At 42.7% G+C, this 57,671-nt stretch carries 43 protein-coding genes and 1 tRNA gene (2 of these 44 cut by a window edge); 18 read left to right on the top strand and 26 right to left on the bottom strand.

Annotated features, from left to right (window positions below; genetic code table 11):
- From RIB15_RS11795 to RIB15_RS11765, 7 genes are all read right to left on the bottom strand, one after another.
- On the bottom strand, window positions 1-17 hold the 5' portion of the coding sequence (locus tag RIB15_RS11795; protein WP_350202360.1) for a PorV/PorQ family protein. 961 nt of this gene lie to the left of the window's left edge; 17 of the gene's 978 nt are visible here — the first part of the coding sequence; its start codon is at window positions 15-17; its stop codon lies beyond the left edge, outside the window.
- A gap of 62 nt (window positions 18-79) precedes the next feature.
- Window positions 80-3,745 (bottom strand): hypothetical protein, encoded by a 3,666-nt coding sequence (locus RIB15_RS11790; RefSeq protein WP_350202359.1) that lies wholly within the window; start codon window positions 3,743-3,745, stop codon window positions 80-82.
- A gap of 39 nt (window positions 3,746-3,784) precedes the next feature.
- Window positions 3,785-6,451, bottom strand: coding sequence for a TonB-dependent receptor (locus RIB15_RS11785; protein ID WP_350202358.1), 2,667 nt, complete (start codon window positions 6,449-6,451; stop codon window positions 3,785-3,787).
- A 286-nt stretch (window positions 6,452-6,737) separates the two neighbouring features.
- Entirely contained in the window at window positions 6,738-7,970 is a 1,233-nt protein-coding gene (gene ispG / locus RIB15_RS11780) for a flavodoxin-dependent (E)-4-hydroxy-3-methylbut-2-enyl-diphosphate synthase (protein WP_350202357.1), read from the bottom strand.
- 6 nt (window positions 7,971-7,976) lie between these two features.
- Complete coding sequence (locus RIB15_RS11775; RefSeq protein ID WP_350202356.1) at window positions 7,977-8,879, bottom strand: rhomboid family intramembrane serine protease; 903 nt, start codon at window positions 8,877-8,879, stop codon at window positions 7,977-7,979.
- Window positions 8,872-9,504, bottom strand: a complete 633-nt coding sequence (locus RIB15_RS11770) for a rhomboid family intramembrane serine protease (RefSeq protein WP_350202355.1) — start codon at window positions 9,502-9,504, stop codon at window positions 8,872-8,874. The genes RIB15_RS11775 and RIB15_RS11770 overlap by 8 nt, the downstream gene beginning before the upstream one ends.
- 11 nt (window positions 9,505-9,515) lie before the next feature.
- A complete protein-coding gene (locus tag RIB15_RS11765) occupies window positions 9,516-11,018 on the bottom strand; it encodes a phytoene desaturase family protein (RefSeq protein ID WP_350202354.1) in 1,503 nt (500 codons plus the stop codon).
- 109 nt (window positions 11,019-11,127) lie between these two features.
- Between RIB15_RS11765 and RIB15_RS11760 the strand changes: the two genes are divergently transcribed.
- Window positions 11,128-11,505 carry a VOC family protein gene (locus RIB15_RS11760; protein ID WP_350202353.1) on the top strand — a complete coding sequence of 126 codons (378 nt, stop codon included), beginning with the start codon at window positions 11,128-11,130 and terminating at the stop codon, window positions 11,503-11,505.
- 49 nt (window positions 11,506-11,554) lie between these two features.
- Window positions 11,555-12,127: a pentapeptide repeat-containing protein gene (locus tag RIB15_RS11755; RefSeq protein WP_350202352.1), complete on the top strand. Its 573-nt coding sequence runs from the start codon at window positions 11,555-11,557 to the stop codon at window positions 12,125-12,127.
- Window positions 12,128-12,266: 139 nt separating this feature from the next.
- Here RIB15_RS11755 and RIB15_RS11750 read toward each other — a convergent pair whose 3' ends face one another.
- Window positions 12,267-12,590, bottom strand: coding sequence for an ArsR/SmtB family transcription factor (locus RIB15_RS11750; protein WP_350202351.1), 324 nt, complete (start codon window positions 12,588-12,590; stop codon window positions 12,267-12,269).
- A gap of 361 nt (window positions 12,591-12,951) precedes the next feature.
- A complete protein-coding gene (polA, locus tag RIB15_RS11745) occupies window positions 12,952-15,705 on the bottom strand; it encodes a DNA polymerase I (protein WP_350202350.1) in 2,754 nt (917 codons plus the stop codon).
- Between the two features lie 96 nt (window positions 15,706-15,801).
- On the opposite strand from polA, the gene add reads away from it, so the two are divergent.
- Window positions 15,802-16,797 (top strand): adenosine deaminase, encoded by a 996-nt coding sequence (gene add / locus RIB15_RS11740; protein ID WP_350202349.1) that lies wholly within the window; start codon window positions 15,802-15,804, stop codon window positions 16,795-16,797.
- A 44-nt stretch (window positions 16,798-16,841) separates the two neighbouring features.
- On the opposite strand, the gene RIB15_RS11735 is transcribed toward add, so the two are convergent.
- From RIB15_RS11735 to nusB, 4 genes are all read right to left on the bottom strand, one after another.
- Window positions 16,842-18,374: an N-acyl-D-amino-acid deacylase family protein gene (locus tag RIB15_RS11735; RefSeq protein ID WP_350202348.1), complete on the bottom strand. Its 1,533-nt coding sequence runs from the start codon at window positions 18,372-18,374 to the stop codon at window positions 16,842-16,844.
- A 237-nt stretch (window positions 18,375-18,611) separates the two neighbouring features.
- Window positions 18,612-19,706 (bottom strand): redox-regulated ATPase YchF, encoded by a 1,095-nt coding sequence (gene ychF / locus RIB15_RS11730; RefSeq protein WP_350202347.1) that lies wholly within the window; start codon window positions 19,704-19,706, stop codon window positions 18,612-18,614.
- 18 nt (window positions 19,707-19,724) lie between these two features.
- Window positions 19,725-20,402 (bottom strand): metallophosphoesterase family protein, encoded by a 678-nt coding sequence (locus RIB15_RS11725; protein ID WP_350202346.1) that lies wholly within the window; start codon window positions 20,400-20,402, stop codon window positions 19,725-19,727.
- Window positions 20,403-20,408: 6 nt separating this feature from the next.
- On the bottom strand, window positions 20,409-20,879 hold the full coding sequence (nusB, locus tag RIB15_RS11720) for a transcription antitermination factor NusB (protein ID WP_350202345.1): 471 nt from the start codon (window positions 20,877-20,879) through the stop codon (window positions 20,409-20,411).
- Between the two features lie 454 nt (window positions 20,880-21,333).
- Between nusB and RIB15_RS11715 the strand changes: the two genes are divergently transcribed.
- Window positions 21,334-21,407 (top strand) — tRNA-Val (locus RIB15_RS11715).
- 9 nt (window positions 21,408-21,416) lie between these two features.
- Here RIB15_RS11715 and RIB15_RS11710 read toward each other — a convergent pair.
- Window positions 21,417-22,283, bottom strand: a complete 867-nt coding sequence (locus tag RIB15_RS11710) for a hypothetical protein (protein ID WP_350202344.1) — start codon at window positions 22,281-22,283, stop codon at window positions 21,417-21,419.
- A gap of 144 nt (window positions 22,284-22,427) precedes the next feature.
- On the opposite strand from RIB15_RS11710, the gene RIB15_RS11705 reads away from it, so the two are divergent.
- The 3 genes from RIB15_RS11705 to RIB15_RS11695 all read left to right on the top strand — a co-directional run bounded on the left by RIB15_RS11705 (window position 22,428) and on the right by RIB15_RS11695 (window position 27,851).
- Window positions 22,428-23,813, top strand: coding sequence for an alkaline phosphatase PhoX (locus tag RIB15_RS11705; protein WP_350202343.1), 1,386 nt, complete (start codon window positions 22,428-22,430; stop codon window positions 23,811-23,813).
- A gap of 177 nt (window positions 23,814-23,990) precedes the next feature.
- Window positions 23,991-26,759 carry a TonB-dependent receptor gene (locus tag RIB15_RS11700; RefSeq protein WP_350202342.1) on the top strand — a complete coding sequence of 923 codons (2,769 nt, stop codon included), beginning with the start codon at window positions 23,991-23,993 and terminating at the stop codon, window positions 26,757-26,759.
- 21 nt (window positions 26,760-26,780) lie between these two features.
- Window positions 26,781-27,851 (top strand): phytase, encoded by a 1,071-nt coding sequence (locus RIB15_RS11695; protein ID WP_350202341.1) that lies wholly within the window; start codon window positions 26,781-26,783, stop codon window positions 27,849-27,851.
- A 79-nt stretch (window positions 27,852-27,930) separates the two neighbouring features.
- Here the strand turns inward: RIB15_RS11695 and RIB15_RS11690 are convergent, their stop codons facing one another.
- Window positions 27,931-30,048 (bottom strand): PAS domain S-box protein, encoded by a 2,118-nt coding sequence (locus RIB15_RS11690; protein ID WP_350202340.1) that lies wholly within the window; start codon window positions 30,046-30,048, stop codon window positions 27,931-27,933.
- 160 nt (window positions 30,049-30,208) lie between these two features.
- Here RIB15_RS11690 and thrS point away from each other — a divergent pair, with 160 nt between their 5' ends.
- The 11 genes from thrS (at window position 30,209) to RIB15_RS11635 (ending at window position 39,964) form a co-directional block, all read left to right on the top strand.
- The gene (thrS, locus tag RIB15_RS11685; RefSeq protein ID WP_350202339.1) at window positions 30,209-32,152 is read left to right on the top strand and encodes a threonine--tRNA ligase; all 1,944 of its coding nucleotides are present in this window, start codon (window positions 30,209-30,211) and stop codon (window positions 32,150-32,152) included.
- 18 nt (window positions 32,153-32,170) lie between these two features.
- Window positions 32,171-32,713 carry a translation initiation factor IF-3 gene (infC, locus tag RIB15_RS11680; protein WP_350203075.1) on the top strand — a complete coding sequence of 181 codons (543 nt, stop codon included), beginning with the start codon at window positions 32,171-32,173 and terminating at the stop codon, window positions 32,711-32,713.
- A gap of 75 nt (window positions 32,714-32,788) precedes the next feature.
- Window positions 32,789-32,989, top strand: a complete 201-nt coding sequence (rpmI, locus tag RIB15_RS11675; protein ID WP_255135856.1) for a 50S ribosomal protein L35 — start codon at window positions 32,789-32,791, stop codon at window positions 32,987-32,989.
- Between the two features lie 19 nt (window positions 32,990-33,008).
- Window positions 33,009-33,356 (top strand): 50S ribosomal protein L20, encoded by a 348-nt coding sequence (rplT, locus tag RIB15_RS11670; RefSeq protein WP_350202338.1) that lies wholly within the window; start codon window positions 33,009-33,011, stop codon window positions 33,354-33,356.
- A 323-nt stretch (window positions 33,357-33,679) separates the two neighbouring features.
- Window positions 33,680-34,687 carry a phenylalanine--tRNA ligase subunit alpha gene (gene pheS / locus RIB15_RS11665; protein ID WP_350202337.1) on the top strand — a complete coding sequence of 336 codons (1,008 nt, stop codon included), beginning with the start codon at window positions 33,680-33,682 and terminating at the stop codon, window positions 34,685-34,687.
- 17 nt (window positions 34,688-34,704) lie between these two features.
- Complete coding sequence (pheT, locus tag RIB15_RS11660; protein WP_350202336.1) at window positions 34,705-37,113, top strand: phenylalanine--tRNA ligase subunit beta; 2,409 nt, start codon at window positions 34,705-34,707, stop codon at window positions 37,111-37,113.
- Window positions 37,114-37,124: 11 nt separating this feature from the next.
- Window positions 37,125-37,379: a hypothetical protein gene (locus RIB15_RS11655; RefSeq protein WP_350202335.1), complete on the top strand. Its 255-nt coding sequence runs from the start codon at window positions 37,125-37,127 to the stop codon at window positions 37,377-37,379.
- Complete coding sequence (locus RIB15_RS11650) at window positions 37,376-37,669, top strand: cell division protein ZapA (RefSeq protein ID WP_350202334.1); 294 nt, start codon at window positions 37,376-37,378, stop codon at window positions 37,667-37,669. Before RIB15_RS11655 ends, RIB15_RS11650 begins: the two co-directional genes overlap by 4 nt.
- 30 nt (window positions 37,670-37,699) lie before the next feature.
- Window positions 37,700-38,515 carry a TIGR00282 family metallophosphoesterase gene (locus tag RIB15_RS11645; RefSeq protein ID WP_350202333.1) on the top strand — a complete coding sequence of 272 codons (816 nt, stop codon included), beginning with the start codon at window positions 37,700-37,702 and terminating at the stop codon, window positions 38,513-38,515.
- Window positions 38,515-39,207: an ABC transporter ATP-binding protein gene (locus RIB15_RS11640; RefSeq protein ID WP_350202332.1), complete on the top strand. Its 693-nt coding sequence runs from the start codon at window positions 38,515-38,517 to the stop codon at window positions 39,205-39,207. Before RIB15_RS11645 ends, RIB15_RS11640 begins: the two co-directional genes overlap by 1 nt.
- A 70-nt stretch (window positions 39,208-39,277) precedes the next feature.
- On the top strand, window positions 39,278-39,964 hold the full coding sequence (locus tag RIB15_RS11635; protein WP_350202331.1) for a tetratricopeptide repeat protein: 687 nt from the start codon (window positions 39,278-39,280) through the stop codon (window positions 39,962-39,964).
- 109 nt (window positions 39,965-40,073) lie between these two features.
- Here the strand turns inward: RIB15_RS11635 and RIB15_RS11630 are convergent, their stop codons facing one another.
- From RIB15_RS11630 to RIB15_RS11580, 11 genes are all read right to left on the bottom strand, one after another.
- Window positions 40,074-42,773 carry a LuxR C-terminal-related transcriptional regulator gene (locus tag RIB15_RS11630; protein ID WP_350202330.1) on the bottom strand — a complete coding sequence of 900 codons (2,700 nt, stop codon included), beginning with the start codon at window positions 42,771-42,773 and terminating at the stop codon, window positions 40,074-40,076.
- A gap of 225 nt (window positions 42,774-42,998) precedes the next feature.
- Window positions 42,999-45,371 carry a T9SS type A sorting domain-containing protein gene (locus RIB15_RS11625; RefSeq protein ID WP_350202329.1) on the bottom strand — a complete coding sequence of 791 codons (2,373 nt, stop codon included), beginning with the start codon at window positions 45,369-45,371 and terminating at the stop codon, window positions 42,999-43,001.
- Window positions 45,372-45,490: 119 nt separating this feature from the next.
- Window positions 45,491-46,435, bottom strand: coding sequence for a glycoside hydrolase family 17 protein (locus RIB15_RS11620; protein WP_350202328.1), 945 nt, complete (start codon window positions 46,433-46,435; stop codon window positions 45,491-45,493).
- 2 nt (window positions 46,436-46,437) lie between these two features.
- The gene (locus RIB15_RS11615; protein WP_350202327.1) at window positions 46,438-47,346 is read right to left on the bottom strand and encodes a glycoside hydrolase family 17 protein; all 909 of its coding nucleotides are present in this window, start codon (window positions 47,344-47,346) and stop codon (window positions 46,438-46,440) included.
- Between the two features lie 47 nt (window positions 47,347-47,393).
- Entirely contained in the window at window positions 47,394-48,824 is a 1,431-nt protein-coding gene (locus RIB15_RS11610; RefSeq protein WP_350202326.1) for an MFS transporter, read from the bottom strand.
- 35 nt (window positions 48,825-48,859) lie between these two features.
- Entirely contained in the window at window positions 48,860-50,359 is a 1,500-nt protein-coding gene (locus RIB15_RS11605) for a glycoside hydrolase family 30 protein (RefSeq protein WP_350202325.1), read from the bottom strand.
- A gap of 3 nt (window positions 50,360-50,362) precedes the next feature.
- On the bottom strand, window positions 50,363-51,652 hold the full coding sequence (locus tag RIB15_RS11600; protein ID WP_350202324.1) for a glycoside hydrolase family 17 protein: 1,290 nt from the start codon (window positions 51,650-51,652) through the stop codon (window positions 50,363-50,365).
- Window positions 51,653-51,669: 17 nt separating this feature from the next.
- Entirely contained in the window at window positions 51,670-55,083 is a 3,414-nt protein-coding gene (locus RIB15_RS11595) for a 1,3-beta-D-glucan phosphorylase, GH149 family (protein WP_350202323.1), read from the bottom strand.
- Window positions 55,084-55,144: 61 nt separating this feature from the next.
- Complete coding sequence (locus RIB15_RS11590) at window positions 55,145-55,972, bottom strand: glycoside hydrolase family 16 protein (RefSeq protein ID WP_350202322.1); 828 nt, start codon at window positions 55,970-55,972, stop codon at window positions 55,145-55,147.
- Window positions 55,973-56,009: 37 nt separating this feature from the next.
- Complete coding sequence (locus RIB15_RS11585) at window positions 56,010-57,437, bottom strand: Ig-like domain-containing protein (RefSeq protein WP_350202321.1); 1,428 nt, start codon at window positions 57,435-57,437, stop codon at window positions 56,010-56,012.
- A gap of 16 nt (window positions 57,438-57,453) precedes the next feature.
- Window positions 57,454-57,671 carry the 3' end of a glycoside hydrolase family 2 TIM barrel-domain containing protein gene (locus RIB15_RS11580; protein ID WP_350202320.1) on the bottom strand. It continues 2,920 nt past the right edge of the window, so 218 of the gene's 3,138 nt are visible here — the last part of the coding sequence; its start codon lies beyond the right edge, outside the window; its stop codon occupies window positions 57,454-57,456.

Below are 57,671 nucleotides of genomic sequence, written 5' to 3'. Positions count from 1 at the left end.
TTTGTTGTTAAAACCATGCTGGTTGCTAACAACAAACAGTACTTGACTGCCTTAACTATGTTCATTGTTTGACCTTTCATTATTTAATAAGTGCAATTTTTCCTGTTTTAGTACCTACGCCCGGAGCTTTCAGGTGGTAATAGTAAACTCCATACGCTACATCAAGATTTTCTCTTGTTCGTAAATCCCATTCTACTACTCCTCGGTCTATGGAATCGTCATGATTAAGTTCGCGTACCAGTTCTCCACGAACAGTAAAGATCCTGATCGTTGACCCTGCCGGCACATTCTGAAACATAATTTTGCGTTCGCCTCGGCCACTGGTAATAGTCGGTGGTAGTTTTCCTTCCCAGCTGGCTGCGCTCACATATGGATTCGGTACAACCCTTACCTCATCTAGCTGGTCTTTGGCGGTTTCGTTATCCACATTTGATGATTTGGTTGTAAAAGAGTATGTATCGCTGGAACCAAAAGACTTGTACGTTTTTATCTCATAGACATCACCGGCTTCCGGCAATTCACCAGTAGGCACCCGGCCCTGTCCAAGCACTGTCTCATATACAATCCTGAATTCAAAGACCGGACTCAGGGAATCTCCAAAGCTATCGTATATATATATATACTCATAATCACCTAACTCACTATAAGAAGCACCATTTTCAAATTCATTATTAGCTCTAAAGTTTGTTTGATCGAGAGCAAATGGCACTTCTTGTCCAGTTACGCTATTAGTAATTTTAAAATTGACAGGTGTCGATGTTGTGTTAGGAGCGTTTTGACCTGTACCATTAGTGGTGTCAATTGAAGTAGCTACCGCTTGATCGAAAAACTCAATACTATAGTCGTATGGAGCATCAAGTGCTTCAAATTGCCAAAACGGACTGTTACTTAGAATACCTTCACGAACCAGCACGTCAATCTTTAATGAATCTCCATCAGCCCAGCCAGACTCGTCGCTGTTTACACGGGTTTCATCATTCTGGAATGCCAGTCTCATACCATCAAAAATATTCGATTCTGCGTCTGAAAGTGGTATATCTGAAAGAATAATATCTCCGTCATTAATCACAGAATAAGTAGATGCAGGGAACGTATTCCCGGGGAACTGCACTTCATATTGCGCATTTTCTTTGAGGAAAACAGGGTCCAGCACTTCCACAAATACCTCACCGGTAGCATTACCCTCAGGGTGACCAACATCGCCAACAATAGAACCAGCCTGATATCCCAGAACAGGAGTGCTAGGTTCTACCTCCACCACATTTATATCCGTGATGGTTGAGCCGTCATCACGAATAGTTACCGAGAAATTATTCTCAGCCGGATAGAAATCTATGCTTCCACGATCGTATGCAGCAAGGGCATAGTAGTAGGTTTGCCCATTTACCACATTGGTATCAACGAAAGAATGCCTGAGTCCGGTATCATTACCTAAATAAAATGGAACCCCGCGCACCCGATCGGCAAGGTCAGGGTTGAACACATAGGAAGGATCGTTTTGACCGGTTGAAGTATCTTCAGCTGCCTGCCATAACCCCCTTATTCCGTTATCAAGATCAAACTGGGCTATTGGTTCCAAAAGTGCATCGTTTCCAAAGGCATCGGTAATTCTGCCCGGGTCCAGAAAGTTGGGATCTGTACTTTTGAATATTTTATATCCTTCAAAATCCTGCCCTAAAATCGGATCAATGCTTTCTTCAGCGATGCTATTCCAGTACAGGGTCACTTTCTCATCTCCCACTGCTGCTTTAAGGGTTGGCTTCTCAGGAGGGCGTGCAAAGTTGTAGTTCCTGTTATAGATCTCCTGAATAGTTCGAACATTATTGGTGATATTTGCGAGATCTTCACCAAATACTAATGCGAGTGAGAAGCGAATGGTCTCTCCCGGCTCGAGCCTGAAATAACCTGAGCTAAAGATAAAGTCTCCATCTACACCACCGGCCTGACGGTCTTCATTAAGCTGGTTATTTGGGGTAAAGAAACCGGGAGACATAGCATCCCAGACTTGTGGGTCATCATTCAAACGAACAGCGCCCGGAGGAGTAAAATAATAGAAGCTGGAAAGACCAACCTGATCGGTTTCATCCACATCAAGGTTTTCAAAATTGGGCTCACCAATATCAGGAACGCCATTTCCTTCTCCGGCATCCCCTGTTCCGGATACACCATCAGCACCTACGTCGTCGGTAAGTGGATTCCAGTCACCATCGTTATCAATTCCATCGGACCCTGATTCATCAATCATTGGGTTCAGAAGCCCATGATTAATAGAATCTTGTTGAGTTGGCGAGCCATTCCCTACATCTTCGGCAAAGCCGATGTAATTCTTATAATAAAGTGGCGGTAACAGTTCAATTCCACCTGTAATTCTTTCCTGACGTCGCTCAAAGTGTAATTTCTCATCTTCATCAATCAGGCCATCCAAATCTTCGTCAAGCAGGTTTTTCTCTGTTACAGTGATCGTCTCGGTTCGGTTCTGAACTTGCTTTGTCGTTTCCTGGAGGGTCATACCCGGAGAGAGCTGATACTCAATGCCCTGAGAAGTAACCGTGGTTGTACCACTTCCCAGAAAGATAAAAGAGCGTTCGCCGGTTTCTTCGTCAATCAGAATAATCGGGTCACCTTCGCTCAGCGTTCGGGGAAGAAAGTCCTGTGGCTGGAAAACATTGCCTTGTCCTGCCAGGGATGGATCTACATAAGGAAAGCCATCAATATTTAATTGATTCGGATCTCCGTCTCCGTCGTTATCAATGCCGTCGTCAGGGTCACCGGGACTTTCCATGAATGCATACCCTACATACCCTACATCATTTCCATCAGCATTGGTACCATCGGCATCCCATGAGTACACGATTCGGTTAGCCTGATCAAAGAAAGCAAGGTCATCCTGCGTATCACCAGTACCTGATACCGCACTTTCCCCTGCTGCCGTCCCAACTACTAACCCAACAGAAACCCGGGGATAAGTAGTCGTACTGGTATTGGTTAATTCATAGATATAGAACATCGCATCCTGGGCCAGGAACTGGGACCACTGAAGTCCTCTGACACTCATAGCCAACCCCTGACCATCTCTGGAAGGATCTGTACTGTCTGGCTCAAACGGTGATATCTCACCCTGACTAGCCAGATCATTCATAAACTTATCATTGTGATCGTCGGTCCAGAAATAGGTTTCAAAATCCGCATTTTGAATACCCCGCCCAAAGAACCCATTCCACTCAGGACTCCCATCCGGAGCTACCCACGTAGGTTGGTCAGGCCATCTGTTTGGCCAGGTAGATTCATCCACACTAATAGCCGGACGATCATTATCACCATCATTGTTAGCAAAACCACCCATAGGCTCAAAGCCCCAGAATTGGGTCTGTCCGGGACGTATACTTTGCCCTGCTCTATCACCAAAATTAGTCACCGAATGCTGTACAAGAGAATCAGGCTGACCATCACCGTTCGTATCTACCGGTATTTCAAGTGAAATGACCGGAGATACATCCCCAATATAGTTTACATCAGAACCCCGTGGCCATTGCCCCCGAATTTCACCCACACCAGCTAGATATCCTGTATTGTGAAAGGTAATCCACACACGGTTACCATCAGACTCCGCACTTTTTCTATATTCCCTGCTTGACCGATATTGTGGATCTTTGAGGAAATTGGGCACGTTTTGAGCAGTTGCATAATCCTGCACAAAAAACAGAACGGCAAACAAGACGACTAAGCTGGATGTAAGTTTTTTCATGCTTTTTTGAGTATCAAACAGATGCATATTGGTATTCAATTAAAAATTATATCGGACTCCAAAAACCACTCGTCGCGGCTCGTTGTAAAAATCAGGACGGTTGTAATTCTCATTCAGATACCTGATATCTCCTCTGAATGTCTTCAGGTCTTCATTTCTGTATAGTGAGTATTCGGCTGTTCCGGTATCAGAAAAAACACCCTGCTCGTTACCGGTATCGAGCACATTGTCGATCTTGGCATAAACTTGCAGCCTTTGATCATTGCCCATCGAAATATTTTTGGTAAGGTTCAGGTCCAGATTATACTTTGCCGGACGTCGCTGACTGTTCAAAGGGTTTACAGAAGGTGGAGTAGTCCCGGTACGGAGTGTGTAATCGGGAGTATACGGGAAACCGGAACCGGCATTAAAAATAGCGCCAAAACCCCACCCTGTTGTTGAGGTGTAGTTGGCTGTCAGGTTAACAGTATGTAACTGATCCCAATCCAAAGGTACAATTCGTTTTTCAAGCTCTGTTTTAGCAGCGGCTGCATTGTAAGCTTGCGAAGGGTCAGATGCATTCCCTTTTGCAATCTGGAAGGTATAGTCGGCAGTAAAGAACAGGCCATTAGAGAACCCTTGATCAAATGTTAGCACGACCCCTTTTATAAATCCAAAATCAGAATTTTTAACGATGCCATAACGAACGGATGTTCCATCTACTACCGTAGGGTCGGTTGCCGTACCCGCAAGATTCCTTATATCTCTAAAGAATGCCGTCACTTCTACCGCTGAAGTCCTGCTCAGCTCCTGCTTGTAGCCCAACTCACCATTAATTGTTTTTTGAGGTTTGAGGTTGGCATTGCCAAGCAATCCAATTAAACCTGAGCCACTGCCAAGACGGAAAAACGGGTTTTGATATAGCAAGCTAAAATTCGGAATCTGGAAAAAGTGGCCGTAAGAAAAGTGTAATGCTCCTGTTTCAGAAATTGGAAACGCAACTCCTAATCTCGGACTAAACTGCCATGTAGGTTCTGAAGGCTCAAAAACGAGATCTTCATTATCAGGACGTTGTTCCTCAAATACTACATCAGGATCAGTTGGATCAGTAAATACTTTAAAGTTTGAATCGAAATAATCAAAACGAACACCAGCGTTGATAATCAGGCTTCCTATCTCAACCTTATCCTGAATATATCCTGAAATTTCTATCGGATTTACATCATAAGCGGAGTTCACAAAAAGGGTGTCTACTCCTCCATTCGGACTGTTTACAATCGAAGTTTTGTCGCTGAACTTAAGTGAATGATACCGGTACTCAACCCCGGTTTTAATTTGGTTTGCACTATTTACCTGGCTGGTAATATCAAATTTCCCAATGATCGTGCTTGTCTCGCGGGTTGTTCTTCCATTATCAGTCCCTCCGATAATAAAATTGGAAGTAATATTACTTGCCCTGAAGCCTGCATAGTCATTGGGCAAATACCTGGAATCGTAAGGGTCTTCGAAAAGATATGATTCATATTTTTTATAGGTATTAGACACACTTACATCGTAATAGGTATTACTTGAAAGGGTGTGAGTCCCTTTTAAATAAGCACTGTAGTTTCTGGTGAATTCCTCACGGGAAAACTGCGGCATGAACTGGGCTGAATGATTGTAGTTTTGAAATTCTTCACCTCCAAAAATACCATTAGCTGAGATCTTAACCCCGGATAACGGACGCCAGGTCAACTTCACCTGGCCATTTAACTTTTCATATGGATTCATGTTAACCAGAGATGAATCGCCTGATCCTAATGTATCAACCAGCCCAAGCTGACCTAATGAGTTGATACCTACATCATTATAATCAAAGACTTCGCGCCCAGAAAACCAACCGTCGTTACCAAAATACCGTCCACTTGCGAAAAAGAAGAGTTTGTCTTTAATGATTGGGCCATCAAGACTCACCTCAAAATTACGAACTGCGACCGGACTAATCTGGCTTATACCTCTGAACAGGTCGGTTCGGGTTGAAGCATAATCACCTAAAAATGTATTCACAGAACCCGTGAAATTATTGCTTCCGTCCTTGGTTACAATATTGACGATACCACTCATGGCTTGTCCGTACTCAGCATTAAAAGCCCCGGTAACTACCTGAACTTCTTTAACGGAACTGTTCTCAACCCCGGCTGAAAGACTTCCATCAAATACATCCGTAACCGGGACTCCATCAACCCAATACCCAACTTCTCCTGTACGTCCTCCCCTGAAGTGTCCGTCAACTACCCCGGCCTGTAATTCTACAACTTCTGAAAAGTTTTCGACCGGAATCGCCTCAATTTGCTCACTGGTAACCGAAGATAAACTGGCTGTCACATCCTTCCTGATCAATTCACGACCAGCCGTTACGGTCACCTCTTCACCTTCCAGCACTTCGGCACGGAGTTCTACATTAATTTCTGTGGTCAAATCAATAGAAACACGCACATCCTGAACAACCGTTTGACTATACCCAATATATGACACCAGCAAAGTATAACTTCCAGACTCCACACCGGTAATAATATATTCGCCATTTACATCGGTAGCATCTCCCTTGGTAGTTCCCTCAATTATGACACTAGCTCCAATAATTGTTTCACCGGTTTCAGAATCTGTTACAATACCACGAATTTTTCCATATTGAGCAAAGGCGGTCGCGGTAATAAGGCTAAAAAAGAGTATGAAGAGATAGCGCATTAATCCAACATTATTTATTCCGGTTCTTCCAAGTAATTTAATGTAAGCGCTTACAAATTTCCAAGTGTTTTTTCAAAAAACACTCCTTTTGTACAGAAGACATGGCAAGAGAAGAATCCCCATCAATCAATTACAATTAGTAATTAATTAACAGAAACTTAACAGTACCGATAATTCAACCGATATTTATAGAAAAGCTCCGGCTTGAAAGACGATGTAAATTTTCGGTTTTTTTAGCTCTGAAAATTCTGAGAATGAATGTAAGTGCTTTCAGGTTTTTTTCGAATTATGACTTAACCGGTTTCTTTTTTCCATATCTATCCCGGATATAATTGTCTAAAATATAACGGAATTCCTGACCTATATTGTCGCCTCTCAGCGTAGTAGAATGTTCACCATCTATGTAAACCGGAGCCTTGGGCTCTTCGAAAGTTCCGGGTAGTGAAATTCCAATATTAGCATTCCTGGATTCTCCCGGGCCATTCACCACGCATCCCATCACAGCAACATCCATTTCCTCGACTCCCGGATATGCTTTTCTCCAAACCGGCATCGACTCTACAATGTAATCCTGTATTTCTTCTGCCAGCTCCTGAAAGTAGGTACTTTTGGTTCTCCCACAACCCGGACAAGAGGTTACCTGTGGAATGAAATTTCTGATTTTCAGGGATTGTAGTATTTGCTGAGCTACCTGTACCTCCAGCGCCCGATCTGCCCCGGGTTGAGGAGTTAGTGAAACACGAATGGTGTCACCTATGCCCTGTTGCAGAATCACGGAAAGTGCTGAGGCACTGGCAACCATTCCCTTCATTCCCATTCCAGCTTCGGTAAGGCCTACATGCAACGGATAATCCACTTCCTCGGCGATACGTTCATATACTGTAACCACATCCTGTACACCCGACATCTTACAACTAATGATAATCTTGTCAGAAGCAAGCCCGACATCCTCCGCCAGTTTGGAAGAACGTTTGGCGCTTTCTACCATGGTATCAAGCATGACTTCTTTTGCGGACTTCGGCTTTGGCAGCTCGTTATTGGCATCCATCTTATCAGCAAGGAGCTGTTGATCGAGTGATCCCCAGTTTACACCTATTCTCACTGGTTTGTCGTACCGGATAGCCTGCTCCACAATAGTAGCAAAATTTTCATCGCGGGTTTTAGTGCCCGTATTTCCCGGATTAATCCGAAACTTAGCCAAAGACTCAGCCATATCCGGATACTGAGTTAACAGTTTATGACCGTTATAATGAAAATCACCTATGATGGGCACCGTTACTCCCCTCTTCATCAGTTTTTCTTTGATGTGGGGAACCGCTTTCGCAGCAGCATCATTATTTACGGTAATGCGAACAAGCTCTGAACCGGCCCGGTGCAGGTGTTCAATTTGATCTGCCGTTTCATCAATATCTGCTGTATCGGTATTCGTCATTGACTGAACCACAATAGGCGCGCCACCTCCAACGGGAACGTGACCTACCATTACCTGTATTGATTTCCGTCTCTTTATTGCCGACATAATGCCCTAATCTTCCTTACTTAATTCAAATAGTTTTCGTTTTTCTTCTTTGGAAAGTGAATCGTATCCCTGCTTGGAAATTTTCTCCAATATGGCGTCCAATTCTGACTGATCCATTTCTTCCACAATTTCAGCATCCTGAACAATATGCATATTTTTATTGCGGGGTCGTTTTGAACCTGATTTCCCAGCCGGTTTCACTTTACCAAACATATATTCTACGTAACGGATAACCATACTAAGGTCCGTTCCGTTTTTATGAGCTTTCACCAATAAATATCCGCCAAGAGCTCCTCCAAGGTGTACCAACCTGGCCACTCCATCTCCGCTTCCAAGAAATAATATATCAATGGCAATCCAGCCGGCTACAAAAAATCGGGCTTGTATAGGAGGAAATAAAAATAACATAATCGGAGCTGTGGGAAATAGCATGGCGAAAGCAACCAGAATTCCAGTCACTGCGCCGGATGCTCCAATTACCAAAGCAGACCCAAATACAAGAGCAAAGCCGGCATCCAGAATAGCCCCTAAAAGTCCGGCTCCGAAATAAATAACGGTGAAGGTTCTGGGGCCCAGTGTCTCTTCAACGGCTCTGCCCATCCACCATAACCACAGCATATTAAACAGGAAATGCAGAAAGCCTCCATGCAAAAACATGTAGGTAACAAGTCTCCAGGGCTGCGTCAGGAAAGTTGGGAAAGATGGATCAAAACCAAGATTGGGAACAACCCAGCTATTGAGAGCTTGCCCTCCCAGCATTTGAATCACAAACACCACGGCGTTTATAGCTATGATAGTCCGAATTGCCACCGGCATTCTCATGAATCCACGCTTGAAGGCGTTTCCAAATGAGTCATAATTCCCGCTGTTCATATTACCACCGGTAAAAAAAGAAGGTCCTTTAACCATAATACTCCGGTTTTTTGAGTCCCCAGTATTTGATCAGCACAAACCCAACTACAATACCTCCAAGGTGAGCAAAGTGAGCTACACCACTGTTCGGCATCGCCAATCCATTGAACAGTTCAAATAGCCCATAGAAACCTACAAAGTACTTCGCTTTTATGGGTATGGGAGGAATCAGCAGCATTATATATCGGTCAGGAAACATCATACCGAAAGCAAGCAAGATTCCAAAAACAGCACCGGATGCGCCCAGCGTATAGGTAAAATATCCGCCAATAAACATATGGATGATAGCAGCTCCAACTCCCGTCAATAAATAGTAGATAAGAAATCGTTTTGAGCCCCAGAGGTTTTCAATGGCCTGGCCGAATATCCAAAGTGCAAAAAGGTTTAGAAAAATATGGCTCAGATCGGCATGCAAAAACATATAGGTAACCAACTGCCAGGGCATAAAACCATCGCCCAGTGGATTTAAAACCAAATACGGAGCAATGGCTGCGCCAATAGGAGTCCAGCCTGCACCAAATAGCTGCTTGGTGAGCAGATACGCCAATGCATTTATGATCAAAAGATTTTTAATTACCGGCGGGAATACTGAAAATTGGGTATTGGGAGAAAAATTATCCAAAAAATTCTGCTTTATTGATGATTCTTTTTGACACGTGAATATACGTTGATTCCGCTCAAAGTTACGCCCGGAATTCCTTGTCCCGGATAGGTTGTATCTCCAACAAGATACAAACCTTTGAACGGAGTTTCGTGTGGAGTCCAGTTGAGCAAGCTTCGTGCCATACTTTGGGGAATTCCACCCACCCTGCCTTTTTTACGGTACACCCAGTTTTCCCAGGTAACCGGTGTTGCGGTATGTATGACATCAATTTTTGAGTCTGCAAATCCGGGTAAACGTTCGTTAAGTTTCTCAACGATAAAATTCTCAACCTGTTGCTTTGCATCCTCATATTGGCCATTCAGTGAGTACCAATATTCAGGAGAAGCGTGAGTTGAAATATTGAGTGTTCGGCTGCCTTCTTTTGCACGTGCAGTATCTCCTCGTTTTGACATGGAAATGAAAATAGATTCTGAATTTGTAAACGGGATTTTTTCTCCATCCTTTAAATGAATCTGGTGATGCAGAGGCAACTCATCCGGATAAGTGTCATTGGTGGCAATACCAAGGGTAATGGCCCCCCAGGCTTGATCAAAATCGTTAGACTCTTTCTCAAAGTAATCTCTCATTTCACCTGAAGTTATACGGGGCATATTCCAAACCGGGATATTTGAAATCACAACCGGTGCCTGATATACAAACTTTTCCTTTCGTTTGTTTTTAGTATGAACCGTGAATTGTGTTCCGTCCCAATCAATCATCTCTACCCCTTCTTTGGTGTGAAGGGCCCCGCTTTTGCCATGGATAAATTCCCTGATAGTATTCACCATTTCCACTAATCCACCGGGGACATAAAAATTAGAATAATTGGTATAGGTAAGTCCGGCCGCTCCAAAAAGGAACGGAGTTTGAGCCGACTTTGCCTGAGCGGTTATCATTAATTGCTCATCTACAAACCGCCGGAATTCTGGTGTATCCACTCCATACTTTTGCATCACATCTTGTACCGATTGAAAAGCATACTTTAGCACCCAAGCATCCAGCGGATTATTGTTGATGGCTAACTGCCCCCATTCAGAAAGTCTTTGCGGTGGGAAAAAGGGATTCTTAAGTGAAACCTTCCACACCAAATCTGATACAGACAGGGCTTTTTCCCAAAAAGCACGCTGACCGTCAGCGTTCCCAAAAACACGAATACATTCCTGAATCCATTGCTCACGGTCTTTATAGCGGGTGATTGTTTTCCCACTCAGTTTAACAGACATACTTGGGGTGATTTCCTCCCTTGGAATTTGAATCCCGGTTTCTTTTTCCAGCTTCCAAAGCGGCTGGTTTTCATCAAACCCAATGAGCGTTGTGGCGCCGGACTCAAACACATATCCTTTCCGGAAATAGGATGAGGAACAGCCTCCGGGTGCATGTGCTTTTTCCAAAATGAGGACTTTATAGCCATCATTAGCGAGCATGGCACCCGCACTCATGCCTCCCATTCCTGATCCGGCAATAATAACATCATAGTCTGTATTGATATTCATGCCGTCCAAACAACAACTACACCGCGCTTTGTTCCTTGGAAATAAAAAATTCATTTCCTTTATGATTTTCGCTTACTTCCCGTAATCACAACAACAGAGTAAAAGAGTTATGACACATTCCAATCCTCCAAAAATAACCGGTACCCGATACGTTCTAGCCGTTAAAGATCTGAAAGATTCGGCTGCATACTACCAGAATCAGCTTGGATTTACCTCTGTTTGGACTGATGGAAACTGGCATTTTCTAAGCCGGGAATTATTTTTTGTAATGCTGGGAGAATGTAAAGATGATGTTTCTGCTTTTGAGACCAATGATCACTCCTATTATGCCTATATCGAGATGGAAAATGTTAAAACATTGTATGATGAGTATCAGAAAAGGGACGTTGATATCATTGCTGAACTCAAAGACAAAGATTGGGGACAAAGAGAGTTTGCTATCCGTACCATCGATGGTCACCGGATTATGTTTGGAGAAACCCTTTGAATCCATAATAATTCAATACAAAACACACTGTTAGATTTTTAAACTACTAATGAATAAAACCTACTATTCGGACGAAATTTATAAAGGAGAGGATTTTACGGTAAAGAACTTTGACTTAGGAGCTTATGAGTATTGCCGGTTCATCAATTGCTCATTTTTTAAGGTGAGCCTCAGTGAATGTAGTTTTATTGAATGTGAGTTTGAGGGATGTGATTTAACGATGGCCAAGCTATACGGTACAGCCATCCAGGATACTAAATTTACCGAATGCAAGCTTATCGGACTTCAGTTTGATACCTCCAACGACTTTGCCTTCTCTCCGGAATTTGAATCCTGTAACCTGAACCTGTCTTCTTTCTTCCAAGTTAAAATAAACAAAGCCATTTTTAATAATTGCAACCTGAATGAAGTGGAATTTACCGAAGCTGAACTGAAGGAATCAATCTTCGATAATTGTGATTTAGCCAAAGCCAACTTCTCATCTACCCTTCTCCAAAAAGCAGACTTCAGAGATTCTTACAATTATTCCATCGACCCTGAATCCAATAAGATTAAAGGCGCTAAATTCTCGCTTCAGGGATTACCGGGCTTACTGGATAAATATGGGATTGTGATAGAATAATTTCGTTAATCAGCAACAGTAGGAACAACTTCACCAAGATGATCGAATATAACGTTCCAACCCTGCTTGTGACCTTGAAACAATTTTAACTCGTTCCGGTGCTCCGCTCCGGAATGCCCTATCGAGGCTCTGCCTCACATTACCCGGAGCAGGAAGCTGAGCTTCCATCATGCGTTTCTTCTAGCTCATCGAATCGAGACTCCCAGAATTGCTTGTATTCCTGAACCAGTTTCTCCACTTCTGAAAGAGGTTCATAATTCATACGGCACTTATAAGTTCTGCCCTCTTTCCTTTTTATGATAAGATCAGCTTTCTCCAACACTTTCAAATGCTTGGAGACTGCGGCTAAAGACATATCGTATGGTTCGGCGATTTCATTTACAGAATGTTCTTTTCGTGCCAGCCGGCCAAGAATTGAACGGCGGGTAGCGTCCGATAAAGCGTTTAAAGTAGAATCTAGCATAAGATTATATTTAACTGATTGGTTGAATATGATTCATCAACAGAAAACATTCAACTGATTGGTTAAATATTATAATGAGACGGGTCGAAGATCGGTCGGATGTAAGGCTTTAACTCGTTCCGGTGCTCCGCTCCGGAATGCCCTATCGAGGCTCTGCCTCACATTACCCGGAGCAGGAAGCTGAGCTTCCATCATGCGTTTCGCAGCAGAGCGGCGGAACGAGGATAAGATTAATTCTCTATGGTGAGTACTCGGACAGGGAGGTCCTGAAAAGCGTTCCCAACGGGGACGTTGGGAACGAGATAAACGGAATGATGGATGGATCAGGAACAAACACTGATCACTGCAAACTGTAAAACAGCTAATGCGCTTCCAGCCAGTTATCTGCTACACCCGACTCCACATCCAGTGGTACATCCAGCTCAAAAGCGGTTTCCATCAGCTCATTGATCTTGTCCGGTACTTCATCCAGCTCGCTTTCATGAATCTCGAAAATGAGTTCATCATGAACCTGAAGCAGCATCCGGCTTTTCTTGTTGTTGTCTTTGAGCCAGTGATGGATATTGATCATCGCCAGCTTGATGATATCGGCTGCCGTTCCCTGTATCGGCATATTGATGGCCGTTCGCTCGGCAAAGCCCCGTACATTCCAATTGTCTGATTTAATATCTGGAATATACCGCCGGCGGCCCAGCAGTGTTCTCACGTATCCATGCTCCCGGGCAAATTCCTTGGTGTCGTTTATATAATTCAGAATGTTCGGGAAACGCTCGAAATATTGATCGATCATCTCTTTCCCTTCATTATTCTCTATACCCAGCCGTGAAGCCAATCCATAGGCACTCACTCCGTACGGAATACCAAAATTAACTTCCTTGGCTTTTCGGCGGTGATCGGCGGTAACTTCATCCAGGGAATCCAGACCAAAGATTTCTTTGGCCGTTCTGGAGTGAATGTCTTCCTTATTTTTGAACGCCTCCATCATCGCTTCATCTTTGGCGATGTGGGCAATCACCCGGAGTTCTACCTGCGAGTAATCAGCCGACATGATCTTGTATCCTTCTTCGGCAATAAACGCCTTCCTGATTTCCCTTCCTCTCTTTGTGCGGATGGGTATATTCTGAAGGTTAGGATTGGATGAACTCAATCGACCTGTAGCAGCTACGCTTTGGTTGAAGTCGGTGTGAACTCGACCGGTGTCTGGATTTATCAGATCAGGCAGTGCATCCACATAAGTAGATTTGAGCTTGGTGAGCTGACGGTAATCGAGAATCAGGCTTGGCATCTCATACTTTGCTGCCAGGTTCGTCAACACTGATTCTGCCGTAGAATACTGTCCGGTCTTGGTTTTCTTACCTGCAGGCAGTTCCATTTTCTCGAACAGAATGGTTCCCAGCTGCTGGGGAGAATTGATATTAAACTCCTCTCCCGCCTTGTCATAAATCTGTTGCTCCAGTTCTTTCAGGTCTTTGTCCAGTTCTTCGGAAAAGGCAGCCAGCATTTCAGTATCCAGCTTCACCCCTTTGTACTCCATATCCGCCAGGACTTCCATCAGCGGATAATCGACGGTATAAGCGATTTCCTCGAGTTCATCCTCCTTCAGCTTGTCGCTCAGAATTTCATATAGCCGCAGGGTTATATCGGAGTCTTCACACGCGTAGAGATAGACTTCTTCCGGCTTCAATTCGGCCATTGAAATCTGCTTTTTCCCCTTCCCGATGAGTTCTTCTATAGGAACGGGTTTATAATTCAGCAGACTCTTGGATAGTTCATCCATCTTGAGTCGCTGATTGGCATCAATCAGGTAAGCCGCAATCATTGTATCAAAAGCTTTGCCCTTAATTTCGATCCCGGATCGCTTCAGCATCAGGTAATCGAACTTATAATTGTGGGCAATCTTAGTGGAGTTTTCATTCTCAAAAAGTGGACGCACAGCCTCAATCACTTCTTTTTCGCTTAGTCCGCCTTCAACATTCACCGGTATATAATAACCGGTTCCGGGAGTAGCCGTTAAGGAAATACCAACCAATCCGGCTGAAACCGGATCGGGGCTGTCGGTCTCCGTATCAAAACAAAACTCTTTATGATCCTTAAATCGCTCGACCAGCTTTTTAACTTCCTCAATGGAATCAACCAGTTCATAATTAACCTTGTCTTCATCCAGTTCCTGCTTGGGAGCTTCTTCTTTGAAAGAACCAAACAGATCCACCTGATCGCCATCTTTGGATGCAACAGGACCCTGTTCTCCCAAATACCTTTTGGTAAGCGTGCGGAATTCCATTCGCTTAAAGAACAAACCCAGCTCTTTCTTGTCGGGACCCTCCCATTCCAGCTCTTCCCAATCTTCAGTATCGGGAACATCAGTTTTGATAGTCACCATAAACTTGGCATGAAGAGCCTGCTCTCCATATTCTGTTAGTCCTTCACGCGCCCGTTTCCCTTTAATATCGGGAGCGGCTTCAATGGCTTTCTCAAGTGAACCATATTTTTTAATCAGTTTAGGGGCACCTTTTTTCCCAATACCAGGAACACCAGGAATATTATCCGAGGTATCCCCGATCATCGCCAGTACATCAATCACCTGCTCGGGATACACACCAAAGTAATCCTTCACTCCTTCACAATCGATGATATTAAATCCGCCATTATTGTTATCCGGTTTCATCATCCGGATGTGATCGTGAACCAGCTGCATAAAGTCTTTATCCGGCGTAACCAGCATTACATCCACATCATCAGCATTGGCACCGCTCGCAATGGTTCCGATGATATCATCGGCTTCATAACCATGCTGTTCAATGTTCGTGATTCCCCATGCCTTCACCATCTCTTTAATAAGTGGAATTCCTATAGTCAGTTCCTCAGGCTGTGGCGGTCGGTTTGCTTTGTACTCTTCATCTTCCTCGTGCCTGAATGTTGGCTCATGCGTATCCCATGCAACTGCAATGTGCGTGGGCTTTTCTTCATCCAGCATTTTTTCGAGCGTATTCGCAAATCCCAGAACCGGTCCGGTTGGAATGCCTTCCGAATTTTTAAGCCTGCTGTTTATGAAAGCGAAGTGAGCACGGTAGGCCAGCGCCATACCATCCAGTAAAAAGAGGAGTTTTTTAGACATTGAATCTGTTTATTTTGAACTTTAACAATGAGCTTGGAAACTAATTTTTTTTAATTCTAATTACGAATATTGATTGCTGTTAATACCTGAGGTTGAATGAGTTTTACATCGCTGCCAAAAATTGAATTACACCTGCATCTGGATTGCTCACTGAGCTTTGATGTTGTTAAGAAATTACGTCCTGACATTACCCGTGACCAATATAACTCTGATTTCATAGCACCGGCTAACTGTTCCAGCCTGGATGAATACCTGAAGTGTGCGCATGAACCCATTGCCATCATGCAAACCAAAAAACAGCTGGAGATGGTTACCCTCGATCTGTTTCAGCAGCTACAAAAAGATAATGTCATTTATGCTGAAATTCGTTTCGCACCTCTTCAGCATCTGGAAAAAGGATTAAGTCCGGAAGAAGTCGTTCAGGCAGTTGATGAGGCTACGGCCAGGGGAATTGAGGAAACGGGCATCGAGGCCAGAATTATTTTATGTACGCTTCGGCACTTCTCTGAAGAAGAGAGTATGAAGACAGTTAAACTGGTCGAGCAATTCAAAGGCTCAAGGGTAACAGGGTTTGACATCGCAGCCGATGAAACTTTGCCCGTAGACAATCACATAAAGGCTTTTGAATACGCCAACAAAAACAATATTCCTTGCACAGCACATGCAGGAGAAGCTCGGGGAGCCGAAAGTGTACGGGAAGTCCTGCAGAATTTCTATCCCTCCAGAATAGGTCACGGTGTTCGGAGTCTGGAAGATGATTCGCTTATGAATTTCTTAAAAGAAAAAGACATTCATCTTGAGGTCTGCCCTACCAGCAATGTTCAAACCGGGATTTATAAATCGGTCGCTCATCACCGGGTTGATGAAATTTATGAGCGTGGAAACTTCCTGAGTATTAATACAGATGGCCGCACTATTTCCAATGTTTCTCTGATTGAAGAATATACTTCGCTAAACAAGCATTTTGGCTGGCAAACTGAACATTTCCTAAGGGTAAATCACCAAGCCATCGATGCGGCTTTCTGTGATGAGGAAACAAAAGATGTGCTACGCCGGAAATTAACCGAGGGGTTTAAGCAAGTTGAGAGTTGACAGGATGATGTTTACAGAATAAACATCAGTCTCCCTTTCCATTCTCAGCTGCCATTTCTCAAAACTACTCCTGCTCTTTCTCTACTCAATTCGCTTCCTGATTTAGCAATGTGCCCGTTCATTATCACCCACTCAAAACCGGTAGCGGGTTCATGGGGTGATGAAAACGTAGCGTTGTCCTTTACCTGATTTGGATCAAATATCACGATATCTGCTTTATGGCCCTTTTTTAAAACGCCCCGGTCGGTAATTCCTAATGTTTCAGCAGATAACCCCGACATCTTATAAACAGCCTCTTCTATCGACATTGACTGCTGTTCGGTAACATATTTTCGGATCACTTTGGCAAAACTTCCATACCCTCTTGGATGGCGCATTCCCGGACTTCCATCCGAACTGATCATCACGCCTTTTGCTATCGCAATTCGATCCTGAAGCTCTTCATTCATTACAAAATGAGCCGCTGAAGCACCATTAGGCCCCATTTGAAGCAGTAAGTCAACAGGACTTATTCCTTCTGACTGTGCAGCCTCTGCCAATGTTTTCCCTGCATATTCCCCTGAGCCAAATAAAATGGCTTCCGGTCCATTTCTCTGCTGCAATTTTGAAACCAGAAACTCTCTTAGAAGTGCTGGATTCTCATTCATGATGGCCTTCCACTCACTATCTGTTTTTGCCCATGTTGGAAATACGATACCAATCCCCGTATAACTGGCTGCATATGGATAAGTGTCCGCCGTAAACTCAATACCTTCCTTATTGAGTGCGGCAATCTGATTTAAAACTTCTTCAGCCCGATCTGTACCCTTTCCATACACTACCTTAAAATGGGAAGCATGAACCCGGGCATACTTTCCCAACGAAGCCAATTCTTCCAGAGAAGCAGAAATTTTAGAATCATCTTCACTTCGCATATGACTCATTATTATTCCGTCATATTCACCCACAACTTCTGCAAGTGCCGACAGTTCACCGGGTTTTGCATAAATCCCGGGCACGTATTCTAATCCTAAACTCATTCCGTAAGCTCCAGCCTCTAACCCGTCTTTCAGGTTTTGCTTCATTTGCTGGATTTCTCTGTCAAATACTTCTTTATCCTCTCCTAAATCTACTGATCTTCTAAGCGAGCCATGTCCAACTAATGTAGCAACATTTACAGCCGGCACAGCTGACTTTACCTCTTCAAACCAATCATCCAGAGGCTCACTTGTTGGTGATGAACCATCCTGGCCGAGCAAAATAGTTGTCACTCCCATAGACAGGAAGTTTTCAAATTCTGGTGTTTGGATTGGATTACCGTGAGCATGCATATCTATAAACCCCGGGGCAACAACTTTTCCTGACGCATCTATTATTTGTATCCCCTGAAGGGTATCCTGATCAACCGGACCGATATATGCGATAGAATCTCCCCGGATAATAACATCCGCCTTGTAAGCTTTCTCACCGGTTCCATCTACCACAGATCCATTTTTAATGAGCAGACCTGCTCTGTTCTGTGCCTGTATTAACTGGTTACCGGAAAGGTTAACGGCTAAACATAGAAAAAGGGACAGGGCAACAACTTTCTTTATCATTTGGTCTAACTCCAATTATGAGCACTAAATTTCATGCCTAAGAAAACCAAACCCGACCAAAGTTGAAAGTTGAGAGTTGAAAGGGTGATGTTTGGAGACCAAGCAACTGTGACTTAGTCATTCCTGCAAAGGCAGGAATCTGGTTGCTGGTAAGGTGTTTTGCTAAAAACTACATCCGGATCTCAGGCCTCCGCCGTGAGATGACAACCCTATCACCTTTTCAACTCTCACCAGCCCTTAAACATTAAAACGGAAGAGCAGTACATCTCCGTCCTGAACTACGTACTCCTTCCCTTCCTGACGCATTTTACCAGCTTCCCTGGCGGCTTTTTCAGAACCAAGTTCCTGATAATCTTTAAAGGCAATGGTTTCAGCGCGAATAAATCCTTTCTCAAAATCAGTGTGAATGACACCGGCTGCCTGAGGGGCTTTGGTGCCTTTCTTGATAGTCCAGGCACGGGCTTCTTTGGGGCCGGCTGTGAAATAGGTAATCAAGCCCAGTTCCTTAAAGGCTCCTTTAATCAGCCGATCCAATCCAGCACTTGGAACGCCCAGTTCTTCGAGGAACATTTCTTTTTCGTCTTCGTCCAGCTCGGCAATTTCAGCCTCTATTTTAGCACAAAACATCACCGTTTCGTCGTCGTGCTCAGAAGCAATTTCTTTTACCGTATCTACATATTCATTACCGCTTTCCAGATCTGATTCTCCCACATTACATGCATAAAGCACCTGTTTGTCTGATAGCAGAAATAAATCCTTATAGGCTTCCCTTTCATCCTTGGATACTTCAAAAGTGCGGGCCGAATTTCCTTCTCCCAGATGATCTGCCAGTTTTTGTACAATAGCCAGCTGTGCTGCTTTGGCTTTATCTCCACCTTTGGCTTCTTTCTTGAGCTTTTCCACCCGTTTCTCCACTGACTCCAGATCTTTAAGAATCAGCTCTTCTTCGATAATGCGAATATCACGTTCAGGATCCACGCTTCCTTCTACGTGTATGATATCATTATCATCAAAACAGCGAACCACATGCAGAATCAAATCCACTTCACGGATGTGAGACAAGAACGCATTACCCTTCCCTTTTCCTTCGGAAGCACCCTTTACCAATCCGGCAATATCCACAAACTCGATAGTAGCCGGAAGCACATTCTTGGATTCAGCCAGTTCTGCCAATTCATGAAGTCGCTCATCCGGAACCGGAACCATCCCCACATTTGGGTCAATCGTACAAAAAGGAAAGTTCGCTGATTCTGCTCCGGCGTTACTCAGCGCGTTAAATAAGGTTGATTTACCTACGTTGGGAAGCCCAACAATTCCACATCTTAAGCTCATTTACTGATTATTTAGATTTTAAAAGTCCAGACTTTCTTGTTGAATAAATTTCATTTCCGGCAAAGCCACTGCGGTTAAAACACCATAGCCTCGCTCAGCATACACACAGCCGGTGTCAATCCCCAGCATATTTTCTTCTACTATAGGTTCTTTTACGGGCGTATGACCAAAAACTACCGTTTTCTCCCATACATTTTTACGGGAATACACATGATCACGCTGCCAGATAAATTGATCCCGCTCATACTTGCTATCCAGATTTTCTTCTATGGTCAGATCCGGAGAGATTCCACCGTGCACAAAAAAGTACTTCTCCGTCTCCCAATACAATACAGTGCTTTTAAAAAACTCATAATGTTCTTCCGGCAGGTTAAAATCGCCCGGAGATGAATCATAATTGCTGAGCGTGGTATTGCCGCCGTTACTCAGCCAGAGATTCCAGTCTCCTTTTTCATACGCATCCAGCAGCATTTGATCATGATTTCCGGTCAGAAATACGCATTCATGATCTTTTTCAAAATCTATAAGCTGTTCTACCACTTTTTTTGAATCGGGCCCGCGGTCGGTATAATCACCCAGAAATACATACACCGGTTCATGATTGTATTCCTGATGTAGTGTTTTCAGTAAAGCTTCGTTTGATGCAGCACACCCATGGATATCGCCAATTGCTATTATTTCAGGATGTGATGCCATTTTCGGTTAATTATTTCCCAACGTTTTTTGAATGAGTCCGCGTCCTTTTTTATTAATGCGTCCTTTTTCATTCAAATCGCTCAAAGCTGCATCCAGAATTCCGTTTATAAATCTTCCTGACTTCGCTGTGGAGTATCGTTTTGCTAGTTCAATGGCCTCATTAATACTCACCTTGGTGGGAATCTCTTCAAAATAAATAAACTCGCAGATTGCCATTTTCAGAATCATGCGATCGATTAAAGCCAGCCGGTTAATATCCCAGTTTTTGATATGGTCGACAATAACTTCATCCAGCTCTTCTTCATGATCAATGGTTTCAAAAAATAATTTCTCTGCGAAGCGGCGAAGGTCTTTCTCTTTTGTGAATTCTGCTTTCTTGATGATGGTATCAGCAACATGCTGAGTGGAGTCTTTACCAAGCTGGAGTGCGTAAATTGCTTTGAGAACCGTTTCTCGTACTTGTCTTCGATTGATCATGCCAAATAACTATTGTAGTGAGCGCCAAAGATACGGGTTTGTTCATACAATTGTACACTCAGATGATGTGATTTTTGACTCCTTATCAGACATTGGCACAGCCAATAGTTTAGCTGTGTTGTCTTCAGGTATGCAAGCGAGTCGTTTACGGCATCGCGGTATTAGCGAAGGCGAACCCCATCGCTTGTGTACCGGAATAATTTGGTTGCTTTACCTCAATGTGGAAACGTGTTTTAGCTTATTTCCTAACCGAACAAGGGGAGAATCTTCATGTCCTGTCCAACAACACCTCCTATTCAGATCCTGAATTAAATTCAGGATGACAACTTTTGTTGATTTTAAAAAGGAAATTAAAATCACAGCTTATCACAAACATTAAACTAATCACAGATCCCCGTTGTGTTACTCCCCGAAAGCTCCCTATATTTGGAGCCGTTTTGTTACTGATTCTATTGCGTCCCTAGCTCAGTTGGTTAGAGCGTTGCATTGACATTGCAGAGGTCACTGGTTCGAATCCAGTGGGACGCACTTTTTTGTTCATATCTTATTCTCTTCTAATAAATACTGATATAAACTCTCCGCTTTATTGGTTAGGTGCAAAAAGTCTTCACCAGATTTTATAAGCTCCAGCTTTTTAAATATATCTAAACCATCTTTATTCAAAATCCTAATCATTTTTGATATATCTCTCAGTATCCGTCTGTCTTGATAAATTGAGAAGAAAGGGCCAATTAGTTTATTCTTTTCAAGAGCATTAGAAGCATGGACTAAATCATCATAACTAAATGGCACATCTCTATTATTATTCATTTCAGTAATAGCCTTTCTAGCATCATTTAGCTGTTCAATAACAGATTGGTAATCCTCTTGTAAATTATAGAGTTCCTCTCTTAAATCTTTAATCTCACTTGTATAATTTTTGACTTTCTCTAATGATGATTCTAATTCATTGGTCAGATTCTCATTTTCCTTTCTATACTTTATGTTTCCAGATTCTAAAGAATCAATTTTTGAATTTGCTTCAAGTAAATCCTTTTTTAGCTGTCTAAACAAGTTATTATCCACAATTTGTAGTGGATCCAATTGTTTCTGAATAAAGGGTATAGCTATTTTGGAGTAAAAATTTGCTACAAATGAACTCAACCACATAAGAACATAAGTAATACCTAGGACTACAAAAGTGTAGATTACAAGCCAAAAGATATCATTAGGTGTATTTGTTTCAACATAAGAGACAACAACTTGAATCCTTTCGTCCAATGTAAATTCATCACTAATTGTCAATAAACTATAAATAGCCTTCCAATTCTTTAAAAGTAATAAGACTAAAAAAGTCCCTAAAAATGGATTTGTTACTCTTCGATGTAAATTTCCGCTGAAACTTTTAAACCAATCTGAAATCATATTATTTATTGACTAATTTTCAATCCTTTAGAGATAATATTATTTCGTAACTCATTCAAGAGATCATTTAACACTTCCTTAACTCTATTCTCCTCTCGTTTTCTTATTTAGTCAGCAAATCAATTACTAATAAATTTTTGCTGCATGACGATTTCAAGGAAGGAGTTTTTACGACAAGCCGGGGCTTTCACGCTTGGGTTTTCCGGATTCCAAATCTTAACCAATCACCTCTCTGGTGGAAGAGTAATTCCCAAACAAGCCCTCGAATTATATGGGCCGCTCCTTCCCGATCCCAATGGTATCTTCGATCTCCCCAAAGGCTTTTCTTACAAGATCATTTCCCGGGCCGGTTCTACTATGAAGGATGGCTTTATCCTGCCCGGCCGCCCGGATGGAATGGCTGCTTTTTCGGGAGGAAAGGACAAAACCATCCTCATTCGAAATCATGAACTGAACCCTGACCAATCCGGAGAAGGCAGTGCGTTCGGCAAGGATTATGAGCTGGCTTCTAAAGCAGAAACAGCTAAAATTTATGATGCAGGCCTGGAAAACAATCCCGCCCAGGGAGGAACTACCACGCTGGTTTTCAATACCAAAACACAGGAAGTAGAAAATGAGTATTTGAGTCTTGCCGGTACACTTCGTAACTGCGCAGGCGGACCTACCCCCTGGGACACCTGGCTGACCTGCGAGGAAATTGTTACACGTGCCGATGATCGCCGTTATGCTAAAGATCATGGTTACGTATTTGAAGTGCCCGCATCAACGGAAGCCAATCTTTATGAAGCAAAACCCATCAAAGATATGGGACGGTTCAATCATGAAGCGGTAGCTGTAGATCCAAAAAGCAATGTAATTTATCTCACTGAGGATGATTCTGAGGGGCTTTTATATCGGTTCATACCAAACACGCCTCAAAAAATGCTGGACGGAGGAAAACTACAAGCACTTGTAGTTAAAGATCAGCCCGGGCTCGACTCCAGAAACTGGGATCAACAAACGGTTCAGCCCAATAAACCCCTGGCCGTGGAATGGTTAGACATGGAAGATATTGATGAAGATGATTTACGCATTCGTGGCCATAAAGCCGGAGCCACCCGCTTTGCCCGCGGAGAAGGCATGTGGTATGGAAACAGCGCCGTTTATTTTGCATGTACCAATGGGGGCAGATCCAAAAAAGGTCAAATCTGGAAATATGTACCCAGTGCTTTTGAAGGCACTTCCAAAGAAGCCGATGAACCCGGCATGCTGGAGTTATTTGTGGAACCCAATGATGGAAACATCATCGAACATGCTGACAACCTCACAGTTGCTCCCTGGGGCGACTTAATTGTCTGTGAAGACGGAGGAGGAGATAATTACTTATTGGGAATCACTCCCAAGGGTGAGGTATACAAATTGGGCCGAAATGCAGTGAGTGAATCTGAACTGGCCGGAGCTACTTTCTCTCCCGATGGCTCTACTTTGTTTATGAACATTCAGCATGATGGGTTGACGCTCGCTATCACAGGTCCCTGGGATAAAGAATAAAAAGGATGACATATTTATTTTTTCACTGAATCCCTATACGATTTAATAATCGCTTAACTTTCTTCACACTAAGCTAATCTATTGGTAAAGCAGTCGTAATGTTTGGGAAACAGTAGCGCAACCTCCTAATGATATCATCCGGGATATAAATACCCACAACTATTATTTGGAGGACAAATGTTATCAAAAAAGGTTAGTACCCTCATTCTAACCTGTGTCACAGCATTACTTTTGATGCTGCCACAGTTTTCAAACGCACAATCTGCTGCCACTATTAGTGGTACCATTACGGATCAAAAAACAGGAGATTTACTTCCCGGAGCAAGCATTCTTGTGGAAGGAACTTCTATTGGTACCAGTACCAATGCTGATGGAAAGTATACGCTAAACTCAGTGCCGGCTGGAAATCAAACCCTGCGTATTTCTTATCTGGGTTTTGAAACTTTGGAAGAAGAAGTTTCCGTTGAAGCAGGTCAAAATCTTACCCTTAATATTGAGCTTACCGACAATTTTATTGAAATGGATGGCATCACTGTTCAGGGAATACGGCAGGGTCAGGCCCGGGCGCTCAATCAGCAAAGAACAGCTGCCAATATTAAAAATGTTGTTGCTTCCGATTTAATAGGACGCTTCCCCGATCAAAATGTAGCTGATGCCCTAAGACGGGTACCAGCAGTTTCTGTTCAGCGAGACCAGGGTGAAGCCCGTTATGTGCAAATCAGAGGGACAAACCCGAACCTGAGTAACATCAGTATTAATGGTGAGCAAATTCCCTCCCCGGAAGGCGATGTTCGCTACGCTGCACTTGATATGATTCCAAGTGACGTCCTTTCAAGCATTGAAGTGACAAAAGCGATTACTCCCGACATGGATGGGGATGCTATCGGTGGTTCGGTTAACCTTAATACGCTGGCTGCCAGCCGCGCAGGAAAAACATTGAAAGTTACACTTGCTCCCGGCTATAACAATCAAAATCAAGACCTGTCCCCTTTTGGTGGCATTGCTGCAATGACCTATGGAGATCGTGTTTCTGATGGGAAATTTGGGTTCCTGGTATCCGGTAGCTACCAAAATGCGAATCGTGCTTCCAATAACAATGAAATGGAATACGGTGATGGAGAACTGGAGACACTTGAACTTCGGGATTATGAGTTAAACCGTGAACGTGCGGGTTTGGTCACTTCCCTCGACTATCAATTCAACAATCAGTCAAAAGTATTTCTTAACACCGCCTTTAACTATTTCACGGATACCGAATACAGACGAGCATTTATTGCCGAAGCTGATGTAATGGCACGTGAGTTTAAAGACCGCCTGGAAAAGCAGAAGATATTCAGCCTCTCCGGTGGTGGTCAGCATGCTTTATCCGATAAATGGGAAATTGATTATATGGCTTCCTACTCCTATGCTGATCAATATACCCCGTACGATCGCAACGTTGTATTTGAGCAGGCCTATGAAGATCCTATTACAGAAGAAGACATTGAATTTGTCACTTTTGATGATGCTGATCCTGATTACCCACAATTTGGGGTAAATACTGCAGGAACGGTTTTTGGTGCAGGCGCTTACAGTTATGGCAACTTTGAATTTGATGAATTCGAGCAGAGTTCTGAATCTACTTCTGATCAAAACTTTACGACCCGGCTCAATCTAAAAATGAATTACAATCTTGGTACTATAGCCGGAGACCTCAAGTTCGGCGGACTTTTCAGAACTAAAGAGAAAATCACGACACCACGGGTTCGCCTCTACGACTATGATGGTGATTTCCTGTATTCTGATGTACAGGGAGATTTTGAAGACGACGATTTTCTGGATAATAACTATCAAAACGGTATCGGACTTTTCCCGGACCCGGATTTACTGAAAGCGTTTTATCGAGATAACCGCTCATCTTTCGAACTGGAGGATGAAGACAGCATGGCTGACTCAGAAAGTGAGACTTACAACGCCAACGAAGACACCTATGCCGGTTACCTCATGACAAATCTCCGGAGGGATAAGCTAAGCGGCCTGGTTGGATTCCGTTATGAGTTCACTTCAGTGGATTACAATGCTAATCTGGTAGAGTTTGATGCCAACGGTGACTTGCTTCCGATTACAAGTACATCGGGAACAAACGATTACAACTTCTTTCTTCCGATGGTACACCTTACTTATTCTGTAAACCCATTGGTTAACATCAGAGCAGCCTGGACCAATTCTTTTGCCAAGCCAAACTATTTTGACCTGGCTCCTTACCGGATTGTAAGTCGCGAAGATGAAGAAATTGAATTAGGCAATCCCGGACTTGATGCCACCACTTCCATGAATCTGGATTTGATGGCCGAATATTATTTCAACTCGGTAGGTGTACTTTCGGCAGGTGTGTTCTACAAAGATATCAGAGACTTCATCTATATCCGCAATTACGAATTCAGTGGTGGGCAGTATGATGGATACGAGGCTACACAGCCCGTTAATGGAAATAACGCCGATCTTGTTGGGTTTGAGCTGAACCTGCAGCAGCAACTTACCTTCCTTCCAGGGTTCCTGAGTGGTCTTGGAGTTTACGGTAACTACACTTACAGCTGGTCTGAAGCAGAACTCATAAATTCCGATGGTGAAACGCGTACTGTTTCCCTTCCCGGGCAAGCAGAAAACACCGGAAATTTCGCGCTTTCGTATGAACGATCGGGGTTCTCAGGCCGCGTGTCTCTTTCTTATGCCGGAGCATTTATTGATGAACTTCGCGATGAAGAAGGAAATGATCGTATTTATGATGAACACATTCAGGTTGACCTTTCCGCAAGTCAGCGCATAAACAAAAACTTTACGGTTTTTCTGGAGCTCATCAACCTCACCAACGAACCTCTTCGTTATTACAATGGAGTTTCCAGCCGGCCCGAGCAACAGGAGTTTTACTCTTTCTGGGGTAATCTTGGGGTGAAATTTGAACTTTAAATGAGATCAGAAAACAGAATAATGAAATTAATAAAAGTTATACCACTGATTGCACTCACTCTATTTGGGTGTAATCAGAAAGAAAAAGAAATAAACACTCCCCCTTCTCAAATGGTTAAAACAGCCATGGTGGAAGAAGTGTATCAAACTCCACGCGATACTATTAATAACGTTGATACCCCTGCTATCTGGCATGGACCCAATAACCAGCATTGGCTTCTGGCTACTGCTAAAGAGACCGATGTTATACTCGCCTACGATGCCACCAATGGCAAGCAAATAGAGGTGTTTTCCGAGTCTGGCTCGGGAATTGGACAGCTTGACCGTCCCAACAGCATTACTGTGGTCGACGATTATGCCATTGTAGTAGAACGGAATAATCACAGAATTCAGGTGTTCTCACTCCCAGACTTTGAATCTCTGGGATTCTTCGGAGCAAATGAACTGAAATGGCCTTACGGTATCAGTATCTTAAAAACCGAGGACAGTGTTTATCGTTTATTTATCACCGATAATTATGAAACTGAGGATGAACAGGTCCCACCTGATAGTGAATTAGGTGAACGGGTTCATGAATTCACGCTCACGATAGAAAACAATTCCTTAAACAGTAAGCATGTTAAGGCTTTTGGTGCCACTTCAGGTGCCGGGGTTCTTAAGAAAGTAGAATCTCTAATGGCTGATGAAACCTATAATCGTCTTTTGATTGCTGATGAAGACTCGGTTCAAAACAACATTAAGATTTATGATTTGGATGGAAATTTTACCGGCCAAATTATGGGTGAAGGGATTTTTAAATATGAACCTGAAGGTATTGCACTTTATTCGTGTAGTGAAGACAACGGGTATTGGGTTACCACCGATCAGGGCAAGGAAAATAACTACTTCTATGTTTTCGACCGCAAGAGCCTTAAACATATTGGTACGTTCACGAACCCAAATACCCTTAATACCGATGGAATCACTATTTCACAACGAAGTTTCCCTGGTTTTCCTGAGGGAGGATTCTTTCCTATCCATAATGATGGAAATGTATCTGCTGTTTCATGGGGTGAGATTGCTAAACAACTAGAACTGAATGTGTGTAAGTAATATCTCCAATTAATTGATTATAGTTATCAATTAATCTTACACTCCAAAGGTAAACCCGTTCACAAACTGAACGGGTTTTTTATTCCTCCTCATCGCTGCTCTTTTCAAACTCGAATTCAAAAATAGCTCCGTCTTCGCTGCGATAATCGAAGGATGCATTCAGCTGTTTGGAAAGCGTCTTAATAAGCGTCATGCCAAGAGAGGTGTGAATATTTGTTTTGGGCTGTTCAGGCAAGCCTACCCCATCGTCTTTTATCCGAAGTAGTAATTTATCCCCTGGTTTGGATAAACTAACCCTGATTTCCCCTTTCTTTCTTCCATCAAAAGCGTGTTTATAGCTATTGGTAATAATTTCATTCAGCAGTAATCCACACGGAATAGCCTGTATAATTGGAAGCTTGGCAGGAAGTATATCCAGCTTAATTTCAACTTTAACATCCGAGCGCTGCATGGTTTCGTGAATTACATGAGTAAGCTCCTCAAAATACTGACTTATATCTACTTCAGAGAAATCCTCACTCTGATACAGCTTTTCATGTACCATGGCGATTGAGTTTACCCGCATCTGGCTGTCTTTAAGAATACGCTTGGCATTATCATCTTTCGCAGAATAGGACTGCAGTTCAAGCAAACCCGTTATTACTGCCAGATTATTTTTCACACGATGATGCACTTCAGCGAGCAGCATCTCTTTTTCCCTCAGGGATTTTCGGACCTGTTCTTCAGCTTTCTTACGGTCTGTGATATCCACATAAATACCATAGATACCCACCACACTCTTTTCTACTACTACCGGAACCGCATAAATAATAACATCCAGAATGGTTCCATCCTTACGAATTCGCTTCTCTGTAACTTCCGTTACTTTAGAGCTCTCTGTAAGCCGTACTGCATCTTCGTGTCTTTTCTCAGGAACTATAAGTTTGTCCAGCTCCAAACCTTTCAGCTCATTTTCACGGTAACCAAATAGTTGTTCAAATCCATCATTCACCATTTCCACTTCACGATGCTCATTCAGCAATGCAATTCCAATCGGAGAAGAATTGAATAGTTTACTAAATAAGCCTTCCCGCTGCTTCAGCGCTTCTTCCGATTCCTTTCGGTCAGAAATATCCCGCTCTATCACAATGATGACTTCTTCACCAAAGTAATTCCCGGTATTCACTAAAAATTCAGTAGGAAAAATTTCACCATTCTTCTTTTTTCCCCATCCTTCATACTTGCCATGATGTCCGTTGTAGGCCTGCTCCCGGATTTCTTTAATCCGTTCTGCATCGTATTTACCCGGAGCGGCCAGCACCCGGTTATGCATGCCCACTATTTCTTTTCTTTTGTACCCAAATGTGCTTTCAAGGCCTTCATTAGCTTCTATTATGACGCCTTCTTTATCTAACAAATAAATGGCATCGCTTATGGAGTTGAACAGATCCTGGTAGCTCATCATACTGCGCTTGGCATCATCAAGAGCTTCCTCACGGTCGGTTACATCATGAACCAGCGAATACATCGCAACAACATCACCCTTGGAATTGTAAAGCAATGAGTTGTACCACTCGCAATAAATTACATCTCCGTTTTTGGTAATATTTCTGTTGATGACTGATACATCCTTCTGCCCGTTTTGATAGGTTTCTTTGATCGTATCACGCACATAATCCAGGTCATCTTCATGGATAAACTTTTCGAGCAGCCGTTTTTCCTTTATAGCCTCTTCTTCGGTATATCCGAATAGTTCTTCAGCTTTTGGTGACCACCGAATTATATTTAATGATGCATTCCATTCTATTTCCGCGAGTGGAAAATTATTCAGATCGAGCTGACTGGATAGCAATTTTTTCTCATCCGTTTTTCCTTCCACAATCTCTGAGAAGTTATGGGCAATAACTAATTTTGCCGGTCGGCCTTTATAATTGATGAGATGAGCCGAAAGCTGAAAGTAAATATCTTTTCCAGCTTTAGTCTTAAACACCCAGATTTTATCGGGTGATTTTTTTTCTGAAACAGGAATTTCTTCCTGAATTTCCTGTACCGATTTCTGTTCTCCGAAATCTATTATCCTTTTTTTAAGGAATTTTCTCTTTTTATACCCCAGAATATCAGTGGCCGCACTATTAACATCTAGAATCTTCAGGGTAGCCTGCTCACAAACGAACATAGGCTGAGCGTCGAAGAAGCTCTCCTCGGGGTTAAAATTCATGTACTACTGTAGATTAAAATTCATTGCCGAACGAATATCACATTTCTAAGCCATCAAATCCAATCCAATTAAAGGAAATTAATCGCCAGAATAAGCCTGTGTGTACATACTATTTTTTTTATCTTCCAGTGTTAAAGAAATTCTGAGAATTAAACACTGAATGGCAGACCAAAAAATTACGCTCACATTACCCGACGGAAGTCAACGAGAATATTCATCAGGAACCACAGGGTTAGAAGTAGCACAGTCTATTGCATCCGGCTTAGCCCGTGCCGCTCTTAGTATTACTGTAGATGGTGAAATTACAGACCTTGATCGCCCTATTACTAAAGATGCTGAAATCGCTATCAACACCTGGGATAGTGAAGATGGTAAATATACCTTCTGGCATTCTTCTGCTCACCTGCTCGCAGAAGCGGTTCAGGAACTATATCCAGACGCCAAATTTGGAATCGGCCCGCCCATCGAAAGTGGCTTCTATTATGATATCGATTTTGGCGATAATCAAATCTCCCAGGAAGACTTGCCCCGGATTGAAGATAAGTTCATTGAGATGGCCCGGAAGAAGTCAGAATTTGAACGAAAGGATGTTTCAAAAAAAGAAGCACTGGACTTCTATAAAGAAAAAGGAAATGAATATAAGGTTGACCTGATTCAGGATCTCGAAGATGGTACCATCACTTTTTATTCACAAGGTGATTTTACTGATCTTTGCCGGGGACCTCATATTCCTAACACCGGAGATGTGAAAGCGGTTAAGCTCACCAGTCTGGCCGGTGCATACTGGCGCGGTGATAATGAAAGCAAGCAACTGACCCGTATTTACGGTATCAGCTTCCCAAAACAAAAAATGCTGGAAGAGCACCTCAACCGGGTTGAAGAAGCCAAAAAACGGGATCATCGCAAGCTCGGTAAAGAGCTGGGAATCTATATGATCGACAATATGGTAGGCAGTGGCTTACCGATGTGGCTTCCAAACGGTACGGTACTGCGTCGCACGCTTGAGGCTTTCCTTCGTGACGAGCAGAAAAAACGTGGCTATAAAGAAGTCATCACCCCGCACATTGCAAACATTGAGTTATACAAAACTTCTGGTCACTACCCGTATTATCAGGATTCGCAATACAATCCTATGCAGGTGGATGACGAAGAGTATATGCTGAAACCCATGAACTGCCCCCATCACCACCGGATTTATTCCAATGAGTTACGCAGTTACCGGGATTTACCGCTGAGATTGGCTGAGTTTGGTTCGGTTTATCGATACGAGCAGTCAGGTGAGCTAAGCGGACTTTCACGCGTACGTGGTTTCACGCAAGACGATGCTCATATTTATTGTACACACGATCAGCTGAAGAAAGAAATCCGAAATACCATTGAGCTCACTCAGTTTGTATTTAATACTTTTGGAATGCCGGTTGATATCCGCCTCTCCTACCGCGACGATAATGAGAAGAAGTATGGCGGTAATACTGAATATTGGGACCGTGCTCAAAAAGAAATTCGTGAAGTAGCTGATGAAATGGAGCTCGACTACCATGTTGCTCCCGGTGAGGCGAGTTTCTACGGACCAAAAATTGACTTTATAATCCGTGATGCAATCGGCCGAAAATGGCAGCTTGGAACCGTACAGGTTGATTATGTGATGCCTGAACGATTCGACCTGACCTATGTCGGTTCAGATAATGAAAAACACCGGCCGGTTATTATACACCGCGCACCATTTGGATCCATGGAACGGTTCACCAGTATTCTTATTGAACACTTTGCCGGGAACTTCCCGCTCTGGCTTGCCCCGGAACAAGTGCGCATTCTCCCTATTTCTGATGAGCAAAATGCGTATGCTGAATACTGCTACGAGAAATTGAATGAACTTGGGGTTCGGGTTGAGCTGGACTCCAGAAGTGAGCAAATCGGAGGAAAAATCCGAGATGCTGAAACGAGTAAGATCCCATATATGTTAATAGTGGGTAGTAAGGAAGTCAAAGATGAGACCGTTTCCGTTCGTCGCCATAAGAAAGGCGATATTGGAACTTTCAATTTTTCTGATTTTCTTTCAGATGTAAATGAAGAAATTCAAACTAAAGCTTTACCTAAAGACTAACTAAACAACGAGGTTACTATCGCAAGAAGAAACTATCAGAGACGACCGCAAAATGAGGATCGTCCTCGAATTAATGAAGAAATCAATGCTGCTAAAGTTCGGGTGATTAAACCGGATGAAGAGCATGAAATTACGACAGCTGAACGCGCTCTGCAGATAGCTGCATCTTATGAATTGGATCTCGTAGAGGTCGCCCCTAATGCCAAGCCCCCGGTATGCAAGGTGATTGATTACGGGAAATTCATGTATGAAAAGAAGAAAAAAGAGAAAGAAGCGAAGAAAAAACAGCATACGATTTCTGTTAAAGAATTGCGCTTCCGTCCGAACACGGACGACCATGATCTTGAATTCAAAACCCGCCACGCACGTGAATTTTTGGAAGGTGGCGATAAAGTAAAGGCAACGGTGCAGTTCCGTGGGCGTGATATGCTCTACACTGAAAAGGGGGAATTACTCCTTCTGCAGCTTGCTAAAGACCTTTCTGATGTGGGCAAGATCGAATCAAAACCCAATATGGAAGGCCGCAGAATGATCATGATGCTTTCCCCATCTAAAAGTTAATTCCTTCGTTGCACAGGGATACAAATCTCCCTATTTTATAAGTCTTTAAATTTTCACAAAAGTTGGTGGATTTCCATGCCAAAAATGAAAAGTAATAGTGGTGCTAAAAAGCGGTTTAAGGTTACCGGTTCCGGTAAAATTAAGCGTAAAAAAGCTTATAAGCGTCACATTCTGACAAAGAAAAGTAGTAAAACTAAAAGACAGCTCGGAAAAGACACATTGGTTGACAAAGCCGATGAGAAGTCTATCAAACGACAGCTGCCTTATCAATCTTAATTTTTAAACTAACGACAAAATGCCACGTTCATTAAATTTGGTGGCTTCCCGTCGCCGTCGCAAAAAGATCATTGATCAAGCGAAAGGTTACTGGGGCAAGCGTAAGAACGTTTACACCATTGCAAAAAATGCGGTTGAAAAAGGTCTTCTGTACCAATACCGCGATCGCAAGAATCGTAAACGTAATTTCCGTCGATTATGGATCACCCGCATCAATGCGGCAGCAAGATTAAACGGTACAACCTATTCTAAATTCATCCACGGGATGAAAACCAAGAATATGGAGATCAACCGTAAGGTCCTTGCAGATCTCGCCGTACACGATGCAGATACGTTTGCTGCTATTGTTAAGGAAGCCACTGCTTAATTGCATATATTAAACGGTATAAACCGGCAGATCTTTTTTTATAAGGTTTGCCGGTTTTTTTATTTTTGGGAACTAATTTTTGAATACACGAAAATTCCGGCGCAAGTGTGCGGAACAAGTCAAAATAGGTTTTCCCTCGCTAAGCACGCTCAGCGTCGCAACGGACCAATAGTTCTTTGAATTAAGTCATTCCCGCGAAGGCAGGAATCTTGATGTTTCCATGAAATCAAGATCTCGGGCATACGCCGCGAGATGACTATTCCTTCGCTAATAACGCTATACGTTGTAGCGAATGTCATATTAATAAATAGAAGAAGCATCGCATGCTTGATGAAATAAAAGTATTAGAACAAGAAATTCAGCAGTTTGAAATAACGGACAAAGATGAGCTTGAAGCTTTTCGCCTCGAATTCCTATCCAGAAACGGGAAAGTACAGTCCATGTTTAAGAACATGGGAAGTGTCCCCAAAGAAGACCGTGCTGAAGTCGGAAAAGCGATGAACCAGGTGAAAGTACTGGCTGAATCGAAGTTTGAAGATGCTAAAGCTGCACTGGAAAAAAATGAGAGCAAGGATCTGAGTGCCAAAGATGATATCACTTTAACTCCTCCTTCCTACCCGCTGGGATCTCTTCATCCTTTAACACAGACACTGGAGGAAATGAAATCCATTTTCTACCGGCTTGGGTTTACGATTGCAGACGGACCGGAAATCGAAGATGACTTTCACAATTTCACAGCGCTGAACTTTCCGCCAAATCACCCCGCTCGCGATGAACAGGATACCTTTTTTATTAAAAAGAGCGATGACCCGGATATTCAGGACTTGGTGTTAAGGACACACACTTCCCCGGTTCAAATACGGCTGATGGAAAATACCGAACCACCAATCCGAGCCATTATGCCCGGACGTGTTTACCGGAATGAAGCAGTATCACCAAAATCCTATTTCTTGTTTCATCAGGTAGAAGCTCTTTACGTAGATGAAAATGTAAGTGTAGCCGACCTGAAGGAAACCCTCATAACCTTTGCCAAGCTGATGTTTGGTACCGATGTTAAATACCGCCTGCGTCCAGGATTCTTCCCTTTCACTGAGCCTAGTTTAGAAATGGACATCTGGTGGGGATCAGAAAAAGATGGGAAATGGCTGGAGATTTTAGGCTCCGGCATGGTTGATCCCAATGTATTCAAACACGCTGGAGTGGATCCGGAGAAATATACCGGTTTTGCCTGGGGTATGGGAGTTGAACGAATTGCTATCCTCAGACATGGCATTGACGACATCCGCACCTTCTACGAAAATGACATTCGCTTCCTCGAACAGTTTAACTAAACACCTCACTCGCTTTAATGAAAGTATCGTACAACTGGCTAAAAGAATTTATTGATCTTCCCCTCTCACCGGAAGAAACCGCTGAAAAACTAACGCTCATAGGATTGGAAGTTGAAGAAGTAGAATCCTTTGGAAGCTCTCTGCAAGGTGTGATTGTTGGAGAAGTACTTGAAGTAAGGGCTCATCCCAATGCCGACAGACTTCAAATCTGTGACGTAAACCTTGGCAATTCCAAGACTCAGATCGTTTGCGGAGCCAAGAATGTGGCGGCCGGACAAAAAGTGCCTGTGGCTACAGTTGGTTCAACCCTTCCGATCAAACTGGATGACGGTTCATTTCTAAAAATCAAAAAGGCAAAACTTCGCGGTGAAGTTTCAGAAGGAATGATTTGTGCGGAAGATGAACTCGGTCTTGGAACAGATCACGACGGAATTATGGTGCTCGATGGAAATCTGAAGATTGGAACTCCCATTTCAGAAATTTTTGATCTGTACGAAGATACCATCATCGACATTGCCATTACTCCAAACCGGCCCGATGCAACCTGCCATTTAGGTGTTGCAAGAGACCTGTCAGCGGCCTTGAATATTGACTTGAAAAAACCTGAGATTACATCAGGCAAGACCGTTCAGGATTCAGATGACATCACCATTAAAATTGAGAACCCGGAGAAATGCCATCGGTATGTTGGAAAGATGGTCAGGGGTGTGGAAATCAAGGAATCTCCAAGCTGGCTTCGAAATAAGCTGAAAGCCATAGGCGTTCGCCCGGTCAATAATGTAGTAGATGTAACCAATTATGTAATGTATGAATTAGGGCAGCCTTTACATGCGTTTGATTACAAAACTATTCGTGGGAAAGAGATTGTTGTTAAAGATTTCAGCAAAGAAATTGAGTTTGAAACCCTCGACCACGTAAAACGAAAATGCACTCCCGGTACCTTGTTTATTTGTGATGGTGAAGGTCCGGTAGCCATTGCCGGTGTGATGGGTGGTGTGGATTCCGAAGTTGGCAATGAAACCACGGACATTCTTATCGAGAGTGCCTATTTCGACCCGGGTTCCATCCGCAGAACAGCCAAAGAGCAAACCCTGCAAACCGATGCTTCCTATCGATTTGAGCGGGAGATTGACCCGAATTTGCAGGCCATCGCAGCCGAACGTGCTGCTCAACTCATTGCCGATGTTGCAGGCGGACAGATTTCTGATGAAACGGTAGACATTCACCCGACCAAAACAGAAACGCATCAGCTTACTCTCAGAAAAAGCTACGCCAACCGTCTGTTGGGAACCGATTTTGATATATCAACCATTGCAACCATTCTGGAAGGCTTAGAGCTGAAAGAAGTGAAACGTGATGATGATACGATTACGTTTGAAATTCCGACTTTCCGCCCGGATTTAGAGCGCGAAGTAGATTTGATCGAAGAAGTTGGACGACTCTTTGATTACAATAAAATTCCCGCTCCGAAGCACGGTATTTATGTTTCCTCAGAGCCGATTAACGAATGGGAAAAACTCAACCAAAAAATCAGGAATACCTGCCTGCAATTAGGCTTGCGTGAAATCTATTCCAACTCACTGATCTCTGAGAAAGAAGCTTCACACTTTGGTGAGCTCGATGATATGATTTCTGCACTGAATCCTTTAAATAAGGATATGAGCACCCTGCGCCCTTCCCTGCTGCACGGATTTCTGAAATCAGCCTCTTATAACTTCAACCGCAAAAGAGCTGGTGTTCGGTTCTTTGAACTGGGCCATGTATTCAATGCGGATAAAGAAGGAACCTATTACGAAGGCATTAAGGAAGAAGTGCATGTTCTGCTTGGACTGGCAGGATTGAAAAATCAGGACAGCTGGTCAAAAGAAGCGGAGTCATACACCATTTTTGACTTGAAAGCTTTGGTTCATGCGTTCTTCAGAAAGCTGAATTTGCTGGATCATCTGTCATCTAAGACTGCAAATGAAACCACTCTTGAATACTATTGGGGTGATAAGAAAATCGGAACACTATTCCTCCCTTCTGATGATTTAAAAGAAGCCTATGATTTTGAGCAGGAGGCTTTTATAGCAGAAATTTCGGTATCTGCTATTTCGGAAGCGCTGGCCGTTATCCCGGAGAATAGATTTAAAGCCGTACCTAAATTTCCCGCTTTTGAATTCGACTTTGCGGTAATCGTTTCACAGTCTGTTACAGCCGGAGAACTTATGGAAGTGATAGAAGACAAAGCAGGCGATCAGCTGGAAAGCATTGATATTTTTGACGTTTTTGAGGGTGAGTCTATCGGAAAAGGAAACAAAAGCCTGGCCTTCAGGTTAAACTTTCTGGATCCTAACAAGACCTTGAATATCAAAGAAGTAGAACCTATTATTCAGAAAATTGTTAAATCATTGGAAAAAGATTTTTCAGCTAAACTGAGAGGGTAAAAAACCTGCATATGAATAAACTTTCACAACAAAGCGATAAGTTCAGACAGCTGCTGGATGAAGTGGGTTCCGAGGTGGAAGATCTGAAACAGGAAATACGTGAGCTCAAAAAAGACAATGCGAAGTTAAAGGCTAAGCTCGAGGAAGAACACGAGAAACAAACCGACATCTTTTCTGCTATCACAGAATCAGAACGTCTTGCTTTACGTCAACATGTGCAGGGACTTATCTCAAAAATTGATCATCACCTTGGAGTTGATTCATGAAATCGATAAAAGTTACCATTCTCGGCAAACAATACCCTCTTAAAGTAGAGGATCATGAAGAAGAATCCATGATCAGAATTTGCAAGTTTGTGGATGAGCGTTTCAAAACCTACCGGCAGCAGTTAGTAAAACAACCAGAATCTACCGTGATGGTGTTAGCCGCTCTCAGTATTGCTGAAGAGCTTTTCGAGGCCCGTAATGCAAATACCGAGTTAGAGGATAACGAAGAAGTACTGATGGAACGTGTGAATCACAGCCTTGAGCGCTTACTTACCGAAATCAGAGAATAATAATCCCCCATAAAATAGCAGGAGTATATTTTGGCTGATACAATCAGCATTTTTTTTGTTGGCGATATCGTTGGAGATCCCGGAATTGAAATGACCAATACCTTCTTGCCCAGTCTTATTAAGAAGTACGATGCCGACTTTGTAATTGCCAACGCCGAGAACTCTCACGAAGGATTTGGCACCAATCGGAAGATTATAAAAAATCTCCTGAATCTAGGAGTACATGTTGTAACCGGTGGAGATCATTCGTTCGATAAGTGGAAAGTCTTTGACTACATGAGAGAACACGATCATATCCTCCGCCCTCTAAACTATCCCAAAGGAAATTCCGGGCTTGGATTCAGTATTCATGAAGTCCCTAAAAAGAATGTCAAAATAGGCGTGCTGAATTTACAGGGACGTACTTTTATGAAAGCTATTGATGATCCCTTTTCCGCCGCCGAATGGGCGCTGGAAAAAATCAGGGAAGAAACGCATATCATTTTTGTGGATTTTCATGCCGAAGCCACCGCCGAAAAAGTTTCTATGGGCTGGCATATTGATGGAAAAGCTTCGGTAATGGTTGGAACGCATACCCATGTACAAACCAATGACGCCAGAATATTTCCACAAGGGCTTGGTTACCTCACTGATGCTGGCATGACAGGCTCTACAAATGGAGTAATAGGAATGGACAAAAAAGTAGCTATCAAGCGCTTTATGACGGGTGTCCATCAGAAATACCAACCCGCTTCCGGCGATAACCAGCTATGTGGCGCTTTTGCTAAAATTGATATTGAAACCGGAAAATGTGTTCACATTGAGCCCGTTACCTATCCCGGACTTAATAACTCAGCGAACAATTGATGGATACAAAGAAAACTGTTCTTGAAGCTCAGAACTTGTATAAAAGTTTTCCAGGTGGGCCCGATAAAGGTGAGCTCAAAGTTTTACAGGGCATGAACCTGAAAATTAATGAGGCTAGCATCACTTCTATCGTGGGCTCCAGTGGAAGTGGCAAAAGTACGCTGCTTCATATTCTTGGGGGACTGGATCGTGCTGATAAAGGCGAAGTATTTTGGAATGGAAGTAATATTTCAACATATAAAGCGGATGACCTTGCCGACTTCCGTAATAAATACATCGGTTTTGTATTCCAGTTTCATCATTTGCTGCCTGAATTTACCGCGATGGAAAACGTAGCTATGCCTGCATTGATAGCCGGTAATTCTTCGGGAGAGGCTTACGAACGTGCTCATGAATTACTCGGGCTTTTCGGTATTGCTGAGCGGTCTGACCACCGCCCTACCCAATTATCGGGTGGAGAACAACAACGTGTTTCTATGGCGCGTGCGCTCATGAACAATCCGCGTTTAATTCTTGCTGATGAACCTACCGGAAACCTGGATCAGGAGAATACCGATATCATTTTAGATCTGTTGTTTGAGCTCAGAGAAGCAATGGGGGTTTCCGTATTACTGATTACACACGAAAAGGATATCGCCGGTAAATCAGATACTATCCTTGAATTAAAAAATGGTGTTTTAGAATCACTTTAGGGTTTTGGGAAGTCCTAAAACAGTCCTATTTTTACATCCTTAAAATCACAGCTATTATAATTAGATAAACATGTCGAAAAGACTTTCAAAAGAAGAATTAGAATCCGATCCGCTAATTGAAAATTACAACCGTGCGGCGAATTATGTAAGCGAAAACAAAAGCTTTATCACTACCGTGGCTATTGCCCTGGTTGTAGTCGTAGGCGGTATTGTAGGATATAACTACTATTCATCGGCACAGGAACAAGAGGCTCAGCAATTACTGTCGGTAGCCGAGAACTACTACAACCAGGCTGAATACGAAAATGCTCTTTACGGTGATGAGTTTGAGTTAACTTATGGTTTTGATCAAATTGCAGAAGAATTCCCAAGAACAAGTGCCGGAAATATAGCTAATTTCTATGCAGCTGTTTCCAGTTATGAACTCGGTGATATTGAAAATGCTCTTATGTTCATGGAAGAGTTTGATGTACCGGAAGGCATCCTGGGCGTAGGCCCATTAAGTTTTCACGGCAAACTTCTGATGACCAACGAAAGTTATGAAGCAGCAGCCGAGAAATTCATACAGGCTGCCAACTGGAATGAAAATAGTGTTACTACCCCATCCAACCTATTGGAAGCTGCACAGGCTTATTATCAGGGCGGTAACTATGAAAGAGCTGGTGAAATCGCTACTCAGATTATTGACGAATATCCACAGAGCGGACAAATTGCAGAATCACAGCGCCTGAAAGGCATGATTGCTGCTGCAAGTTAGTGGAAACATCTCTTATTTTATTACACAGGCTTCTGATTGAATTCAGAAGCCTTTTTTTGTGACTTATTCTGATTGCTGAGACTAACCTTTTCTGGTTTTTCCGTTGTCTCTAAATCGAATTGAGATATCCATGTAAGTCTTCGTCTGATTTTATATTAAGCTTCTTCCTCACCCTAGAGCGACTTATGTATACACTTGAAGGTTTTATATTCAGCAGATCAGATATCTCTTTGGAATCAAATCCAATTTTTATGTAAGCGCATAACCTAAGATCATATCGGGTTAAATCAGGGAAATCTTCTCTCAACTTTTCAAAAAACTCCTGATGTAATTGATCGATCTGAATCTCAAAAGTATTGTCTTCTGTACCAATATGTGATTCGATAATTTGTTTTATCTCACCATACCTGCGTTTAAATGATTTTGGGTTCTCATCTATTTTTTCGAGCTTTTTCTTTAACGATTTCAGAATTCTATTCTTTTCATCGTTTTCTTTAGCCTTTGTGGCTAATTCAATAGTTTTGGTCTTAAACTCTGATTTCAGGTTTTTATACTCCGCCCTTAATTTCTCCTGTTCTACTCTTTTAAGCTGCTCCTGAAACCGCTGTTGCTGCTTTTTTAACGATTTTCGTTGATCGGTTAAAAGATGCTTTTTCTGCTTATCTAAAGATATAGTCAACCATAAATACAAGAGATAAAATAATGCAACGAGTAAAAGAGCATAGCCAGCGTAAGCATACCATGTACGATACCATGGAGGCATCACATCAAAGGAAAAAGTGGCTTCACTTGTAAAATTACCCTCTATAATCGCTCTGGATTTCACTATGTGATTACCATAACTCAAGCCAATTATTTCAAACGTGTTATTGGGGCTTGGTTCCGTCCAGCTACCTGACTTATCGGACCAGAATTGATAAAGTACATTTTCTTGATTCGGAGCAATCGCTTCCAGCCTTAGATTATTAAACCTATAGGATATCTCTGAACCCTCATAAGTTTGCTTCCTTTCGTCATTGTTGAAAGCCCATGCGTCTCTAAAGATTAATTTTAGGGAAGAATCGGGTTCTTCAGATCCCGAGCTCATATTTAAATCTCTTAAGGCAAAGCCATTATAAACCGGGAAAAATTCGTACTGGTCATTCAGGTACGAAGAACGTCCGTTTCTAAGCAACAGGTCTTTGATCCTGGTATTTTCTTCTTGCCTGGGGCTTTCGGTGAATCTGTTTTCATTAACATTGTATTCGTACCTGTATTGATCGGTAATAACAAAAATTCCATCCTTATTTTTTTCAATATAGTGGTCTGAACCAACAAACTGCTCTGATTCAAAGATCTCTCTATTCTCCGGATAAAGGCTGTCATCGATGTGTGCCCTGATAACGCCAAAATTGGGAATGTTAACCCATAAATAATCTTGATCATCAATGAATAGCTGATTGCAAGAACCTGCTATTAATTCCATTTGGCGCAGGTAGTTCCACTGATTTCCTGATTTCTCAAAAATTGAAATCCCATTATATGTGCCGGCCAGCAAATAATTTTCATAAGGTTCAACCATCCAAAATCCACGCCTTTCGCTAACCCTTGCAATTTGATCATTCCTGATAGTAAATAGGCCCCTATCGTGGCTGATCCATATTTCATCATTAATCTCATTCAGCGACCAAACCTGACCTTCAGTTCCTTCAATCAATTCAAAATCATAGAACTCATTGCTATTATTAAGTTCTTCCCAACGAGCCTTATAGAGCCCTTGGTTTGTGCCCAAATAAAAAGTATCGCCTTTAAGAACAGCACTATACGCTGTCCCAAAATTACCCCTGTTGTCATATATAACTGTATAGTTATTGCTCAAATCTACATATGAAAGTCCATAGTCCATCCCCAACCATAACTTCCCGTTTGAGCTGTAATGCATACTCAGGATGGTGTTATTTTGAAGTCCTTTACTTTTATTTATGTGATGTAAAAGATTGCCCTCATAATCGGTTATATAAAGCCCATTTAGAATAGTACCAAATGCCAGATAAGACTCTCCTATTCTTTCAAAGCTGAAAACATTAGCTGCTCTCAATTCCTGAGATATTTCATTTTCGATTGCAGTTAATTGCCCATTTTCAAAAGCCAGGAGACCAGAATTTTGGGATACGAAAACTTTTTCTTCTCTGTTCTCATACATCCCAACAATTCCAACATCATTGGTACTGTTTAGATCAAATATCTTTTTCGGAGAAAGATCTTCCAACCGAAGTAAGCCTTCCGTTTCCTCTACTAAATAAATCTCTTTGCCAAACCGAAAGCTTTCCAGGATTCTGCCAGGAGCAGGAACCTTGGTAAGATTTTGGTTTTTGTAGATATAAATATTTTTCTCTGAGATGAAAAAAGGACTTTCATTAACAATAAAAACATCCCAGAACTCTTCACTTGAATTGGTCAAGTCTTCTTTAAAGGGATATAAAGAAGTGTATTCAAATTCTGAATATCTATTTTTCTTCCAAATTCCAAAATCCAGATCTGAGCCGGTATATAGGATAGAGTCGTTTACAACAACGACAGATCGGGTAATTCCTTCACTTCCCACATAATATTTCCAGGTTTTACCGTCGTATTCCAATAAACCTTCATCTGCAGCCATATAAGCAAGGCCATTGGGTGCTGTATCAATATCCCATACTTTCCCTTTATGATGATAATCGACTGGTGTAAAGCTTTCCAGTAACGGGACTCCTTTCTCTGGAATGGACTGAGCTATAGCTGAAGCAAAACTTGCTAAGGAAATCAAAAAATATGCCGTAAAAACTTTCAATGTAATCAGCTATTTATTCCAAATTTATCAATCTCTTTGCACTAGTATAAACTCATTTTTTAAATGCTATTCGAACTTTTAAATCTTTTATTTGCCGAAAACATTTCATCGTGATTTTATTATTGTAGTAAAAATCGGTTATAAATGTATTGATCTGTTTACTGATTATAAAAAACCGGTCCATAGAAGGACCGGTTTAATTATACATGATGAATTAAGATCCGTCTACTTAATAAGCATCATTTTTTTAGTTGCTGTAAAATTACCTGCTTCTATGCGGTAAATATACATACCACTTGATAGGTTAGAAGCATCGAAAGTTACTGAGTAAGAACCCGGGGCCTTACGTCCTTCACTAAATCGTGCAATCTCTCTACCTGTAATATCGTACACAGTAAGTGTTACGGCAGCAACACTAGGAATCTGGTAAGATATATTTGTAGTAGGGTTGAATGGGTTCGGATAGTTTTGATCTAGTGCGAATTCATCAGGACTTGTTTCTACTTCATTAGAAGTAAGCATTCCCCTTGTAAGAGATAGATCGTAAGGCATTTCTGCAAAACGGGTACTGTCTCCAGCGGTTGCAGTAACAGTCCAGATTATATCAATTGACCCACCTTCTTCAACACCCAGACCAGCAAGCGCATCATCAAGTGCCTGATAAGTTAGTGTAAGAGTAGTACCTGCACCATTATTGTCAGCAGGAATGCTTAACAGAGGATCTGAGAAATCACCTTCGGGAGCATCGGCGTGCCATGTATATGATACATCCTGATTAGATTCTGCCTCACTCCATGAAATTTCAACCTCAGTAGATGCCTCTCCTGTAAGACTTAAAGAAGCGCCATCAGCTGGTGCAACAAGAGAGAATGATTCAATGGTGGCCGGAGATGTTTTATAGAAATAAAAGTTATCGATATAGACGTTATCGAGTGTACCTGCAGCGCCCATAATAATTTGATAGATTTTATCTCGTGCAGCAGATGCACCACCGGCTATTGAAAATTCATCCAGAGCTACATCAAATGAAACCCACTGCTTGGAAGTAGTCACAGGATTGGTAAACTCAATCGCACTTGTTTCACCCGCTGTTTCAGGTAAATTACCATGATTGGACAATTTAGGACTGAATACTTCTCCTGCGTTCAGATCATCAGCCACCCAATAGTCAAAGTGCATGTGGGTGAATTCAGTGAGATCGATTGAATTAGCTAATTGAATACCACTGAAGTTTACCAAATCGAATCGCTTGATAGTATCACCATCGGCAATTTCAATGTCGGTATTAGTTGTACCTTCACTCCACTCAGTAGACCAGGTTGTTACATCGACATTTGTGTATGAGTCACTAAATAAAGAAATAACATCTTCAGGACTTCTTGCCGGAGGTGCTGGTGCAGCTGTTTCAGGTGCCGCAACTTCGACAGGAGGAATTTCGCCACCAGGCATTAGAGATACATTGTCAATAACAACTATACCTGTTGCAGCTCCCATATCGAATAATACCCGGCTGTTTGCGGATCCAAAACCTGCTGATGACAACACATAGGTAAAGGTCTGTGTTTCTCCAGTCAGCTCAACCGTTTCAGTTGCAGATGTGAAAGGACCTTCATTTAAGCCAATTCCGGCAATCATGGTTCTTGTTTGACCTGTTGCAGTAGAAGCATCAAACGAAAGTGTATATGTTCCACCCTGAATAATTTCAACGACCTGGCTAAGGTTTACATCAAAAGGCTGCCCTGCTGATTGCACATCAGCAAAGAAATAGCTGTTGCCACCTTCAGTTCTGATTTCACCAGCAGTATCGGTCCATGGAGCCCTTCCTGATTCAAAATCACCGTTGGTCAACAGTTCTCCTTCCTGAGTAGTACCTCCACCGGCAACTTGTGTAGCGCTGGTCGGCTCTGAGAATAATTCCTCTGCACTATTATATTGGTATAGCCAGAATGTATACTCTACTCCCGGATCCAGTCCTGAAAGAAGAAAACCAAATGCGGCATTTCCTCCACCATCTCCGTCCGTTGAGCCAAAGGTATATTCAGTAGCCGTGGTAGGGTCAGCAGGTGCTGAAGCCGTTGCTGAATAGAAAAGACGATATTCTACATTTTCCGATGCCACATCATTAGGACCTACTGCCAGAAAAACCTGACCGGAACCTGCTCCACTATCATTCGCCACAAATCCCGCAGGGGCATTTGGTGTTCCGGTAGCACCACCGCCACCAGCTGCCTGTGTAGCGCTGACAGGATCTGAATACACTTCGTTGGCAGTATCATACTGGTAAAGCCAGAAGGTATATTCTACACCTGGATTCAATCCGGAAAGAAGAAAACCAAATGCGGCATTTCCTCCGCCATCTCCGGCCGTTGAGCCAAAGGTATATTCAGTAGCCGTGGTAGGGTCAGCAGGTGCTGAGGCCGTTTCCGAATAGAAAAGCCGATACTCGATGGTATCTGCCTCCACATTATTAGGCCCTACTGCCAGAAATACCTGACCGGAACCTGCTCCACTACCATTCGCCACAAATCCATCAGGGGCCGCTGGCGCAGTCTGAGCAATTGCCAAATTGGACATCGCCATCAGGACAAATGTTAACATTGTTAGTATTGTTGTTTTCATGATTCTATACTTTATAAGTTTATGATTAGTAACGTTAATTCTATTTTCTGATTTTTTAGTGTGTTGATGCTTGATAACTTTATTTTTAAGTGTTGATATTAGACATCAATTCCAGTGTGAATGATGTGCTGAACTGCCTGTTTAGGCGTTCTATCCAGATTGAAAAGCCCCCAGTGTTTCTCTGGTTCTAAGGGTTCGTTCGAACCTTTCCAATCTTCATCAAAAGCCTCAAAAAAGAACGCCAGGATATTCTCCTCTGCCGTCCAATTCATTAAGTGTTCGAAATACTTTCTTTGGTGATCTTCACTCACATTTAAGGGATCAATTCCATTGCCATTAGACTTGGTAGCCCAACCTGCTTCAGCTATGACAACCGGTGTCTCAGGATATTTTTCCCGGACGGAGTAGTAATTCTGTTTTGTGTAATCAATAGCCTCATCGATGTGCTTATACTCCCAAACCGGGTAAGTGTGTATGGATATGAAATCAACAGCTTCGGCCAGGTCTTCCAGCTTTAGTAACCAGGGCACGTAATTTTCACAAAATGTGACAGGCTGGTCTGCGTTAGCTTTCACTATTTTTACATATTCCAGCACTTTGTCTTCATGTACATAGTGATCCGTCCAATCAACACAAGCTTCATTACCTACAGACAATGAAAAGATGATGTCTTTATACTGATTTGCATATTCGGTGAGGCGAATGATCTTCTCCTTATTCATCCAGGCATTTTTATCCAGCTGCTTTTCAGAATACACTCCACCTCCCCACGGACAATTGAAGTTGTTCATCTCGGCTTCGATATAAGCCCCCAGCATCACTTTAAACTCCATCCCTTCTTTCTGAATTACATCCAAAACTGTTTGTGCATGTTCATCACAGTTGTAGAGTCTCAGATACTTCCAATGCCCTTCAAGAAGAAGTAAGTCCTCTTTCACTTCCTCATAACCTGGAAATGACACACCCGGCCGCTGACCTTTTCTATAACCAGAGTAGCAGATAGCTCTGCCAGAATTGATTCCTATTTTACTAAAGCTATTCATGATCAGTATTTGAGTTTTCCATTTTTATCCCATACGCCCCAATAGGCTCCTACATCTCCTTCAGATCCTACTTTCCATGACTCGTCAAAAGAGGCGAAATAAAACACCTCTATGTCATCATCCTGCGACCACAGATTGGTGTTGATGAAATACTTCATGGCATTTTCAGCCGATGGAACAGCCCCTCCTAAACTTTTACCCTTGCTCGGCCAGCCCGTTTCTGTGATTATGACGCGCTTACCCTTCCCTGCTTCCTTCGCCTGATAATACATCTGACGCATATGCTGGAAGGAATCTTCAAAGCTGGTACCTTCCCAAAATGGATAGCAGTTGCAGAGAATTACATCACAAGCTTCGGTGATTTCCGGTCTTTGCACAAATTCATAGTAGGCATCCACATAACCGACAGGAATGTTTTCAGGAAGTTGATTCTTGACTTTTTTGATATAATCCAGCAGTTCAGCCTCTTCGAGATCTTCGCGGTAGAGCACCTCATTCCCCACTACGGCAATATCCACCAATCCTTTGTTAGCCAATTCAATAAGGCTTTCAACCTCTTCTTTATTTTTTTCTTTATCATCGCCCAGCCAGGCGCCAACCAGTGTTTTTAGTCCTAGTTCTTTGGCTACTTTGGGGATGTGTTCGTTTCCTTCAATACAGGAGAACGACCGGACCCATTTTGTATGAGGTTTTATGATCTCCATGCGCCGGCGGATTTGGTCCTCCGAAATAACATCACCCGGGCCTTGTCCTTCTTCATACAAACTGAAGCAAAATCCATGAATGCCACTTTCCAATACTTCACGAAATAAACAGTCTACTTCTTTCTCAGAAAGTTCTTCCAGATAGTTGATTTTGCTAACTGCATCCGACTGCTTGTAACTCAGAAATTGTTCTTCTCTAAACGACATTTTTTATTGATAAAATTTTTCTTGTTTTAATTTCATTTGAACCAGCATTAAAGTTCTCCGCGCCTGTCAACCAGTTCTTGTTGAATTTCTTTGGCTCGATCTTCGGTCAGGCTATAGCTGTACATAACCCAGATCGCCAAGCCAGCGGTAACGGCTGGAATTACAATATCAGCTAACCTGAGATTGGTAAGTGTTTCCACAGTTTGTGTAGTTGCATTTTGATCGAACCCAACCAGTTCAAGAACAAGGCCTCCGAGTACCAGGGCGATGGCTTGTCCTAATTTCACCATCCACCAATAAATGGCTCCGAAGGTCCCTTCTTTTCGTGGCATTCCGTTTCTAAGCTCATCGAGGTCACATACATCCGCAGTCATACTCATCATGAGAGTAAAAAGACCACCGAGTCCAAACGCCATGAAAGGGATTGGCATAAAAATGAGCCATGGGTTTTCCGGGCTGAATCCCCACCACTTTAGTATATAGCCTACAATAGAAAGTGCGGTTGATATGATGAAGGCTTTACGTTTACCAAAGGTGTCCGATAGCCATGATACAATGGGAATTACCAGGAAGGCAGTTGCTACTGCTGTAATTGTAGAAAACCATGCAGGCCAGTTTCCGGCAGCTCCATAATCCCCGTTAAACATGTAGAAAACGATGATAAAATAGCTGAACGAAGCAACCAGCTGAAATCCATTGAATACCAGAAAGGTTGCAGCACAGAGCTTCATGAATGGTTTATTCTTCGAAACCACAGCAATACCATGAAAAAGTTCTTTTAGATTTTCGAGTGATTTTTTGAATGTGATCTCTTTCCGGTTCTCCATTTTGGCATCATCAAAACCTTTACAAAAAATAGCCGGGAGAAGCCCTAATGCTATACATATCCCTCCGACAATTACGGAGAGCTGCCGGACTCCGGTAGCCTGATCCGCAAATAGATCCGGGTCAGCTATCAGTACCCAAAACCAAGGAACGATCATCCAGGCTATCTGACCTACGGTTTGAGAGAAAGCCATCAGGTGAGTACGTTCATTATAGTCCGTGGTCATTTCATACCCGAGACCGATCAGCGGAGTAGCAAACATGGTATTCCCAACCAGAAACACCATAGACATGATGAGGAAATACCAAAAGTTATAGGTCTGTGTATTTGTCTCATCCATTTGCCAAAGCAGGATGAAGAAGATGCCACTCAAAATTGCACCAATAAAAATATATGGCCGACGTCTTCCCCAACGAGACTTGGTGTTATCCGAAATGAAGCCCATAATGGGATCAGTCAGTGCATCAAAGATTCGGGGCAACCCACCTAATAGTCCCGCTAAAAAGGGGTTCATCCCAAAGGCAGTCAACAGAAAAAACATGAACACACCTAAAGCCCCGGGTAGTAAATTGAGCACTAAGTGCCCTGCTCCAAAGGAAGCTTTTTGCAATAAAGGCACCTTATCTTTTACTACTTTTTTATGTGCTGACATTTAATTCCTCAATTTTTAGTAAAAATTCAGTTTTACTACCCGTTATCCTGAACCATAATAGTTTGAATTGCTTTGCCTGAAATTTGAACAGTGGCTGTTCTGTCTTTTAATTTTAGTTTTATCTTTTTCGGCTCTTGCTGCTGGTTCAAAATGACCACGGCAATCGAACCATCCGGATTCTGTGCTGCTGTTAACATCAAACCTTCTCCACTATAGCTATGGCCTATTCTTGTAGCACCCGGTCGTATATACCTGCTGAAATGAGACATTGTGTAATAGAGCGGTGTGAAATACACTTCATCTGCTTCCTCATCAACAATGACCGGAGCCACACACCAGTTTTTCGCCCAATTCGGGCCGCCCTGTCTGTTCAGAACCATATTCCAGTCCACCCAGCCATCTACCCAGTTGTTTAATGTTCCAATCATATCCCGTGCATAGCGATACACCGGGACGTATTTTGGATGCAGATGCTTCCGGTCTTCCGGTGCCCAATCCCAGCCCCAATCAGTGGCCTCTTTCGACCAATACCAGGAATCATCTTTCCAGGCAGGTACATCTGCGTCAACTGTAGCTTCGGTTTGGATGAGATGTTTATTTGGCGCTTTTTCATGTGCATACTGAAGTTCTTCTTCAAAGACCTTATATGTGCTGGCATACCAGTGCACAGCAGTTCCGTCGTAGTATTTGGCAGCGCCTTCATCATCATACATGGCATCTACCCATTCGATAAGTTCTTCATGACGGTTCTGGTCATAACCAAGAAGCTTTACTTCCTCATATCCATCCCTCTCCAGCTGTGGGCCCAAATGATTCTTCACAAATTCATTCTGTTCTTCCGGAGTGAAGTGCATGCTTTCCCAGTTGCTATCATTTCCAAGCGGTTCATTCTCTACCGTGATTCCCCAAATGTCGATGCCTTCTTCTTTGTAGGCCGTCAGATATTTAGAGAAAAAGAGCGCCCAGGTGTCATAATATTCCGGGAGCAGCTTTCCGCCCTTCCAGTCATTATTGTCTTTCATCCAGGGTGGAGCTGTCCATGGGGACGAAATAATCCTGAAGCCATCCTGAGAAATAGCCATCGCATCCTTAATCATCGGAATGATGTCATCCCGATCTTCCTCAATGGAGAAGTTTTCAAGGTTACGATCGCCCGGAACAGGTGCATAAGAATAGTTCCCCAGCGAAAAATCACTGGAGTTCATATGTGTACGAGTGAGTGAATACCTCGCTCCGGATTCCCCAAAATAGGCTTCAAGAATTTTATTTCGATTTTCGTCGCCAAGTTCATTCAGCAAATACGCACTTGCTTCTGTGAAAGAGCCTCCAAAGCCCGTGATTTCCTGAAATCGTTCATCAGGTTTAATTGTGATCTCTTCGGCCTGACCACCCTCTGATGCAGGTTCAAGCTTAGTGAGTTTGTTTCCACTTTCTGACGTTTCATAGATTTCAATATCCAATGAATCTGAGCTTGTGCAACTTGAAACAAGAAGTGCTAATAAAAGAATGGAAAGAAGCTCGAGTTGCGTAATCATGGTTTAGTTCTCTTGTTTTTTTGCCTGAATCTCAGCATTAGTTGGAGGCACCTGAACGGTTTGCATGAGCGTCTCTATATCTCCGTCAAAAGTCTTTGTAATGGGTTTTCCGTCTCTGGTTAACCCCTCAAAAGTTCCTTTATCCACCTCGTCCCACAGCACGTGTTTGGCTTCTGATTGAAGGTTTATGAGTCCGAAATGATTTTCTGACCCTAATTGATTAGCCGCATCCTTCCATTTTTCATCGAAGGCTTCAAAGTAGAATACTGACACTCCTTTCTCTTCCGACCACTCCCTGATCAACTCATGAAAGCGAGCCATCTTAAATTCATCAGTGGCTCTCGAGCCTTCATTTCCGTAGTACCCATTTGATACTGTAGCCCAGCCTGTTTCACCTATATGTACGGGTTTATTAACGCCCTGACTTTTCATGTAGTCAACCACGCTCTGATATTGCGAAATTGAGTAGTCCAGTGATCTTTGCATTGCCATCTCAATTTTCTCCATATCACTCAATCCTGTCTCGTCTTCCCTGACGCCCCAGAAATCAGGATTATAGTGTGTATCGTGCATCGGGTAGGTGTGCATCGATATATAGTCAACCGCTTCGATGAGTTTATTCAAATCTTCTTTGTGATAGCTGCTGCTCCCTCCGCCCCATGATGCAAAGTTATCAGAACTTGTAATCCAGAGGGTACTGGGTAGTTCTCCTTCTTTTTTAAGGTTTTGAAGGTGATTGACCCAGTTCAGGATAATCCCGGGCTCCACATAATACTCAGTTTGCCAGTGTACCATGGCTTCATTGCCAACGGCTATAATCTTCACGATATCAGGGTATTTTTTGGCTAAATTGGCTGCCCGTTCAATTTCCTTTGCATTTCGTGGGCTATCTTCATCCCGGATTCGATCGGGTTCATCGGTCCAGGCATTTTTGGCATCAATCCAGGCCCCCATCATAACGTACATTTCAAAATCGGGGTCTTCATCCTTCAGCTCCCGGATTGCTTGAAGCAGCCTGGGTACCGCATCAAGGTAGACGTTATAGGTCCTGACAATCTTTATTCCCATCGCCGAGAGAATCATCATATCCTCTTTGAGTTGAGGTATGGTCGGCACACTGTCTCGGGTGATTTCCCGATAGCCACTATATGAAATGGCCGGAAAGTTGATAGGGTCAGCCAGTATTTCCTTAGCTGTAATATTATTGGAGCTCATAGTTTCATCAGAGTGACCACCACAGCTAACCAGAAACAGGCTTAGCAACAAAATTGTGTATGTAATTGATTTGCTCATGGTGATCTATTTTAATTTTATCGAAGTATTTCCTTATTCAGGCGTACTGTAATATGTTTAACTGTACCCGTTCGCTTAAAGACTTTCTGAGATGTTTCCTCATCCAGCGAGGAATGGTCATACGCTTTTGTAGTACCATCGCTGAACTGAACAATCAGGTGCTCTGAATCCGACATTTCATACACAACCGGTACCTGGCAATAGGTAAATGCAAGGGCCTTATCAGGAAGTGTGAGCTCTGCATGCTTCTTGTTGAGTGACACCCACTCAAAGCTTTCTTTTTGGTTTGTAAACTCATCTTTCTTAAGCAGAAAAGGTTCGAATTCCAGCCTGGACGCTTGTACTTTTACTCCCAATTCTCCAAGACGAGCCAGGATGTCTTCTTTAACCTGTCCGGTCATTCCGGGCTGTTGAGCTCCCCGATACTCGGGTGTATGAGAGTATGGGTCTGTGGGAAATGCTCCATATAATTCAGGTGATTTATGAATTCCTATCCCTTTGCCAATTTCGTCAAAGTGGTGTGCAAGCTTTTTTTGTATGTCTGTTTCAACATGTTGCTGATGGGCCGTTTGACACACTTCATATACCGCCAGGTGAAGCTTGGATACCATGTGCCAGTAAATAGATCCTAAACCTTCGTATGCAAAGAAAGTCCCTGATCTCCCGGTAAAAGCCTTATGATTGAACACCTCTTCAAATATTTGCAGGATGAGTTGTTCTTCTTTTTCAGCCAGAGATGCATATTTGGTCGTTTTAAGATCGTTTATAGCTTTTTTGAGATCTCTGGCATTCTTGAAGTTACCGTTGAAATGATAATCCCCATTCACATCCTTGTTTATAATGCGCAGGTTGTTATCAGCAATAAGTTGTTGCAGTAATTTGGACTTCTTGACCAATTCCTTGGGAATATTATTCCGTTCAAGAAATCCGGGAAGCTCTTTATTGGGATAAAGGATGTAGCTCTGCTGGTCTTCGCGGTATAAGGAACTGTTGCGAAGAGCATCCAATAGCTGTACAGCTTCCCTGGCATCTAAGTAGCCAGAACTAAGTGCGGCAACCTGACCTTCAAGCATTTCTGCCAGATAGGAAACAGAGATCCCCTCTTCATCCAGGCTCATAATGTTATAAGCATGATACAGATCATCATCCCGCTTATTAGCCTCAATCGAATGCTCCAGATACTGAAGCGTTATTTGCAAAAAATCAGAGAGTTCACTGATCTTGACAGAAGCTCTGTTCCCCGAAAAACCCTGATCATAAATTTTGTTCCGATATGTACTGCCTGCTTTACCAAGCTTTTCCGTAATCGCTTTACGATCACTGTTACTGAAACTGCTTTTTAAAAGGTCAGTGTTAGCCTGAAGCACTCCGTGAGTGCCTTCCAGTAAATCTTTAATCTCTTCCGATACATTGACATGCTCGTGTTCCGACTGCTCAATAACCGGCTCAAAAAACTTAAGAAATCGTCTCAGATAGTACAGCGTAACCATCGAGACTCCATTCCCCACAAGGGCATTATTGGCATCATTCCACTCAGGCCGCTGGGTGTTCATCCAAATGCCTGCCTCCGGAATAAAGTTCGATACTTTGGCCAGTACGGTAGCCAGTATCTTTTCAATAAAATTGATGTGATGAATCTCTTCTTTATGGCTGCTCAGCAAAGCACCGTCTGCTCCAGTCTCTTTAACTTTCTCCCGTATTATCGTGTCTGAATCCTCATTAAACTCGATGGTATCTTTAGGATCTTTCGCGATCTCTTCGAACGACTTAATTCGATACGGCACATTTGCGTATACAAAAACATCCTTATCAAAAAGGTTCTTTAGCGCTTTGGGTTCATGGCTTTGATAGAACTCAAGAAACTTCAGCAAATAGATAATTTGGTGATCACCCCAATACCCTATGTATGACCATGGATCATCTGGGTCAGCTACTTCCCAGTCAAAACCATCTTTAGTTACCCGATATGGGTTATACCCATCAAAAGTTGATGCATTGAGAAACTTAAAAATCATTCCCTCTATGAAATCAGGATATGAATGAGCCAGCGCCTCCCAGTTTTGGAAAATATCTCTCCAGTTGCCTTCATAGTCGAGAATCTTAGAACCATCCTCTTCACTATGGGTGTTGATTGAAAACTGGTTCCAGGGCCGGCTTGGATCACCGTGCCTGCGGCTGAATTTTAGTGGCAAGTATTCTTTTCCGAGACGTATTAAATCAGGGTCTTCATTCTGCGATAATTTCTCAAGAAGTATATCTCTGTTGAATACATCACCTAAACCAGCAATAAAAGCCTGGTTTTCTTTTACCACTTTCTTGCTGGCATTATTGAGATACTTAACAAAGTCGGCTTTTTCTATCCGGTAGTTATGATCAAAAGTACCACCTCTCATGATATTGAAGAGTACATTTGAATAATGCCGGGCATTTTTAAGCTGATCTGAAGAATGCTGAAATCCATCAGCTCCAGCTACCAGTTGTTTAAGCTTTTGGGTGCCCCGCTCAATATCCTGCTCAACCCATTCATACAGCTCATCATCTGCCTTAAGAGATTGGTTCAGCTCGGCAACCTGCGCATGGTTTTGGTTCACATTTGCAACCATAGACCAACCCTTGGTTTTGCCCGGGACAAGTTCTATATCAGAAACAACAAAGTAGGCTCCTTTCTCAGCTTTAATGTCCTCCTCCTGAGTGAGCGGTTGCTGTTTCCGGAATCGCTCTAATTGAAGGGATGAAAGTAAATAGAGGGGATTTTCGAGTCCTTTTGACCAGGCTACATTAGTCTTTAATGCTTCACTTGGTTCTGCCTTATCTACAATAATGGCACTTAAAGCAAACAAGCCCAATCCTGTATCCGGCACCAGTTCACTGCGTTTATAGGCATCTACAAGGTTACTGGATTTATTCTGTAGATCACTGCTTACCCCATAAGGCATGATATTCTGCATGCCATCGAGGACTTTAATACTGATTTCTTTTTCAGAATTATTTTTTAGAGAAGACTTCTTGACAAACCCGTATAAATTGCTAGAATTCCACTGATACCTGAATGTTAAGCCGAGATCATGATTTACTTCCTCAAAAAGAACCTTATTGCCATACCAGTTTTTGTACAGGTTTTGAGTTGTACGGTACTTGAAGGAATCTCGTTTTGAAAAAGGCTCCCAGATATGGATATCATTATCTACTTCAACCTGAAAGATCGTTTTGCTGCCTGTAGTGTGAGCCAGTTCAGTAATTTTATCATCTGTGTTGTAAGGGAAAAGAGCATACTCTGCATTTTTCCTGCCCGCCGTTAACCCTCCATTACTTGAAATAAACATCCAGTGATTTGAATCACTCACGATGCTCATGAAAAAAGGACGAATTGAGTCAGAGTCAGATATTTTGAACCAATTCTCGTTATATAATTCTTTTAGGGTGATAGACACTGTTACTGCTATAGGTTTGTTTAGTAATTCCGATTTAATGAATGCATGATGCAGGTCAAGTTTATTCTGTCAAAACCCTCACATAGTCGACTTGCATGGTTTGAGGGAAAGGAGTGCTGCTATTAGGTGGGCCTACAAAAGATCCCCCAACCGCAACGTTTAAAATGATATAGAAGGTTTTATCATTAAAAACCCACTCTCCAGCTACATCCTCAGGGGTTATCTCATTGTAGAGTACATCGTCTACAAAGTATTTAATGAAATCAGGGCCCCACTCGATGGCAAAGACGTGGAATTCTGTATCAAATCTTCCATTTGTCAACTGGTAAGAGTCTGTTTCAGCCTGACCTGCTGAGTATCCGGGGCCATGTACGCTGCCATGAATAATCGTTGGCTGTTGTCCCCTGTACTCCATGATGTCGATCTCACCAATTTGGGGCCATACTTCACTCCCATTTGAGTCGTTGCCTAGCATCCAGAAAGCAGGCCATATACCCTGGCCAAATGGAAGCATTATGCGGGCTTCAAATCGGCCAAAAGTTGTCTCAAATTTGCCCCTGGTAAGTATTCTGGCTGAGGTATAGGACGAATTCTGGAATGATTCTTTTCTGGCTGTGATCCGAAGCATTCCATCTTCTACCACAACATTCTCAGGACGGTCAGTGTAATACTGCTGTTCGTTATTACCCCAACCAGGCTGCCCGAAAATTTCCTGTCCGGTTCCAATGTCAAAGGTCCATTTGTCAGGATCAGGGCTTCCATCTTCATCGAATTCATCCTGCCAAACGATGTTGGTATAAGTATCCTTGGGTTCGTTATTGCTGTCGCAACCCAAAATGACGAACGCTATAATTAAGAATGCTGATGTAAGTCTGAATGGAAATGTCATGTTTATTTTAATATTTATGACAGCTTTAATTTTCGGATTACCGGTACAGATAGATGTTATCTACATAGATGGTTGCACCTTGAAGTGCAGCTCCCTGATCTGAGTCAAATACAATCTGACCGAGGTTAGATTTGTTAGCCATACCTGATATATCAAGGTTAATATTGATCCATTGGCCTGATACCAAAACAGGATTGTTGCCCGTAGATACTACTGTAGAGGCAATCGTGTCATCGCCTCCGCCAAAGGCATCATCAGCTCCAAAATCTCTCAGATTTACGGCAAAAGCTGAACCATTGGGGACATCATTCGGGAGGTATATATCTACGCTCAGATTGGTCATATCAGACCCATCTATGGTTGGTACATTTTGGTTGAACTCGATTCCCACGAAGTTGAAGTTCTCGTAGTTCAGTACATTGTTGCCATTTACAGAAAAGTCATTTGAGGTGGTTGTCTGAAATGGCGCATAGAATCCATTGTAGAAATCTACCGGTACATTGTCATAAGCATCGCTGAAGATTGAAATTACATCTTCAGGAGCTTCTGTAGGGGTGGGTGCTGCTGTAAAATCACCAATGGATTCAACGGTCAGAGATCCATTAGCCTGATCATCCCCAAGGCTGGCTGTAATTTCGGCTGTACCAGATCCTACTACTTCTATCAATCCGTTCTCATTTACAGTAGCTACATCCGTATCTGAAGAGCTGAATGTAAAATAAGCCGGAGCTGCACCAACCGTTACATCTACCCCATTTGCCTGGTTGATGGTAAATGTAAGTCCGGATACCTGAATGGTTGAACCAATGAAACTGGTTTGAGTCTCATCATTCCCATTAACAATGGCTGGTCTTGGCTGCGCTAAACCATTGAGGTTCTCATATTTCAACTCATCAACCCAGAAAGAATAACCATCACCTTCCTCAGGTCCTTCTGAATACCAGAACAGGCCGCGCTCAGAGGTCAGATTTGAAGCATCTGGTATTGGAATAACATACTTTTCCCAATTGGTTGTAAGTCTGAGGCCGTTCAGCGCAACTGAATATTCATTTCCAAGAAAATCCTGACCAAACCCAATTTCATTAATTGTTCCGGCCGTTGTACCCTTTGCATAAAAGGTCAGTGCATTGTAGGAAGTAAGATCTCTGCCACCATTTTCGTCCCTGAAAATAGCCCCTGCATATGCTCCCCGGGGATCTCCTTCATTGGGTACATCAAAGCGCATTGCCGTAGAACTGTTATCATAGGTATCCTCTTCCTCTACGCTAAAGGCATCGGGCCTGGAGCCTGCAAAGGGATAGTATTCGAGCCCTGAACTAAATCCATCTATAAAAACATCTGGATTTTCAGGAAAATTTGGCTCTTCTAATCCATCTACCGATCGTTCACAACCCAGCGCAATGAACATGAGTAGCAAACTTGCCAGTATTGTACGTTTGGTGCTTTTTAAAACCATTGTCTTCATGTTTCCAGCCTTTTAATTAATTCGTTATATCAATTTGTATGTATGTTCTGAACTCCCACTCAGCTCCATTATCAAATCCGGGAGCAGTAGGATCCGGCACACGCTCACCACTTGGATCCAATGTATAGGTAGGTGCATACCGCGGAGAGAAATCATCAAGCGATCTCCAGGTGCCTCTGATTCCGATTCTGGTAGAGGGAAGGTTAAACCAGTCCGGACGGCTTATATATGTTG

This window comes from Gracilimonas sp., from assembly GCF_040218225.1.
Lineage (GTDB): Bacteria > Bacteroidota > Rhodothermia > Balneolales > Balneolaceae > Gracilimonas.
The sequence above is the reverse complement of the archived record's forward strand: the minus strand, read 5'-3'. Positions and strand labels throughout refer to the sequence as shown.

Coding starts and splice junctions, on each gene's coding strand:
- ispG (WP_350202357.1), bottom strand. CDS start 7,970: ATGTCGGCAATAAAGAGACGGAAATCAATACAGGTAATGGTAGGTCAC.
- RIB15_RS11650 (WP_350202334.1), top strand. CDS start 37,376: ATGAAATCGATAAAAGTTACCATTCTCGGCAAACAATACCCTCTTAAA.
- RIB15_RS11635 (WP_350202331.1), top strand. CDS start 39,278: ATGTCGAAAAGACTTTCAAAAGAAGAATTAGAATCCGATCCGCTAATT.
- ychF (WP_350202347.1), bottom strand. CDS start 19,706: ATGAGCTTAAGATGTGGAATTGTTGGGCTTCCCAACGTAGGTAAATCA.
- RIB15_RS11640 (WP_350202332.1), top strand. CDS start 38,515: ATGGATACAAAGAAAACTGTTCTTGAAGCTCAGAACTTGTATAAAAGT.
- polA (WP_350202350.1), bottom strand. CDS start 15,705: ATGTCTAAAAAACTCCTCTTTTTACTGGATGGTATGGCGCTGGCCTAC.
- RIB15_RS11620 (WP_350202328.1), bottom strand. CDS start 46,435: ATGAATAGCTTTAGTAAAATAGGAATCAATTCTGGCAGAGCTATCTGC.
- RIB15_RS11785 (WP_350202358.1), bottom strand. CDS start 6,451: ATGCGCTATCTCTTCATACTCTTTTTTAGCCTTATTACCGCGACCGCC.
- RIB15_RS11760 (WP_350202353.1), top strand. CDS start 11,128: ATGACACATTCCAATCCTCCAAAAATAACCGGTACCCGATACGTTCTA.
- RIB15_RS11605 (WP_350202325.1), bottom strand. CDS start 50,359: ATGATTACGCAACTCGAGCTTCTTTCCATTCTTTTATTAGCACTTCTT.
- pheS (WP_350202337.1), top strand. CDS start 33,680: ATGCTTGATGAAATAAAAGTATTAGAACAAGAAATTCAGCAGTTTGAA.
- pheT (WP_350202336.1), top strand. CDS start 34,705: ATGAAAGTATCGTACAACTGGCTAAAAGAATTTATTGATCTTCCCCTC.
- RIB15_RS11750 (WP_350202351.1), bottom strand. CDS start 12,590: ATGCTAGATTCTACTTTAAACGCTTTATCGGACGCTACCCGCCGTTCA.
- RIB15_RS11790 (WP_350202359.1), bottom strand. CDS start 3,745: ATGAAAAAACTTACATCCAGCTTAGTCGTCTTGTTTGCCGTTCTGTTT.
- RIB15_RS11765 (WP_350202354.1), bottom strand. CDS start 11,018: ATGAATATCAATACAGACTATGATGTTATTATTGCCGGATCAGGAATG.
- RIB15_RS11755 (WP_350202352.1), top strand. CDS start 11,555: ATGAATAAAACCTACTATTCGGACGAAATTTATAAAGGAGAGGATTTT.
- RIB15_RS11590 (WP_350202322.1), bottom strand. CDS start 55,972: ATGACATTTCCATTCAGACTTACATCAGCATTCTTAATTATAGCGTTC.
- RIB15_RS11610 (WP_350202326.1), bottom strand. CDS start 48,824: ATGTCAGCACATAAAAAAGTAGTAAAAGATAAGGTGCCTTTATTGCAA.
- thrS (WP_350202339.1), top strand. CDS start 30,209: ATGGCAGACCAAAAAATTACGCTCACATTACCCGACGGAAGTCAACGA.
- rplT (WP_350202338.1), top strand. CDS start 33,009: ATGCCACGTTCATTAAATTTGGTGGCTTCCCGTCGCCGTCGCAAAAAG.
- RIB15_RS11585 (WP_350202321.1), bottom strand. CDS start 57,437: ATGAAGACAATGGTTTTAAAAAGCACCAAACGTACAATACTGGCAAGT.
- nusB (WP_350202345.1), bottom strand. CDS start 20,879: ATGATCAATCGAAGACAAGTACGAGAAACGGTTCTCAAAGCAATTTAC.
- RIB15_RS11655 (WP_350202335.1), top strand. CDS start 37,125: ATGAATAAACTTTCACAACAAAGCGATAAGTTCAGACAGCTGCTGGAT.
- RIB15_RS11625 (WP_350202329.1), bottom strand. CDS start 45,371: ATGTTAACATTTGTCCTGATGGCGATGTCCAATTTGGCAATTGCTCAG.
- RIB15_RS11600 (WP_350202324.1), bottom strand. CDS start 51,652: ATGAGCAAATCAATTACATACACAATTTTGTTGCTAAGCCTGTTTCTG.
- RIB15_RS11735 (WP_350202348.1), bottom strand. CDS start 18,374: ATGATAAAGAAAGTTGTTGCCCTGTCCCTTTTTCTATGTTTAGCCGTT.
- rpmI (WP_255135856.1), top strand. CDS start 32,789: ATGCCAAAAATGAAAAGTAATAGTGGTGCTAAAAAGCGGTTTAAGGTT.
- RIB15_RS11775 (WP_350202356.1), bottom strand. CDS start 8,879: ATGGTTAAAGGACCTTCTTTTTTTACCGGTGGTAATATGAACAGCGGG.
- RIB15_RS11705 (WP_350202343.1), top strand. CDS start 22,428: ATGACGATTTCAAGGAAGGAGTTTTTACGACAAGCCGGGGCTTTCACG.
- RIB15_RS11700 (WP_350202342.1), top strand. CDS start 23,991: ATGTTATCAAAAAAGGTTAGTACCCTCATTCTAACCTGTGTCACAGCA.
- RIB15_RS11615 (WP_350202327.1), bottom strand. CDS start 47,346: ATGTCGTTTAGAGAAGAACAATTTCTGAGTTACAAGCAGTCGGATGCA.
- RIB15_RS11710 (WP_350202344.1), bottom strand. CDS start 22,283: ATGATTTCAGATTGGTTTAAAAGTTTCAGCGGAAATTTACATCGAAGA.
- RIB15_RS11725 (WP_350202346.1), bottom strand. CDS start 20,402: ATGGCATCACATCCTGAAATAATAGCAATTGGCGATATCCATGGGTGT.
- RIB15_RS11690 (WP_350202340.1), bottom strand. CDS start 30,048: ATGAATTTTAACCCCGAGGAGAGCTTCTTCGACGCTCAGCCTATGTTC.
- add (WP_350202349.1), top strand. CDS start 15,802: ATGAGTTTTACATCGCTGCCAAAAATTGAATTACACCTGCATCTGGAT.
- RIB15_RS11695 (WP_350202341.1), top strand. CDS start 26,781: ATGAAATTAATAAAAGTTATACCACTGATTGCACTCACTCTATTTGGG.